Raw genomic sequence first — 55,448 nt, forward strand, 5'->3', positions numbered from 1 at the left:
TCAGCGCTGAACGCGCCCTCAACAAACATCTGAATGGCGGCTGCCAGGTGCCGATCGCCTGCTACGCCGTGCTCGAGGGTGAGCAGTTGTGGCTGCGTGGTCTGGTCGGCGAGCCGAGCGGTGGCAAGCTGCTCAGCGCCGAAGCGCGGGCGCCGCGTGCCGATGCCGAGGCGCTGGGGGTGAAGGTCGCTGAGGACTTGCTCGGCCAGGGTGCCGACGACATCCTCAAAGCGGTGTATGGCGAGGCAGGTCACGAGTGACCGGTTGGCGACTGCTGCTGACGCGCCCCGCCGAAGATTGCGCGGCGCTCGCCGAGACGTTAGCAGGGCAGGGGGTTTTCAGCAGTTGCCTGCCGCTTCTGGACATCGTGCCGCTGCCGGTCTCTGACAAAATCCGTCAGGCGATTGCGCAGCTGTCGGGCTGCAGCGCGGTGATCGTGGTCAGCAAACCGGCAGCGCGCATTGCGGTCGACCTGCTCGATGCCGGTGGCCCGCCCATGTTGGCGATGCCGTGGTTCAGCGTTGGCGCGGCGACCGCGCAGATTCTGCGCGACCGTGGCCTGGACGTGCACTGCCCGGACACTGGTGATGACAGCGAAGCGTTGCTGCAGTTGTCGCGTCTGCGCGAGGCGGTCAGCCAGTCCGGTGCGCGAGTGCTGATCCTGCGCGGCGAGGGCGGCCGCGAGTTGCTCGCCGAGCGTTTGCGCACGCTTGGTGCTAGTGTCGAGTATCTGGAATTGTATCGTCGTGAGCTGCCAGCCTATGCCGCGCAAGAATTGCCGCGGCGGATTGAAGCGGAACGCTTGAACGGGCTGGTGGTCAGCAGTGGACAGGGTTTCGAGCACCTGCGCCAGATGGCCGGCGATGCCTGGCCGGCGATAGCGCAGTTGCCGTTGTTTGTTCCAAGCCCAAGAGTCGCCGAGCTGGCACGTGCCGCCGGGGCCCAAACAGTTGTGGATTGCCGTGGCGCGAGTGCCGCGGCTTTGCTGACGGCGTTACGGGAGCATCCCGTGCCCGTTCTCTAATGCAAAGGATGGATACGTGAGCGAAACAGCCTTGCCTAAAGATGATGTCCAGCCTGTGATCGAGACTCAGGTTGAAACGCCACCGCCGGCCACCGAGCCGCGCCGAGGCAATGGATTGGCGATCGTCGCCTTGTTGCTCGGCGCCGCCGGCGTCGCGATTGGTGGCTGGGGTGTCTGGCAGGTACGTCACCTGCAGACCAACACGCAACAACAGTCGGGCCAGGTGCAGGCGTTGAACGATCAGGCACAGAGCCTGAAACTCAACGAACAGCGCCTGACCGAACGCCTCGCGCAGTTGCCGGGTGCCGATGAACTGGCTGATCGACAGCGTCTGGTGACTCAACTGCAGGGTGATCAACAGCGCCTCAATCAGCGTCTGGAAACGGTCCTTGGCGCCAGTCGCAAGGATTGGCGCCTGGCTGAGGCCGAGCACTTGCTGCGTCTGGCCAGCCTGCGTCTGTCGGCGTTGCAGGACATCAGCAGCGCACAGGCATTGGTCCAGGGCGCCGATGAAATCCTGCGTGAGCAGAACGACCCCGGATCGTTCGCCGCCCGTGAGCAAGTGGCGAAAACCCTCGTCGCCCTGCGCAGCACCGAGCAGCCGGATCGCACCGGATTGTTTCTGCGTATTGGTGCCCTGCGCGATCAGGTCATCAGCCTCACCGAGCTGGCGCCGGAGTACAAGGATCGCGGCGAGTCGCTGCTGGGCCTGACGTCCGATGGTGACGGCGCCAGTCGCTGGGCGCAGTGGTGGGATCAGATCTCGCGCTACATCCGCATTGATTTCAACGCCGACAAGAATGTGAAGCCATTGCTGGCCGGTCAGAGCCTGAGCCAGGTCCGCCTGGCCCTGAGCCTGGCGCTGGAGCAGGCGCAGTGGGCCGCGCTCAATGGTCAGGCGCCGGTTTACACCCAGGCGCTGGCCGAGGCGCGTGACGTGCTCAAGGGCAATTTCAACCCGGACAATCCGCAGAGCAAAGTGATGCTCGAACAGGTCGCCGAGCTGAGCAAGGCACCGGTCACGGTCGCCACGCCGGATCTGGCCGGCACGTTGAGTGCGGTTCAGGCTTATCTTGAGCGGCGTAACGTCAACGCCGAAGAGTCGGTGAAACCCTTCGCCAAACCTGCTGCCAGCACTGCGCAGGAGGCCACGCCATGAAACGCCTGTATGTGATCGTGTTTCTGGTGATCGCCGCGACGGCGGCGTTGGGGCTGGCGATTGCCGAGCATTCCGGTTACGTGCTGGTCGCCTACAAGAGCTTCCGCTATGAGTCGAGCCTGTGGGCGACTCTTGCGGTGATCGCAGTGTTGTGGCTGGTGATCTGGGGGATCAAGGCACTGGTTGAACTGGTCATGACCTCCAGCGGCGTGGTCAACCCGTGGTCGCGACGCAACCGCAGCCGTCGCGTGCAAGTGGCGATCGAACATGGTCAGCTGGATCTGGCGGAAGGTCGCTGGGCCAGCGCGCAGCGTCATCTTTACCGCGCCGCCGAAGCTGAACGCCAACCGTTGCTGTACTACCTCGGCGCGGCCCGGGCGGCCAACGAGCAAGGCCATTACGAGGAGTGCGATCGCTTGCTGGAACGGGCGCTCGAACGCCAACCTCAGGCTGAGTTGGCGATTGCCTTGAGCCATGCACAGTTGCAGACCGATCGCGGCGATACCGAGGGCGCCCTGGTGACCCTGCAAGCGATGCACGAACGTCATCCACGCAATGCGCAGACGTTGCGGCAATTGCAGCGTCTGTATCAGCAACGTGGCGAATGGTCGGCGGTGATTCGTCTGTTGCCGGAGCTGCGCAAGGACAAAGTCCTGCCGCCGTCCGAACTGGCTGAGCTGGAACGACGCGCCTGGGGCGAAAACCTGTCGCTGGCGGCGCACCGTGACGAGGACGGCAGCGTGGGCCGGCAGTCGCTGCAGCGGGCCTGGGAACAGCTCACCTCGGCCCAGCGTCAGGAGCCGCCGCTGGTGCTGGCGTACGCCGAGCAGTTGCGTCAGTTGGGGGCTCAGGTCGAGGCTGAAGAAGTCCTGCGCACGGCGCTGAAGCGCAAGTACGACAGCCATCTCGCCCGGCTTTATGGTCTGGTGCGCGGCAGTGATCCTGCGCGCCAGCTGCAAACCGCCGAAGGCTGGCTCAAGGAGCATCCGGGCGACCCGAGCCTGCTGCTGACTCTGGGACGTCTCTGCCTGCAAACCAGTCTGTGGGGCAAGGCCCGGGATTATCTGGAAAGCAGCCTGCGCGTGCAGCGCAATCCGGAAACCTGTGCCGAGCTGGCCCGCCTGCTTGCGCAACTGGGCGATACCGAGCGCAGCAATCAGTTGTTTCAGGAAGGGCTTGGTCTGTTGGATGAGCGCTTGCTGGCCGCGCCGTTGCCGGCTCCGGTGCATGCCTGAAGACACGAGGGAGGCCTCTCCCTCGTTGACCGTTTACGACCGAAATTCAACTTCAGTCAGCGCCCTGGATAAAGTCCTACAGAGGGCTTCATCCTTTCCTCTTGAACCTGTCGGGTTTTCCCTACACCTCTGGTGAACTGTCGTCAGGACCTCGTCTTGAAAGGCTGACACGCTTTCCTCTACCGTTACAGCCTGTCTCCACTGTTACGGAAAAGCCATGTCGTTGGCCTGCTCACGCTCCTTGTTTTTCATGGCTTTCACTGCGGGGGCCTTTGCTCTGGGAGCTTCCTATTATCTTGAATACGCGGTCGGTCTGGCGCCGTGCAGTCTATGTCTGGTGCAGCGGTTGTTTCTTACGCTGCTGTGCGTGTGCTGCGGTCTGGCGGCGGTGCATGGCCCCAGGCGTGTTGGCTTGTGGCTTTACTGGCTGCTGGTGCTGTGCGCGAGTCTGGGCGGCACCACGGCGGCCTGGCGCCAGGTGCTGATACAAAGCGATCCGGTGCTGCAACTGGACAATTGTGCACCGGCGGCCGAGACGCTGTTCAGTGGACTGTCGTGGATCTGCGCATTGCAACGAATGTTTAACGGCGGTACTGATTGCGCGGAAATTTCCTGGACGCTGTTCGATCTGAGTCTTCCGGAATGGAGTCTGTTGTTCTTTGTCGCGGTGTCGATTCTTGCGGTCTATCAAATGTTACGGCTGGTCTGGGGCGCTCTGCAGCGACCGCTCAGCGGCGAAGCGTCGCACCGGGGGGGGCTGCGGGATTAAACACTTGTATGAACTTTATCTCCTGCGTACCTTGAAGCCATAGGCGTGCGGGCATAATCTGGCCCGCACGTGTCATTGGATTTATGTTGCTCGATGACGCTCTGCCCGGCCGTCCCCCAAGCCAAAACCAAAAGCGGGGCGCGGGTGTAGAGCAGCATGACCCACAAGGGAAGAGAGATTGCCATGCTCGAAAGTTGTCAGAATGCTCAGGAACGTTGGGGTGGAGTTCATCTGCTGATCGACCGCTGGTTGCAGGAGCGTGAGGAGCTGATTGGCGCCTACGACAAACTCGGCGCGCAGCCTGAGTCGTTGTCCGAGAGCCGTAAGCCTTTGCAGGAATTCTGCGGCGTGCTGGTTGATTACGTGTCGGCCGGGCATTTCGAAATCTATGAACAGCTGACGGGCGAAGCCAAGGCGTTCAACGACAAGCGTGGCCTGGAACTCGCCGAGACGATCTACCCGCGTATCGACGTCATCACCGAGAAGCTGCTCGCGTTCAATGATCTGTGCGATGCCGGCAAATGCGTTGCCGAGAAATTCAAGGAGCTCGGTGGCCTGCTCCACGAACGCTTCGAACTCGAAGACTGCCTGATTGAAGTGCTGCATACGGCACACAAGGAAGAGGATCCGGTTCAGGCCTGATCCGAACCCTGATCAAAAAAACGGTGCGCCCCAAGCGCACCGTTTTTTATTGCCTGATCAACTGGTCGCGCCGCGTAATTCCACTTCAAACACCAGTGGTGTAAACGGTGCGATCAAGTCGCCGGCGCCATCAGCGCCATAGGCCTGATCCGATGGAATCACCAGTCGCCATTTCGCCCCTACCGGCATGTTCTGCAACGCGGTGCGCCAACCGGCAATCACGCTGTCGAGGTTGAACCATTGCGGTTGAGTGTTCTGATCGAACACGGTGCCGTCCGGCAGTCGACCGACATACAGCACCTGCACTTTTCCATCGGGGCCGGCCTTGGCGCCAGTGCCCGGCGTCAGCTCGGTGAGCAGGATGCCGTCAGCCAGTTCCTTCACACCCGGTTTGGCTTTTTCAGTGGTGAGGAAACGCTGCTCGTTTTCCATCGCGACGTCGCTGGAGTTCTGTGAAGCGTGCTCGGCGTTTTGCGATTCATGATCGGCAAGGATCTGTTCGATGCGCGCTTCGCTCAGCGCCAGCGGCTTGCCTTGATAAGCCTGCTGCAAGCCTTCGACCAGTGCCTGAATCTGCAGTTGCGGGACTTCCTGGCGTAGCCGTTCACCGAGGCTGGCACCCAGGCTGTAAGCCAGATCGTGAGCGTCATTCGCGGTGGTTTTTTCGTCAGCGTGGACTGCGGAAAAAACCAGGCAGAGGGATAAAAAAAAGTAGCGCGACATGGGCACTCTCCGTCCTGAGATGCGGTGGATTATGCCAGCGCAAACGACTGCAACGGTGAACTGCTTTTGCCTTTGCGCAGAACATTTTCGCTTCGGTGCAACGCAACGCAAACGATACTGTCAAGATGCCCTAGCGGCGGTAACTGCAGAGGTCTAGTATGAGCCGCACCCACGTCAGCCAGGAGGTAAACCATGTCGGCCACCAAGAAGCCTGTAAATACTCCGTTGCACTTACTCCAACAACTCTCGGGCAGCCTGCTCGAGCATCTGGAAAACGCTTGCTCCCAAGCCTTGGCTGATGCTGAAAAACTGCTCGCCAAACTGGAAAAGCAACGCGGCAAGGCGCAAGAAAAACTGCACAAATCCCGCACCAAATTGCAGGACGCAGCCACTGCCGGTAAAGCCAAGGCACAGAACAAAGCCAAGGCTGCGGTGAAAGAACTGGAAGACCTGCTCGATGCTTTAAAAGAGCGTCAGTCCGACACTCGCAGCTACATTCTGCAACTCAAGCGCGATGCTCAGGAAAGCCTGAAACTGGCCCAGGGTGTGGGTCGCGTCCAGGAGGCAGTGGGTAAAGTGCTGACTTCCCGTGCAACCAAACCCGCAGCAGCACCGGCGAAGAAAGCCGCAGCCAAACCTGCTGCAGCTAAACCTGCTGCAACCAAGGCGCCAGCGAAAACGGCTGCTGCCAAACCGGCGGCTAAAGTTGCTGCAAAAGCACCCGTGAAAGCGGCTGCCAAACCTGCTGTGAAAAAACCGGCTGCGGCCAGCGCTGCGAAGCCGGCTGCTAAAACCACCGCTGCAAAACCAGCTGCCGCTAAACCGGCTGCTGCCAAACCAGCCGCTGCCAAAGCCGCTCCGGCGAAAACCGCCGCTGCCAAACCGGCTGCCAAAACCGCTGCGGCAAAACCGGCTGCCAAGCCTGCCGCCAAAACTGCAGCCGCCCGTCCTGCTGCCAAAGCCGCCGCGAAACCGGCCGCGAAGCCTGCGGCAAAACCCGCTGTGAAGGCCGCTGCCAAACCAGCAGCCAAACCAGCAGCCAAGCCAACTGCTGCAGCCAAACCGGCAGCGACTGCCGCCAAGCCTGCTGCGGCTAAACCTGCTGCCAAGCCGGCCGCAAAACCAGCCGCAAAACCAGCCGTGAAAAAACCAGCTGCTGCCAAACCAGCTGCCGCCAAACCGGCCACGGCTCCAGCAGCCAAGCCTGCCGCACCGGCAACCTCGCCAGCGACCGCTGCGCCGGCCGCTACTGCCTCGACCACCACGACTGCGCCAACGCCGGCCGCTGCGTCGAGCGTCACCAGCAACCCAACCAGCGCTTCCTAAGCGTGGGTGACCGCGTCGCGCAGCACTCGCAGCGCGTCGCGGTTCGGGCTGGCGCCCATCAGGCTTTCCAGCCACTCATTCGACGCTGATAGTGCCTGCGGCCAGTTCTGAGTCACCTGCTCCAGCTGCCACAACAGATGCCGTTCGGCCTCCAGTTCCAGCGCCTTCATCTGTTCGCGCAACCCCTTGAGCACCGGATCTTCCGCCGCCAGGGTTTTCCATTGCATGCGTAATGCCCGCAGCGGTTGCACCACCTCGATATCCCAGGGACCCACCAGCATTTGCAGTTGCTGCACGCGTTGTTCGTTGCAGGCAATTGCGCGTTGTTCCAGCCACAAACCGCACAGCAGCAGGCAGACATTGGCCCCCGTCGATTGCAATTGCAGGCAAGCGTCTTCCACACCCGGGCGGGCGTAGGTGGCAAGGGAAAAGCTCCACAGGTCAGAGGACATCGTGCTACTCGCGCCAGTTGTGAGCGAAGCTGGTAGACTCCGCCGCCATTATGATCCGACTTCAGAACCTGACTTTACAGCGTGGCCCGCAACGTCTGCTAGAAGACGCCGAGCTGACCCTGCACGCCGGCCACAAAGCCGGCCTCATCGGTGCCAACGGCGCCGGCAAATCCAGCCTGTTCGCCTTGTTGCGCGGCGAGTTGCACCCGGACTCGGGCGATTGCCTGCTGCCGGCCGACTGGCGGATCGCGCACATGCGCCAGGAGGTCGACACCCTCGAGCGTCTGGCGGTCGACTATGTGCTCGATGGCGACCTGCGTCTACGCGAAGTGCAGCGTGACCTTGCCGTGGCCGAAGAGGCCCACGACGGCACCGCTCTGGCGCGTCTGCACGCCGAACTCGACAGCGCCGACGGTTATACCGCTGACGCACGCGCTCGCAAGTTGCTGGCCGGGCTCGGCTTCACCAACGAGCAGATGGATCGCCAGGTCGGCGATTTCTCCGGTGGCTGGCGGATGCGTCTGAACCTGGCGCAGGCGCTGATGTGCCCGTCGGACCTGTTGCTGCTCGACGAACCGACCAACCACCTGGACCTCGACGCGATCATCTGGCTCGAAGAGTGGCTGAAAAGCTACCCGGGCACCTTGTTGCTGATTTCCCACGACCGCGACTTCCTCGACGAAGTGGTCGATCACGTGGCTCACGTCGATCAACGCAAACTGACCTTGTACCGTGGCGGCTACACCGCGTTCGAACGTGCGCGTGCCGAGCGTCTGGCCCAGCAGCAACAGGCCTACGAGAAGCAGCAGGCGCAACGTGCGCACATGGAAAGCTACATCGCCCGCTTCAAGGCCCAGGCCACCAAGGCCCGTCAGGCGCAGAGCCGGATCAAGGCACTGGAGCGCATGGAAGAACTGTCGGCGGCCCACGTCGATTCGCCGTTCGATTTCGTTTTCCGCGAGTCGACCAAGATCTCCAGCCCGCTGATCGACCTGTCCGATGCACGTCTGGGCTACGGCGACAAAACCATCCTCGAGAAGGTCAAGCTGCAACTGACCCCGGGGGCGCGGATCGGCCTGCTCGGGCCGAACGGCGCGGGTAAATCGACTCTGATCAAGAACCTTGCCGGTGAGCTCGAGCCGCTGGCCGGGCGCCTGACCCGTGGCGAAAACACCGTGGTCGGCTACTTTGCCCAGCATCAGCTCGACTCGCTCGACGCCAAGGCCAGCCCGCTGCTGCACCTGCAGCGTCTGGCGCCGACCGAGCGCGAGCAGACCCTGCGCGACTTCCTCGGCGGTTTCGACTTCCGTGGCGCGCGCATCGACGAACCCGTACTGAATTTCTCCGGTGGCGAAAAGGCGCGTCTGGCCCTGGCGTTGATCGCCTGGGAGCGACCGAACCTGTTGCTGCTCGACGAACCGACCAACCACCTGGACCTGGAAATGCGCCTGGCGCTGACCATGGCGCTGCAGGAATTCAGCGGCGCGGTGCTGGTGGTGTCTCACGATCGCCACTTGCTCAAGAGCACTACCGACAATTTCTACCTGGTCGCTGACGGCAAGGTCGAAGAGTTCGATGGTGACCTCGAAGATTATGCCCGCTGGCTGGTGGAATACCGTCAGCGCAACGCGCCGGTCAGCAACACCCCGGTCAACCCGGACAAGACCGACAAGAAGGCCCAGCGTCAGGCCGCGGCGGCGTTGCGTCAGCAACTGGCACCGCACAAGCGTGAAGCCGACAAGCTCGAAGCCGAGCTGGGCAAACTTCACGAGAAACTCGCCAAGGTCGACGCCAGCCTCGGCGACAGCGACATCTACGAGCCGGCGCGCAAGAACGAATTGCGTGATCTGCTGGCCGAACAAGCCAAGCTGAAAGTGCGCGAAGCCGAGCTGGAAGAGGCCTGGATGGAAGCGCTCGAGACGCTGGAAAGCATGCAGGCGGAGCTGGAGGCGCTGTCCTGATGGAAGCGTTCAAACTGCCGCTGCCGGCGGAGTGGGTCGAGCCGGTCTGGTTTGGCGTGCAGATTCTGCTGATCCTGCTGGCCGGTTATCTGGCCCAGCGCTTCGTCGCCAAAGGCCTGACCCGACTGGGTGAGCGCTATCCGTTCCCGCCGCAGTTGCTGATGCCGCTGCGTGGCGCGCTGCGCTGGTTGATCATGGGCAGCGCGCTGATTTTCGTGCTGGAACGCCTCGGGGTGTCGGCCACCGTGTTGTGGACGGCCCTGTCGGGTTTCGTCGCGGTGGCGGCGGTGGCGTTCTTCGCGATGTGGAGTGTGCTGTCGAACCTGCTGTGCGCGATCCTGATCTTCACCGTCGGGCCGTTTCGCCTGGGCGATGTGGTCGAGCTGGTCGACACCACTGACAAGCCTGGCGTCAAAGGCCGGGTGGTGGCGATCAATCTGCTTTACACCACGTTGATCGAGGCTGAAGAACTGGGCACCGGTAGTGCGATGGTGCAGGTGCCGAACAGCCTGTTCTTTCAGCGTTCGGTGCGGCGCTGGCGCGGCAGCGATGTGTTTCCTTCCAGCGGTTTCGAAAAATAGATTCCCCGGACATCTGATCTGACGCCTTTGCGAGCAAGCCCGCTCCCACCGTAAAAATCGGTAGTCATCCGCCCCAAACCGCATTAGCTTTGACGTTTGTCACGAGCATGAGTCGAGGTGTGCGATGGAGCTACAAACATGGCTGGCGTTTTTCGCCGCCTGCTGGGTGATCAGCCTTTCCCCGGGTGCGGGCGCCATTGCGTCGATGTCCAGCGGTTTGCAATACGGTTTCTGGCGCGGCTACTGGAACGCCCTCGGCCTGCAAATCGGCCTGGCTGTGCAGATTGCGATTGTCGGCGCCGGTGTCGGTGCGATCCTCACTGCCTCGGCCACCGCGTTCCATGCGATCAAATGGTTCGGTGTGGCGTATCTGGTTTATCTGGCTATCAAGCAATGGCGTGCGCTGCCCATGGACATGAGCGATGACGCGGCGGTGCGGCCGATCGGCCGGCCACTGGCGTTGGTGTTCCGCGGGTTTCTGGTGAACATCAGCAATCCCAAGGCCCTGGTATTCATGCTGGCGGTGCTGCCGCAGTTCATCAATCCCCATGCGCCGTTGCTGATTCAGTATGTGGTGATTGGTGTGACGATGATCTTTGTCGACCTGATTGTCATGGCCGGTTACACCGGGCTGGCGTCGAAGGTGCTGCGCCTGTTGCGTACACCGCAGCAGCAGAAGCGCATGAACCGCACGTTTGCCGGGCTGTTCATCGGTGCAGCGGCGTTTATGGCAACGTTGCGCAAAGCGGCGGCGTAAACCTTCCAGGCAGAAAAAAGGCGACCTCGTGAGGTCGCCTTTTTCATTTCTACCGAGACATCGGGGCAAGCGAGCTTTTGTGGCGAGGGGATTTATCCCCGTTGGACTGCGCAGCAGTCCCCATCTTCTTGAATCAAGAGCGAGGGCCGCTTCGCGACCCAACGGGGATAAATCCCCTCGCCACAGAGTTCCTCGCCACAAAGGCCTCAGAACCGGTTCAGTGCAAAATCACCGGCGCGGTATCACGCGGCAGATTGTTGCGCTGTGGTGCTTCGCGCGGCTGCTCGTAGCCGCCACCACCGAGCTGCATGCTCAGTTGCCCGGCCACGTCTTCCCCCAGCGCTTTCGACACCTCACGCACCACCCGAGGGCGGTTCAGCGAGATCTTGATGTCGCGGCCGTTCACCAGTTTGGTGTCCTGCGCTTCACCCATCGCCGTGAAGGCCGAGGTGATCTCGTAGGTCTTGGTGTTGATCAGGCTGAAATCCGCCACCAGCGTCAGGCCCAGCACCGCCGAATAGCTGTCGGTGTGCGCCAGCTCGTTCATGTCCTGGGTGAAGTCGATGTCCGACACGGTGCCGAACAGCACATAGTCGGCACCCTTGAAGTTGCCGGCCTTGATGCGCTTGATCACGTCGTAGATGTCACCCTTGGACGACGCGGTGTACGGCGTGCCCTGCACCAGCTGGAACATGCCGGTGCGCAGGATTTCACCCTTGATGTCGCCGGTGAATTTACGCAGTTCACCCTGTTCGATGTAGCTGGTGGTCGCTTCCAGCTCGTTGTAGTTCGAAGAACCACTGGAGCTGTAATAACCCTCGCGGTAATTGCTCTGCGCTGAAACGATGTGGATGTATTGCTCCACGCGCTCCTGATACGCCAGATCCGTCACCGCGACTTTCGGGGCCGCTTGCACGCTGAACGCGCAAGCCAGGGCCATCATGCCAATCCATGTGCGCATTGATTAACGCTCCGTGGTTTTGCGGATCTCTTTTTCGTCCATCCACTCGGCCAGACCGCTTTCGACGTCGATCAGTTGCAGGCTGAATTTGTAGAAGACGTCCTTGTAGTCGCTGCTGCGCTTGACGATCGAGCTGATCGAACCTTCGATGCGGTACTTGGCGGCAACCATGTTGCCAGTCTTGGCCACGGTGCTTTTCTTGTACAGGCCACTCTGGTTTTGCAGCTTGAGCTGGTCAACCTGGCTCTGCATGGCGTTGTTGTCGCTGGCGAAACGGGCCACGCCGGTTTTCATCAACTGGGTCTTGATGCTGGTGGTGATCTCACGCGTGTCGATGTACTCGCTGGTCTTGTTCTTCACGTCGTAGACCTGAACCACCGGGCGACCCTGCAGGATGCCGGACTGGGCCAGGGAACGGGTCATCGACTCGGCAATCATTTGCAGGTCGGTCGAACCGAATTCGTTGGTCACGGTTTCAACCGCTTTGGTGTCGCCGTAGCTGATGTTCTTGCTGCCCAGGGTCGGCGAAGTGTTGGCGCAACCGGAGGCCAGCAGGGCGAGGACGGCGATGCAGGAAAAGCGTGCAAACATGGGAATGCTCTCTCAAACAGAAATAGGGTGGCGGACTTAAGGCGTCTTGAGTTCCAGACGGAAATCCACGGCTTTCGGCGTCGGCGCGATGCCCTGGATGAAGCTGGTCTGGGCGCCGTACATCATCTGGCTTTTCCAGACTTCTTCCTCGGCGATCGGGAAGCCTTCCGCGCCAAGCCAGGCGAAGCGGTAGTAGAAAATCTTGTTGCTGTTGAGCGTGTTGCTCAACTGCACATTGACGGTCATGAAGCCGTTTTCGCGGGCGACGCGCATGGCGCCGACGACGATGTGTTTCTGCGGCCCCATGGCCACGACTTTGCTCGCGGCGCTGCCCGGCTCTGGCGGTGGCGGGGTGGCGCAGCCGCTCGCCAGGACGGCGAGGGCGGCAACGGCGATGAGTTTGAAGCGCATGCAAAGACTCCGTTCTTAAGGTTGTTTGAGGCTGGCGACGTTGGTCGCGCCGGCGCTCGGGATCACGTGGGCGGCGATGCCACCGGCGAATACTTGATTGCCCACGGCGCGCAGGCTGATCACCTGATAACGCTGGTCGACGGTGACCTTGACCACCGAACCGCCCACGGCGCTCGGCAGGCTGACCTGGTGCTCGCCTTTCTTCAAGCGCAGACGCACCACCTGGGTGTTGTCCGGCAGGGTGCGCCACGTACGGGTATCGGCACCTTCCAGCACAGCTGAAGAGATACCCACGGCCAGACCCGCGAGCGGGTTGGTTTCGTTGATCTTCTTCTGCGCCACACCTTTGGTGATTGCGCGCACGGTGGTGCGCACGATGATCCCCGGCATGTCATCGCGCAGGGCGCGGCGGGACATGGCGGTGGTGCTGTTGAGGGCGGTCAGGTTGACTTGCTGGCCATCGACGCCGATCTGCGCGAACGGCGCAGTGGAGGTGTCAGGCTTGATGATCGGGAACGACAGCGGAGTGATCACCACGTTGTTGGAAATCGGCAATGGCAGCGGCACGCGGATCGAGTCGCGCGACGGCGCCAGGCCGCTTTGCACCACGATCAGGATGTCGCTGTCGTCAGACTTCGACGGCTTGTCGAGGTTGACCAGTGCCTGTTCCAGCAACGGTGTGTTCGGCCGCAGTTCGGCCGCTTTGCGATAGCCCGGTGCAGCCAGATCTTTTTCACCCAGGGCTTCGTAGACGAAACCGGCCAGGTAATGGCTGAACGCACTCTGGTAGCTGTTTTTCAGGCTGACCACTTCCGGCGCATCGAGGCTGGCGACCGGATAACCCTGCAGATCCTTGTACTGGGTCTTGATCCCTTCTTTCTCGGCCTCTTCTTCGCTTTTCAGGTATTCCTTGTCGCGCAGGTCGGCGATCACCGCTTCACGTTCGTGGGTCTTCTTGATCGCGGTGCGGGCGCCGTCGAAATCGTTGACTGCCAGCAGGTTGAGGGCCATCTGCGTGGTCAGCATGACTTTTTCGTAGTCGTAGCCCTCGTAGCGACGCACCTTGTCGTTGACGATGAAGCTGCCGAACTGGGCCAGGTATTTGGCGCTGTCGAGCTTGACCGCATCTTCCCACTGCCCGACCACCTGATCGGCGCTGGTCCAGGCGTTCTGGCTGCCGGACAGGTCGCCTTTGGCGCGCAGCAATTCACCTTTCTCGAAGTAATAGAGCAGGTCCTTGTCAGGGCCGGTGTTGTTCTTTTCCAGCAGGGTCAGGGCGGCATCGACGTTGCCGCTGGCCAGTTGCTGGTTGGTCTGGGCCAGTTCCGAGTCGTAGTTGCGAAACGCTGAACAGCCGGATAGCAGGGTGATGGCGCTGAGCGCGATCAGAGTGGGGGCGCGGAATGCCATGGGGGTACTTCTTCCCTGGAGTAAATGCAGCCGCGAATGCTGGTCGGGCTGAGGTGACCCATCGACAGTGGCGCTGGCCTCCTGCCAATTCCTCATAACAAGAGGAGCTTTAATGCCTCATCGCAATAACGAAGGCGCGGCATTATAGGCGGGCGGTGCTGGCTATGTAATAGCTTTTTAATCGCACTTGTTAGTTTGGTGCCATCATTCTAAGCATTATCAATCGTCCTGCGTTCATGGCGTTTCAGGCAGGACCAGTGCGGAACCCACGAAATAGTTTTTGCCCATGAATACCCGCAGATTGAACACTTGATGGTTCTGGTCGACGCGTACCGTGAACCCGTCTTCTGCGCGAAAATACGGAAAGCGCACGCGGTGCAGGCCTTTTTTCAGGCGCAGACGGGCGACCAGGGTTTTATCCGGCAGTGTGCGCCAGGTTCGTGTGTCAGCTTCCTCGAAAGGATCGTGATCGGTCACCACCAGCGAAGCCTTGGCCGGATCGCGTTCGTTCTTTTGCGCCTGGCTGATGGCGGCCATGTTGGCGCGGAACATGGCGCGGGAAATGATCGCCGGCATGTCATCGCGCAAGGTGCGCATGGCCATGTCCGTGACGCTGTTGATCATCGTCAGCGGGTATTGTTTACCATCGACGAGCACGCTTGGAACCGGAGGTGTGAGCGTGTCGGGCACCATCACCGGGAACGAAATCGGGGCGACAATCGTCAGGTTTTCGTTCAGACGCACCGGGATCGGCACTTGCACCGAACTGCGTGCCGGGGCGAAGCCGGCCTGGACCACGATTAGAATCTCGCTTTCATCGGCTGCCGGCCCGGGTTTGTCCAGATTGCGCAGAGCGTTTTCGAGAAACCGCAGGCCCGGGCGCAATTCGATCGCTTGTCGATAGCCGGGTGCCGCGAGCGTACGCTCGCCCAAGGCTTCATAGGTGAAGCCAGCCAGATAATGACTGAACGCACTCTGGTAGCCATTCTTCAGCGCGATGACTTGCGGAGCGTCGAGGATGGTCACCGGATAGCCTTGCAAGTCTTTGTAATGCAGCGTGATCCCTTGGCTTTTGGCTTGCTCTTCAGCTTCTTCGTATTGCCTTTCGCGCTGGCGGGCGATCAGGGTTTCGCGCTCGTGGGTTTTCTTGATGTCAGCCCGGGCACCGTCGAAATCGTTTTCCGCCAGTTGGTTGAGCGCCATCTCGGTGGTCAGCATGACTTTTTCGTAGTCGTAGCCCTCGTAGCGCAGCAGCTTGTCGTTGACCAGCATCGTGCCCATTTCGTTGCCGAAGCGGGTCAGCAGTTTGATTGGGGCTGAGGGGGTGGTCTCTTCACGCTGGAAAATCATCCGGTCGGCACTGCGCCAGGCTTCCTGGCTTTTTGGCAGGTTGGTGCCGGCGCTGAGAATCGCGCCGCGTTCCAGGTAATACAGCAGATCCTTGTCTTCCCAAGGATTGTGCAGCTCCATCAGGTAGAGCGCTTCGTTCAGATTGCCCTGCGTCATCTGGTCGATAGTCTGCTGCATTTCCTGATCGTAATTGCGATAAGCGGCGCAACCGCTCAGTTGCACGATGAGGCTGAGCAGCAGGCAGAACGGCAGACAATGGCGCATGGAGACGGGTTCTTCCTTGAACGGCAAAAGCACGGGGATGACGCATTATAGGGGCGCTTTGCTGCTGCCGGGTGGGTAAGCATTACGCTAGGCTTGCGTGCTCAGCGATCAACAAGTCGGGGACTCTCGATGAACCAGCTGCAAGCCATGCGCGCCTTTTGTTGCATTGTCGAGTGTCGCGGCTTCAGCGCCGCTGCCGAGCGACTCGACACCACCCACTCGACCATCTCCCGGCAGTTGCAGCAACTGGAAAGCGAACTCGGCACGCGCCTGATCAACCGTAATACCCGCCGTTTCAGCCTGACCACGGCGGGGCAGCAGTATTACGCGGCGTGCGTGGACATTCTCGAGCGTCTTGATCAGGCTGCGCTGGCAGCGGGGCAGGCTCACGAAAGCCCCAGCGGTGTGCTGCGCATCAGCGCGCCGATGGTGATCGGTACGCTGGAGCTGGCGCACTGGCTGCCGGCGTTTCAACAGCGCTATCCCGAGATCGAGGTGGACCTGTCCTGCGATGACCGCTTCGTCGACCTGATCGCCGAGGGCTTCGACGTGGCGTTGCGTATCTGCGGGCCATTGGCCGACTCGTCATTGGTGGCGCTCCTGCTGACCGTTTCGGACATGTTGCTGGTGGCGTCACCGGGCTACGTCGCCCGTCATGGCCTGGTGCGTCAGGTGCGCGAGCTGGCCGGACATCAGTTACTGGCGTTTGCCGGCGGCAGCGACTGGCTGCTGACCGATGCGCGTGGGGGCACCAGCAGCGTGCGCGCGCAAGGCCGGTTCAAGGCCGACTCGATCAGCTCGTTGCACGCTGCGGCGCTGGCCGGTGTCGGCATTGCCGCGTTCACCCGGGCTACGGTGCAGGACGATCTGCTGGCGGGGCGGCTGGTGCAGATCCTGCCCAATTGCAGCCTCGGTCAGCGCCACTATTACGCGCTCTATCCCCATGCCCGACACGTGGCGCTCAAGGTGCGGGTGTTTGTCGAATTCATGCTCGAACACTACCGAAACGCGTCGATGCCATTGCGCTGAAGCGGTTCTCCGTCGACAAAGCTTGAGTGAAAGGCGTTCGAAGTGAACAATATGTAACTTCGCATTTCCATTTGAGAATTCTTCATGACTGCCGCGTCCCGTTTCCTGGCCTGGCTGGCGTTTCCGTTGCTTGCCTTGAGCAGCTTCAATCTGCTCGCCGATACTGTGGAAGGCGCCCCGCAGGCGCTGCACTTGCTCGATTACATCAGTGCGGACTACCCGCCGACGGTGGCGGCGGGCAAGGTTGTCGACGACGGCGAATACCGCGAGCAACTGGAATTCACCCAGGTGCTGCAAGGCCTGATCGCCGGCATGCCGGTCAAGCCGGAGAAGGCGGCGCTGGAGCAAGGCGTCGCGGCTCTGCACGCCGCTATCAGCGCCAAACAGGACGGCGCCGAAGTCGCCCGTCAGGCCCGGCAACTGGGGGCACAACTGGCGGTGGCGTATGAAGTCAGCCAGGCACCGATCATCACGCCGGATCCGATCCGCGGCGCGCCGCTCTACGCGCAAAACTGCTCGGTTTGCCACGGTGAAACCGGGGCCGGCGACGGCCCGGCGAGTCTCGGCATGTCGCCGGCACCGGCCAACCTGCGCGATGCCGCACGGATGGATCACCTGAGCCTGTACGCGATCTACAGCACCCTCGGTCAGGGCGTCGAAGGCACCGACATGCCGGCCTTCGCCGATCAACTGGATGACCGTCAGCGCTGGGACCTGGCGACCTACATCGCCGGCTTCAGTGCCGACCCGGCAGCGGCCAAATCCGACAAGACCTACAACATCGCCGATCTGGCCCGCCAGACCCCGGCCGAAGTACAGGCCGCCGAAGGTGTGCAAACCGCCGCAACCTTCCGCGCCCAGCGCGCGCAGCCGCCGCAGGTCAAGCGGGGCCCGGCGCAGTTGCTCGACTACACCGCTGCGACTCTGGACAAGAGTCTCGCGGCGTATCGTGCCGGCGACCACGATCAGGCGTATGACCTGTCGGTGGCGGCCTATCTGGAAGGTTTCGAGCTGGTCGAAAGCTCGCTGGATAACGTCGACGCCACTGTGCGCAAAGACACCGAAAAATCCCTGATGGCGTATCGGCAGTCGTTGCAGGACGGTTTGCCGGTCGAGCAGGCCGAACAGCGTCTGGATGCCGCCAAGGCCAGGCTCAAGGAGTCCGCCGGGTTACTCGGCAGCGATGGCTTGAGCTGGTCGCTGAGCTTCATTTCCGGCCTCCTGATTCTGCTGCGCGAAGGCCTGGAAGCGATTCTGGTACTGGCGGCGATCCTCGCGTTCCTGCGTAACACCGGCCAGCAGTCGGCGGTGCGCAGCGTCAACATCGGTTGGGGCCTGGCGCTGTTGGCCGGTCTCGGCACCTGGGCGCTGGCCGCGTACGTGATTGATGTCAGCGGCTCGCAGCGTGAGTTGCTCGAGGGCGCGACGGCACTGTTCGCCAGTGTCATGGTGTTGTGGCTCGGCGTGTGGATGCATGACCGGCGCCACGCCGCAGCCTGGCAGGATTACATCAAGCAGAGTCTGGTGGGCGGCGGCGGGCGTTTCGGCTTCGCCATCCTCGCGTTCTTCTCGGTGTACCGCGAATTGTTCGAAGTGATCCTGTTCTACGAAACCCTGTGGTTGCAGGCAGGCCCCGCCGGGCATGACGCAGTGCTGGCCGGTGGTGCCACCGCGCTGGTGCTGCTGGTCGGTCTGGCCTGGGTGATCCTGCGCGGCTCGGCGAAACTGCCGCTGACGCTGTTCTTCAGCATTAACGCCGGTCTGCTCTGTGCGTTGTCGGTGGTGTTCGCCGGGCACGGCGTGAAGGCGCTGCAGGAAGCCGGGATCTTCGGCACGCGGCCGGTGGCGTTCTTCGACTTCGACTGGCTGGGCATTCATGCCGATGCCTATTCGCTGACGGCGCAGGCGCTGGCGATTCTGGCGATTGTCGTGCTGTATGGGCGGAGCCGGATCGCGGAGAAGAAGCGGATGACTGCTTAAGAGCATTCGCTGCGCTCATGTTCGCGGGCAAGCCCGCTCCCACAGGTTAGCGTTAACCTTGTGGGAGCGGGCTTGCCCGCGATGCTTTTAAAAGAGGAAAAAAACATGCGTGTATGGATTGATGCCGACGCCTGCCCTCGGGCCGCCAAGGACCTGGTGGTGAAGTTCGCCCTCAAGCGCCAGTTCGAAGTGGTGCTGGTGGCCGGGCAACCGCAGACCAAACCGGGGCTGGCGATCGTCAAATTGATCGTGGTGCCGAGTGGCCCGGATGCGGCGGACGATTATCTGGTCGAGCACGCGGTGCCCGGTGAACTGGTGATCTGCAGCGATATTCCGCTGGCCGATCGTCTGGTGAAGAAGGGGGTGGCGGCGCTGGACCCGCGGGGCAAGGAGTTCGATGCGCAGAACATGGGCGAGCGGCTGGCGGTGCGCAACCTGTTCACCGACCTGCGCGAGCAGGGCCAGATCAGCGGCGGCCCGGCGCCATTCGGCGAGCGCGAGAAGCAGGCGTTTGCCAATGCGCTGGACCGTATCCTCACGCGCCTTGCACGCCAGTCCTGAACCAGGCAAGGATCCCCTGTAGGCGTGAGCCTGCCCCCGATAGCGGTAGAACATTCAACAAAATTGTTGCCTGTACCGCCGCCATCGCGAGCAGGCTCACTCCGGCATCAGAACGCGTCAGGCATCATTTTCGTGGGTCAGTTCGAGGACGCGATCGACCAGTTTATTGATCCCCGCAGCCGCTTCACTGATGTTCTGGGCCAGCATGTAAGCCGGGGTGGTCACCAGTTTGCGCGCCTTGTCTTCGATGATTTCCGTCACCGCGCAGTCTTCGTGGGTGGCGCCCATCTTGTTCATCGCGGTCGCCGTGTCGGCGTCGTTGCCGATCGTGCAGGTCACGCCCGGGCCGTAGATCTTCGCCGCCAGCGCTGGCGAGATGCACATCAGGCCAACCGGTTTGCCCGCTTCGGCAAACGCCTCGGCCAGTTCCAGCACTTGCGGCTGGACGCTGCAGCCGGCACCTTCGACGGCGAAGTTCGAGAGGTTTTTCGCTGCGCCGAAACCGCCAGGCACGATCAGCGCGTCGAAGTCATCGACGTCGGCTTCGCGGATGTCCTTGATGTTGCCCCGGGCGATCCGTGCCGACTCCACCAGGACGTTGCGCGTTTCGGGCATTTCTTCGCCGGTCAGGTGATTGATCACATGCAATTGCGCGATGTTCGGGGCGAAGCACTGCACTTGCGCGCCGCGTTGATCCAGGCGTAGCAGGGTGATGACGCTTTCATGGATCTCGGCGCCGTCGTATACGCCACTGCCGGACAGGATCACTGCAACTTTTTTGCTCATGGGGTTCTCTCCAGATTCATGGCGCTCAATGTCCACTAATTTGCCGTGCGTTGCCATAGGCTCAAGTGCGGCAGCACCTGCATGGAACGCTTACTACATGGATCGCAACAACGCCGGGGTGTTCATTATTCGGGATGGTCTGTTGCGTAAGGAGCGGCTGATTCTGGGCGTGAGAACGCCGCTGGCGAACGGCAATCCGTTACAGCAGGTGGGATGAGTGACATTCCCGACTGAAAGAGTCGTTCAGTCCGGATGTGGCCTGTTCAGTGGTGTCGGGCTGTATGCCTGTCGCCAGCGAGTTACTCGGTTGGCGGCTTGGGTTCGGCAGCGTTGGCCTGCTCGGCCTGATGCAACTGCGCAGCTTTTGCGGCTTGCTCGTCGGCATAAACCTGCCTGGCCAGCCGCGCATTCTTGAAGCGGCGGCGCAGCCACAGGCCGACGCCCAGCAACAAGAGCGCACCCAGCACCCACAGTTCATATTTCTTGATGCTGCCGAGCATGCCTTCCAGCACCGCGCCGAAGTGGTAAGCCGCCGCAGCCAGCGCGGTGGCCCAGATCGCCGCGCCAATGCCGTTGAGCAGCAGATAACGTCCCGGCGGATAACCCGACAGGCCGATCGCCACCGGCATTACCGTGCGCAAGCCATACACGAAGCGGAAGCTCAGGACCCAGATGTCCGGGTGCTTGCGAATGTGCTCCAGCGCGCGGTCGCCCATCATCTGCCAGCGCGGTTTGCGCGCGAGCAATTTGCGCCCGTGCTTGCGCCCCAGGAAGTACCACAGCTGATCGCCGGCATAGCTGCCGAAGAACGCCACGACGACCACCAGGTTGATGTCCATGTATCCACGGAACGCGAGGAAGCCCGCGAGCACCAGGATGGTTTCGCCTTCGAAGAACGTGCCGAGGAACAAGGCAAAGTAGCCGAAGTCATGCAGAAATTGTTGGAGCATTGTCTGGGTGCTGGCGAAATGAACGCGCAGCCTAACCCTTCGTACACATTCAGGAAAGTGTCCAAATGTGTCTCGACGTGAACAATTCCTACACTGACAATGGAATGCGGCTACATGTCACGGGGCACGCACAACTGTAATCTGTTCGTCATAATGGCGGTCTATAACTGTCACGCTCGCCCGTTTGCGCGGGCTCAGGAGTCTGCCGTGAGCTTTACCCCTGCCAACCGTTTGTTCCCAGCCACCCGCCTGCGCCGCAATCGCCGTGATGATTTTTCGCGTCGGCTGGTGCGGGAAAATGTGCTGACGGTCGATGACCTGATCCTGCCGGTGTTCGTGCTCGACGGTGAAAACCGCCGCGAAGCCGTGGCCTCGATGCCGGGTGTGGAACGGTTGACCATCGACCTGCTGCTCGAAGAAGCGGCGAAATGGGTCGAACTGGGGATTCCGGCGCTGGCCCTGTTCCCGGTCACGCCTGCAGCACTCAAATCCCTCGACGCCGCTGAAGCCTGGAACCCTCAAGGCATCGCCCAGCGCGCCACCCGCGCCCTGCGTGAGCGCTTCCCGGAGCTGGGCGTGATCACCGACGTCGCGCTCGACCCGTTCACCACCCACGGTCAGGACGGCATCCTCGACGAAGACGGCTATGTGCAGAACGACATCACCGTCGACGCACTGGTCCGTCAGGCCCTGTCCCATGCCGAAGCCGGTGCCCAGGTGGTTGCGCCGTCGGACATGATGGACGGTCGCATTCAGGCGATCCGCGAAGCGCTGGAAGTCGCCGGCCATGTCAACGTGCGGATCATGGCCTACTCGGCCAAGTACGCCAGCGCCTATTACGGCCCGTTCCGCGATGCAGTCGGTTCGGCCTCGAACCTCGGCAAGGCGAACAAGGCTTCTTATCAGATGGACCCGGCCAACAGCGACGAAGCGCTGCACGAAGTCGGCGCCGACTTGTCTGAAGGCGCGGACATGGTCATGGTCAAACCCGGCATGCCGTACCTCGACATTCTTTTCCGGGTAAAAGATGCCTTCAAAGTGCCGACCTTCGTCTATCAGGTTAGCGGCGAATACGCCATGCACATGGCGGCGATCGAGAATGGCTGGTTGAGCGAGGCGGTGATTCTCGAATCACTGACCGCCTTTAAACGTGCCGGCGCTGATGGCATCCTGACTTACTTTGCTGTCCGTGCCGCTCAATTGTTACGAGAGCAGAAATAGCCCTCCCAGGAACATTCGATGAATACCGAAGGACTCACAGAAGTTGCAGTAAAAGAAGCTCAGCCGGTGGTGGAACAAATCACCGAAACCCCGCCGGAACTGGAGCCTGCGCCACCCGTGCCGGTTGTCGAAGCCGCCTCGGCGGCACCGGTGATCGCGATTCCTGGCCTGGATGACAGCAGTCTGTATATCCACCGCGAGCTCTCGCAACTGCAATTCAACATCCGCGTGCTGGAGCAGGCGCTGGACGAGTCCTATCCGTTGCTGGAGCGGCTGAAGTTCCTGCTGATCTTCTCCAGCAACCTCGACGAATTCTTCGAAATCCGCGTCGCCGGCCTGAAAAAGCAGATCACCTTCGCCCGGGAACAGGCCGGTGCCGACGGGCTGCAGCCGCATCAGGCGCTGGCGCGGATCAGCGAACTGGTGCACGGTCACGTTGACCGCCAGTACGCGATTCTCAACGACATCCTGTTGCCGGAGCTGGAAAAGCACCAGGTGCGCTTCATCCGTCGCCGTTACTGGACGACCAAGCTCAAGACCTGGGTGCGCCGTTATTTCCGCGACGAAATTGCACCGATCATTACCCCGATCGGCCTCGACCCGACGCACCCGTTCCCGTTGCTGGTGAACAAGAGCCTGAACTTCATCGTCGAGCTGGAAGGTATCGACGCCTTTGGTCGCGATTCCGGTCTGGCGATCATCCCGGCGCCGCGTCTGCTGCCACGGATCATCAAGGTGCCGGAAGAAGTCGGCGGCCCGGGCGACAACTATGTGTTCCTGTCGTCGATGATCCACGCCCACGCCGATGACCTGTTCCAAGGCATGAAGGTCAAGGGCTGCTACCAGTTCCGCCTGACCCGAAACGCCGACCTGTCGCTCGATTCCGAAGACGTCGAAGACCTTGCGCGCGCCCTGCGTGGCGAGCTGTTCTCGCGTCGCTACGGTGATGCGGTGCGTCTGGAAGTGGCCGACACCTGCCCGAAACACCTGTCGGACTACCTGCTCAAGCAGTTCAATCTGAGCGAGACCGAGCTGTATCAGGTCAACGGCCCGGTCAACCTGACCCGCCTGTTCAGCATCACCGGTCTGGACAGCCATCCGGAGCTGCAATACACGCCGTTCACCCCGCAGATCCCGAAACTGCTGCAGAACAGCGAGAACATTTTCAGCGTTGTCAGCAAACAGGACATCCTGCTGCTGCACCCGTTCGAGTCGTTCACCCCGGTGGTCGACCTGCTGCGTCAAGCGGCGAAAGACCCGCATGTGTTGGCGGTGCGCCAGACCCTGTACCGGTCCGGCGCCAACTCCGAGATCGTCGATGCGCTGGTGGACGCCGCGCGTAACGGCAAGGAAGTGACCGCGGTCATCGAACTGCGCGCACGCTTCGACGAAGAGTCCAATCTGCAACTGGCCAGCCGCCTGCAAGCGGCCGGTGCGGTGGTGATTTACGGCGTGGTCGGCTTCAAGACTCACGCCAAGATGATGTTGATCCTCCGTCGCGAGGCCGGCGAGATTGTGCGTTACGCACACCTGGGCACCGGTAACTACCACGCCGCCAATGCCCGTCTGTACACCGACTACAGCCTGCTGACCTCCGACGACGCCTTGTGCGAAGACGTCGGCAAACTGTTCAGCCAGTTGATCGGCATGGGTAAAACCCTGCGCATGAAGAAGCTGCTGCATGCGCCGTTTACCCTGAAGAAGGGCATGCTCGACATGATCACCCGCGAGACGCAGTTTGCCCTCGACGGCAAACCGGCGCACATCATCGCCAAGTTCAACTCGCTGACCGATCCGAAGATCATCCGCGCGCTGTACAAGGCCAGCCAGTCCGGCGTGCGCATTGACCTGGTGGTGCGTGGCATGTGCTGCCTGCGGCCGGGCATCGCCGGGGTTTCGCACAACATCCACGTGCGTTCGATCATCGGCCGCTTCCTCGAGCACACCCGGGTGTTCTACTTCCTCAACGGTGGCGAGGAGCAAATGTTCCTCTCCAGTGCCGACTGGATGGAGCGCAACCTCGACAAGCGCGTCGAGACTTGCTTCCCGGTAGAAGGCAAGAAGCTGCTGACCCGCGTCAAGAAAGAGCTGGAGCTGTACCTGACCGACAACACCCACAGCTGGAGCCTGCAGTCGGATGGCCGCTACATCCGCAACACGCCAACCGGTAATCAGAACCCGCGCAGTGCGCAGGCGACGTTGCTGGAGCGTCTGGGCAGCCCGATTCTGCCGGTGAGCAGCTGAGGCCTTGAAAGTCAAAAGCCCCTCACCCTAACCCTCTTCCAGAGGGAGAGGGGGCTGGCCGAGGTGTTTCGAGCTATACGTCGACCTGAGCTACCGAGTCGAACTCAGGCCTTGAAGCCAGCGGAGATCGGCGCCCTCTCCCTCGGGAGAGGGCTGGGGTGAGGGTTAACCTCCGTCCCCAAGTCGAACCGAATAAAAAAGGCGATCCAGAAGGATCGCCTTTTTTGCACCTGAGATTTAACTCAGTGAACGGTGAGGACAATCCCCACCCGCGTCAGCCACTCGGCCTCAAGCCCGAAATCCGCCTGAGTCAGCTGGTTTTCATCCAGCCAGTTTTCCGGAAATTCCACATCAAGGCTGTCGCCCTTGGCGTGCAATGCCACCTGCGGCATCGCCTGGGTGCCCCGGATGTGGTGGAACAGGATCGCAAAGCGCAGCAGCACGCAGAGGCGAATCAGCTTGTCGCCGTCGTCACCGAATTCGGCGAATTTATCCTTGGGAATGTTGCGGCGATGGCCACGTACCAGCAGGGCGAGCATTTGCTGGTCTTCGCGGGAGAACCCGGCGAGGTCCGAATGCTCGATCAGGTAAGCGCCATGTTTGTGGTACTGATAGTGAGCGATGTCGAGCCCGACTTCGTGCACTTTCGCCGCCCAGCCCAGGAGTTCGCGCCAGATACCGTCATCCAGCTCCCAGTCGGCCGCGACCTGATCGAAGGCATGCAGCGCCTTGCGTTCGACCCGCGCCGCTTGTTCCAGGTCGACGTGATAACGCTCCATCAACGAGGTCAGGGTGCGTTCGCGCACGTCTTCGTGGTGATGGCGACCCAGCAGGTCGTAGAGCACGCCTTCGCGTAAGGCACCGTCGCAGTGATCCATGCGTTGCAGTTCGAGGGCGTCGAAGATCGCTTCGAGAATCGCCAGGCCCGCCGGGAAGATCGTCCGGCGATCAGGCTTGATGCCTTCGAAATCGATCTTGTCGACATCGCCGAGCTTGAACAGGCGGCGCTTGAGCCAGGCCAGGCCTTCGGCGTTCACTTCGCCCGTGCCATGCCCGCCGGCCTTCAGTGCCAGGCCGATAGCGCGGATGGTGCCCGAGGAGCCGATGGCTTCATCCCAGGTCAGGCGGTGCAGGGCGTGCTCGATGCTCATGATCTCCAGTCGCGCTGCGGTGTACGCCTGGGCGTAGCGGGCCGGGGTGATCTTGCCGTCCTTGAAGTAGCGTTGGGTGAAGCTGACGCAACCCATCTGCAGGCTTTCGCGCAGCAGCGGTTCGAATCTTTGCCCAATGATGAATTCGGTACTGCCGCCGCCAATGTCGGCGACCAGTCGTTTGCCCGGGGTGTCGGCGAGGGTGTGCGAGACGCCCAGATAGATCAGGCGCGCTTCTTCACGCCCGGAGATGACTTCCACCGGATGGCCGAGAATTTCTTCTGCGCGGCGGATGAATTCGCCACGGTTGCGGGCCTCACGCAGGGCGTTGGTGCCGACAATGCGCACGGCGCCCAGCGGCATACCGTTGATCAGTTGGGCAAACCGCTTGAGACAATCGAGGCCGCGCTGCATCGATTCTTCGTTGAGATGGCGCTCATCGTCGATGCCGGCGGCGAGCTGAACCTTCTCTCCGAGGCGCTCCAGGATACGGATTTCACCGTTCTGGGCCTTGGCCACGACCATGTGAAAGCTGTTGGAGCCCAGGTCGATTGCGGCGATCAGGGACAGATTCTTGGCTTGGGATTGCGGCATGGTCAGGGGGTCTCGGTCGATAACCCCGACATCGTGCCACGATCAAACGCTGGCGCCAACGCGCACGGTTCAAACCCTTGATTCAGCGCAGAAAGTCTGGAGATCGCGGCGCGGCCATTGGCGAGCAGGCTCGCTCCCACAGGTGAGCGCATTCCAATGTGGGAGCGAGCTTGCTCGCGAAGAGGGCATCACTGCCTAAGAAGATCTTCAGGCTGTCGCTTCCACCGTGCCAATAAAGTTCGCCAGCTCCGCCGTCTGCGGATTGGCAAACAACACCTTCGGATCCCCCACCTCATGCACTTTGCCGTGATGCATGAACACCAACTTATCCCCAACCTCCCGGGCAAAGCGCATTTCGTGGGTGACCATGATCAGCGTCATGCCTTCCTTGGCCAGTTGCCGCACCACGCTGAGCACTTCGTTGACCAGCTCCGGGTCCAGCGCCGACGTGATCTCATCGCACAGCAGCACCTTGGGCGACATCGCCAGTGCCCGGGCAATCGCCACGCGCTGCTGCTGACCGCCGGAGAGGCGATCCGGAAACGCATCGAACTTCTCCCCCAGGCCCACGCGTTCGAGCATCTTGCGCGCCAGTTCGGCCGCCTTGGCCTTGGGCACTTTCTGCACCACTTGCGGCGCGAGCATCACGTTCTCGCCCACAGTCAGGTGGGGGAACAGGTTGAACTGCTGGAACACCATGCCGACTTTCTGCCGCAGGCTGCGCAGGTCGGCGCGGGCAGCGTCGAGGTATTCGCCGTCGACTTCGATCACCCCGTCATTGATCGACTCCAGGCCGTTGAGTGTACGCAGCAGGGTGGATTTGCCCGAGCCGCTGCGGCCGATGATCGCCACCACCTGACCTTCTTCGACGCTGAGGTCGATGCCTTTGAGCACGTGGTGGTCGCCGTAATATTTATGCAGGGCGGAAATTCTAAGCAGAGGCATGCAGTCTCCTTTCCAGGTAGCGCGCACTGAGCGACAAGGGGTAGCAGAGCAGGAAGTAGCCGAGGGCGACGAGGCCGTAGACCATGAACGGTTCAAACGTGGCGTTGGCGAGCATGCCGCCGGTCTTGGTCAGTTCGGTGAAGCCGATGATCGAGGTCACCGCCGTGCCCTTGACCACTTGCACCGAGAAGCCCACGGTCGGCGCCACCGCGATACGCAGGGCTTGCGGCAGGATCACGTAGCGCAGTTGCTCCAGCGGATTCAACGCCAGGCTCGACGAGGCTTCCCACTGGCCATGAGGAATCGCTTCGACACAACCACGCCAGATTTCCGCCAGATAGGCACTGGTAAACAGCGTCAGGGCAATCGCCGCCGCCATCCACGGTGAAATCTCGATCCCGGCCAGTGCTACGCCGAAGAACACCAGAAACAGCTGCATCAACAGCGGCGTGCCCTGGAACAGCTCGATCCAGGTGCGGGCGATGTTGCTCGACAGCGGGCTTTTCGAAATGCGCATGACCAGAATCAGCAGCCCGACGATCCCGCCGCCGATGAAGGCCACCAGCGACAACGCCAGCGTCCACTGCAGGCCGGTGAGCAGGTTGCGCAGGATGTCCCAGAAGGTGAAGTCGCTCATTGGCTGCTCCTCGAGAGATAGCGGCGCCCCAGCCAGTTGAGCAACTGGCGGATCAGCAACGCCATGCACAGGTAGATCAGTGTGGTCAGCGCATAGGTTTCAAAGGCGCGGAAATTGCGCGACTGAATGAAGTTGGCGGCAAAGCTCAACTCTTCGGTGGCGATTTGCGAACACACCGCCGACCCGAGCATGACGATGATGATCTGGCTGCTCAGGGCCGGCCAGACCTTACCCAGCGCCGGCAGCAGGACCACGTGGCGGAACGCTTCGAAACGGCTCATCGCCAGCGCCGCTGCGGCCTCCAGTTGCCCGCGCGGGATCGCCTGGATGCCGGCGCGGATGATCTCGGTCGAATACGCACCGAGATTGATCACCATCGCCAGCACGGCTGCCTGCCATTCGGAAATCTGCACGCCGAGGGACGGCAGGCCGAAGAAGATGAAGAACAGTTGCACCAGAAACGGCGTGTTGCGGATCAACTCGACGTAGACGCCGAAAATCGCCGAGAACGGGCGGATGTTCCACGCCCGCACCAGCGCGCCGACGATGCCCACGCCGACCCCGAAGAATGCGCCAATGGCCGTCAGTTCCAGGGTAAACAAGGCGCCGCGCAACAGCAGGTCGGTGTTTTGCAGCACCGGAATGAAATCGAACTGATAAGCCATGTAGGTCTCCCGCGCAGTCGATCAGAGATCGGCCGGCAGCGGCTCTTTCAGCCAGGTCTGTGAATTCTTTTCCAGTGCGCCGTCAGCCTTGGCGGTGGTCAGGATGTCGTTGACCTTGGCCAGCAGCGCCGGCTCGTTCTTGTTCACGCCGACGTAGACCGGCGAATCCTTGAGCTTCACTTTCAGCGCCGGCACGCGTTTCGGGTTCTTTTCGCTGATCGCGACCATCACCACGTTGCCGCTGGCGATCAGGTCAACCTGGCCGGCGAGGTAGGCGGCGATGGTCGAATTGTTGTCTTCGAAGCGCTTGATGGTCACGCCTTCGGGGGCGACTTTGCTCAGCTCGATGTCTTCGATGGCGCCACGGGTGACACTGATGGTTTTGCCTTTGAGGTCGTCGAGCGTGGTGATGGCGGCATCAGGCGGGCCGAACACGGCGAGGTAGAACGGGGCGTAGGCGCGGGAGAAGTCGATGACTTTCTCGCGATCCGGATTTTTACCGAGGCTGGAGATCACCAGATCGACCTTGCCGGTGGTGAGGAACGGGATGCGGTTGGTGCTGTTGACCGGGGTCAGTTCGAGTTTGACCTTCAGTTGATCGGCCAGCAGTTTCGCTGTGTCGATGTCCAGGCCACGGGGCTTCATGTCCGGGCCGACCGAGCCGAACGGCGGGAAGTCCTGGGGCACGGCGACTTTCAATGTGCCGCGTTTGACCACGTCATCCAGCGCGTCGGCGTGGGCGGGGATCTGGCTGAGCAACAGGCTGGAAAACAGGGCGGCGAGGAGGGCGCGGTAACGCAGTGTCATGGCAAATCTCCGGATCGGCGGGAAGTGATTTCTGCGATCGGACAGAGCATGGGGCGTGCCAATACTCGGGTTTCCCCCGCGCAGGCCGCGGTTTTGGCGGATTTGTTCGGTCTTACTGGTCTGAACAGTCAGGTTGTTTTTCGCACTCCGATAGCGCATCGGTGTACGGCGCCGAACCCTGCTGGGGCACGACTTGCCGGCGTCAGCGAATAGCTTTACAACTAGCCGCACCTTGGCCTGGTTCGTCTGGAAAACCATGAACTCGATCTCCCGTGCCGTACCCGAAGTGGCGCTGCAAGCCATCCGCAAACTGATCACCGAACAGGGTTTCGGTGCGGGCGATGCGTTGCCGTCGCAACGGGACCTGGCCTTGCAGTTGGGCGTCAGCCGGGCTTCATTGCGCGAGGCGCTGTCGTCGCTGAGTGCGCTCGGTGTGGTCAGTATTCAGCCGGGCAAGGGCGTGTTCGTTCAATCGCCGGTGGAATTGCCGCACGGCAGCCAGGCGCCAGGCTGGCCCTTTGCGGCACAGGCTTCGCCGCTGGATATCTTTCAGCTGCGCTATGCGCTGGAAGGGTTTGCCGCCGGGCTGGCGGCGGTCACGCTGAGCACGCTTGATCTGGATGCGCTGGAGGACAACGTTGCCGCGATGCGCGAGCAATTGAAGGCGGGTGATTTCGAAGCGGCGGCGAAACTCGACTTCGACTTCCACCGCCGCATCCTGCTGGCCAGCGGCAACCAGGCGATGCTGAGCATTCTCACCGCCAGCGCCGAAATCTTTCTCGAGAGCCAGAAGCTACCGTTCATCCGCGCCGAACGGGCGATGGAAACCTGGCAGGAACACCGCAAGATCCTCCGCGCCCTGGCCCGCCGGGCGTCCGCTGCCGCCCAGAAAGCCATGCAGGAGCACGTGCGCAACGCAGCCCTGCGCACCGGAATCGCCTTCATTGCCCCCGCCACGGCGTGACTTGAGCTATACCCAGACTCATGGGGCGCCATAGCAAGACTCAATCAACTGCAGCTTCCTGAACAAGGGAAGGGCGGCTATGATGGGCCACGTTTTTTTGCTTACAACCTGGAGAATTCCATGAGCAGCGATTTGATCAAACACGTTAGCGACGCCAGCTTCGAAGCCGACGTACTCAAGGCCGAAGGCGCTGTCCTGGTCGACTACTGGGCTGAATGGTGCGGCCCTTGCAAAATGATCGCTCCGGTTCTGGACGAGATTGCCGAGACTTACAAAGGCAAGCTGACCGTCGCCAAACTGAACATCGACGAAAACCAGGAAACCCCGGCCAAGCACGGCGTGCGTGGTATCCCGACGCTGATGCTGTTCAAGAACGGCAACGTTGAAGCGACCAAAGTCGGCGCCCTGTCGAAGTCGCAACTGGCTGCTTTCCTCGACGCCAACATCTAAGCGTCGCGGTAAATCGCTGAAAAAAAGCCCCGCAAATTGCGGGGCTTTTTGCGTATTCAGGGCTAGACGCTCCGAAACTCAGGTGGTACATTCGGCCCCGCACTGGTTTCTCCACTGCCCCCTGCTAGCCGTCGCCGACGCACTCCTTTTCGAACAAGTTCGCGATCCTGTCGCCTTCTCCGCGGCGCGGCCTCATTAAGCCAAAAGCTTAATTTCCCCCCTCCATAAATGATTACGTCATTCCTATATGAATCTGACTGAACTCAAGCAAAAGCCGATTACCGAACTGCTCGAATTGGCCGAACAGATGGGCATAGAAAATATGGCCCGTTCGCGCAAGCAGGACGTGATTTTCTCCCTGCTGAAAAAGCACGCGAAAAGCGGCGAGGAAATCTCCGGTGATGGCGTGCTGGAGATTCTCCAGGACGGCTTCGGCTTCCTGCGCTCCGCTGACGCTTCCTATCTCGCCGGCCCGGACGATATCTACGTCTCGCCGAGCCAGATCCGCCGTTTCAACTTGCGCACCGGTGACACCATCGTTGGCAAGATCCGCCCTCCGAAGGAAGGCGAGCGGTATTTCGCCCTGCTCAAGGTCGACACGATCAACTTCGATCGTCCAGAGAACGCGAAAAACAAGATTCTCTTCGAGAACCTGACCCCGCTGTTCCCGACCGTGCGCATGAAGATGGAAGCCGGTAACGGTTCCACCGAAGACTTGACCGGTCGTGTGATCGACCTGTGCGCTCCGATCGGTAAAGGCCAGCGTGGTCTGATCGTTGCACCGCCGAAAGCCGGCAAGACGATCATGCTGCAGAACATCGCCGCGAACATCGCCCGTAACAACCCTGAAGTTCACCTGATCGTGCTGTTGATCGACGAACGTCCGGAAGAAGTGACCGAAATGCAGCGCACCGTGCGCGGCGAAGTGGTTGCCTCGACCTTTGACGAGCCGCCGACCCGCCACGTCCAGGTGGCTGAAATGGTGATCGAGAAGGCCAAGCGCCTGGTCGAACACAAGAAGGACGTGGTGATCCTGCTCGACTCCATCACCCGTCTGGCCCGTGCCTACAACACCGTGATCCCGAGCTCCGGCAAGGTCCTGACCGGTGGTGTCGATGCTCACGCCCTGGAGAAGCCAAAGCGTTTCTTCGGTGCTGCGCGCAACATCGAAGAGGGCGGCTCGCTGACCATTATCGCCACCGCGCTGGTTGAAACCGGCTCGAAGATGGACGAAGTGATCTACGAAGAGTTCAAGGGTACCGGCAACATGGAGCTGCCTCTGGATCGCAAGATCGCCGAGAAGCGCGTGTTCCCGGCCATCAACATCAACCGTTCCGGCACCCGCCGCGAAGAGTTGCTGACCGCCGACGACGAACTGCAGCGTATGTGGATCCTGCGCAAGCTGCTGCACCCGATGGACGAAGTGGCTGCCATCGAGTTCCTGGTCGACAAGCTGAAGACGACCAAGACCAACGACGAGTTCTTCTTGTCGATGAAGCGCAAGTAATACTCCAGCTGTTTAAAAAGAAGCGCCCGGAAGGGCGCTTTTTTTTGCCTCAGATTATTTGTATATGGATTGAAATGTACGCGGCTGATAACTTTCGCGCTTTCCAGGAACTTTGTATCCAGAACGAGTAAGGTTTTTCATGCACACGTTTGGCAATCGCCGTGATATCGACGGATTACGGGCACTGGCGGTTATTCCCGTCGTACTGTTTCATTTCGGATTCACTACATTCAGCGGCGGTTTTGTCGGCGTTGATGTGTTCTTCGTCATTTCCGGCTTCCTGATCACCTCGATCCTGTTCCGCGAAATCAGCGCACAGCGTTTCAGTTTTCTCGACTTCTGGGGCCGTCGTGCCCGGCGCATTCTGCCGGCGTTGACTGTGGTTGTGGTGGTGACGCTGGCTTTAGGCTGGCTGTTGCTGACAGCCAAAGACCTGGCTGAACTCGGGCGGACGATTCGTTACCAGTCGCTGTTCATTTCCAACATTCTGTTCATGCGTGAAGACGGCTACTTTGCGCCGGCGTCGGAGCTCAAACCGCTGCTGCATACCTGGTCGCTGGCGGTGGAGGAGCAGTACTACATCTTCTTCCCGTTGATGATGGTGTTGCTGATGCGTTATGTCCGTCATTGGCGCTGGATGCTGTTCGCGGTCCTGCTGGTGTCGTTTGGCCTGAACCTCATTTATATCGAACGCCGGCCTGAATTCGCCTTCTTCGCGCTGCCGACCCGCGCCTGGGAGCTGCTCTGCGGAGCAATGCTGGCGGTGCTGCCCGCGTCGAAACACGTCGCACGGCCGTGGCTGCGCCAGTCGGTGGGCGTGGCCGGACTGGCGGCGGTGCTGCTGGCGATATTCACCTTTGACAAGTCCACGGTGTTCCCGGGCTGGGCGGCATTGCTGCCGGTATTGGGCACTACCGCGTTGATCTGGTCGGGCGCGCAAGGTGCGACGTGGGCCAGCCGTCTGTTGAGTGTCCGCGTTCTGGTGTGGGTCGGCCTGCTGTCCTACTCCCTGTATCTGTGGCACTGGCCGGTTTATGTGTATGCCAATGCAATTTCTATCGACGGCATCCAGCCGCTGGAGGCGCTTGGCTGGATGGCCCTGGCGTTGGCCCTGGCCTGGTTGAGTCTGCGTTATATCGAGCTGCCCTTTCGTGAGAAACGAGTGTTCGCCAAGCGGAATTCCATGTTGGTCGGTGGTTTGCTGTCGATCACCGTGCTGGCGATTACCGGCTCGGTGATTAACTCGTCAGACGGTGTGCCACAGCGTCTGACCGGCAAGGCGCTGGAATACGCGCAATCGCGGGAGTGGAAGGCCGGGCAAGCGGATTGCATGCAGCTGAGCACGGACAAAACGCTGGACAAGGCCTGTCGGTTGGGCGGCGATGAACAGGTCGCTCCGACCAAGATGTTCTGGGGCGACAGTCACACGGCGGCACTGTTGCCGGCCATCGCCGGCACTCTCGGTCGCGACGCGCAGCCGGTCTGGTTGTACAGCCTGACGGCTTGCCCGCCGATTGTCGAAGACCGCCTGCGCCCTCAATGCCAGGACTTCAACAAACGCAACATGGCGCTGGTGCTCAGTCGAGGGATCAAGGATGTCGTACTGGCGGCGAACTGGAGCCTGTACATTTATGGTCGCGAAGATGGCGACGGCGACAGACAGTTTCTGCTTGAGCGCAAGGACAGTCCGGCGCAAGCGGAACAGCGTCTGGCTGCCGGGCTCAAGGCGCAAGTGGCTGAGCTACGCGCGGCTGGTGTGCAAGTCTGGCTGTTCAAGGAAGTGCCGCTGCAGCACAAGAGCTACATCGACCGCCTGACCAGCCTCGCGCGCATCGGGCGCTCGGCGCAAGGGCTCGGTCGCCCGCTCAACGAGCATCTGGCGCGCCAGCGGTTTTTCACCGAGCTGTTCGGCTCGATGAGTGCGGCGGATCCCGGCGTGCATGTTATCGACCCGACCTCGCTGATGTGCAAGGACGGACTCTGCGCCATTGATGTCGATGGCCACTCGCAGTACAAGGATGCCGACCATCTGTCGGACGTGGGCAGTGCCAGACTGAGCCCGCTGTTTGCACCATTGCTGCTGGGTACTAGCCACAATTGAGCGATCCCGGGCACTGACGGGCTGCTGTTTGCCCGTCAGAGCAGGTAGGATGTACGCCTATTTTGAGGGTGCCATCGTCAATGAAATTCAAGGATCTTCGGGATTTCGTGCAGCAGCTTGAGCAGCGCGGAGAGTTGAAACGCATCCAGATTCCCGTCTCGCCGGTGCTGGAGATGACCGAGGTGTGCGACCGCACACTGCGGGCCAAGGGCCCGGCGCTGCTGTTCGAGAAACCCACCGGCTACGACATTCCGGTGCTCGGCAACCTGTTCGGCACCCCCGAGCGGGTCGCCATGGGCATGGGCGCCGAGTCGGTCAGCGAGCTGCGCGAAATCGGCAAGCTGCTGGCCTTCCTCAAGGAGCCGGAGCCGCCGAAGGGCTTGAAGGACGCGTGGTCGAAACTGCCGATCTTCCGCAAGATCATCTCGATGGCGCCGAAAGTCGTCAAAGACGCGGTGTGCCAGGAAGTGGTCATTGAAGGCGACGATGTCGATCTGGCGATGCTGCCGGTGCAGACCTGCTGGCCCGGCGACGTCGGCCCGCTGATCACCTGGGGCCTGACCGTCACCAAAGGCCCGAACAAGGACCGCCAGAACCTCGGTATCTACCGTCAGCAAGTGATCGGCCGCAACAAGGTGATCATGCGCTGGCTCAGCCACCGTGGCGGCGCGCTGGACTTCCGTGAGTGGTGCGAGAAGCATCCGGGCCAGCCGTTCCCGGTGTCCGTGGCCCTCGGTGCCGACCCGGCGACCATCCTCGGTGCCGTAACGCCAGTGCCGGACAGCCTTTCCGAATACGCCTTTGCCGGCCTGCTGCGGGGTAACCGCACCGAACTGGTCAAGTGCCGCGGCAACGACCTGCAAGTCCCGGCCACCGCCGAGATCATCCTCGAAGGCGTGATCCATCCTGGCGAAATGGCCGACGAAGGCCCATACGGCGACCACACCGGCTACTACAACGAAGTCGACAGCTTCCCGGTGTTCACCGTCGAGCGCATCACCCACCGGATCAAACCGATCTACCACAGCACCTACACCGGCCGTCCGCCGGATGAGCCGGCGATCCTTGGCGTGGCGTTGAACGAAGTGTTCGTGCCGATCCTGCAGAAGCAGTTCCCGGAGATCACCGACTTCTACCTGCCGCCGGAAGGCTGCTCGTACCGCATGGCCGTGGTGACGATGAAGAAGTCGTATCCGGGGCATGCCAAGCGCGTGATGCTCGGTGTCTGGTCGTTTTTGCGACAGTTCATGTACACCAAGTTCGTTATCGTCACTGACGACGATATCAACGCCCGGGACTGGAACGACGTGATCTGGGCCATCACCACGCGCATGGACCCCAAGCGCGACACGGTGATGATCGACAACACGCCGATCGACTACCTCGACTTTGCCTCGCCGGTCTCCGGCCTGGGCTCGAAAATGGGCCTGGATGCCACCCACAAGTGGCCGGGCGAAACCACCCGCGAGTGGGGCCGCGTGATCGTCAAGGACGATGCCGTCACCCAGCGGATCGATGCCATCTGGAATCAGTTAGGAATAGATTGATGCGTGTAACCCTGCAGCCCTCCGGAGCGGTGCTTGAGATACAGCCCGGTGAGCGGATTCTCGACGGTGCGCGGCGCCTGGGCTACGACTGCCCGCAAAGCTGCCGCAACGGCAACTGCCACGTGTGTGCGGCGTTGCTGGTCGAAGGCCGGGTCGAACAGGCCGGCAAGGTGCACGACCACGGCGAGTTCTACACTTGCATAGCCGAGCCGCTGGAAGACTGCATCCTGTTGTGGGATGGCGTGCTGGCGTTGGGAGAACTGCCGGTGCGCAGCCTGTCGTGTCAGGTCATCGAATGCCGGGACGTTGGCGGTGACACCTGGCGTGTACGCTTGCGGGCGCCGGCCGGTAAACCGCCGCGCTATCACGCCGGACAGTACCTGATGATCGAGCGCGAGAGCGGCGAGAAGTCGGCGTTCTCCATGGCCTCGGCGCCGCACGGCGGGCGTGATCTGGAAATCCACGTGCTGGCGCGTGAAGCCAGTGCGCTGAGCCTGATCGAACAGTTGCAACGCAACCCGCTGGTGCGCGTCGAACTGCCGTTTGGCGACACTCACCTCGCCGAATTGCCTGACGGGCCGTTGGTGCTGATCGCCGCCGGTACCGGCATGGGCCAGATTCACAGCCTGATCGAACACTGCCGCGCCAACGGCTTCAAACACCCGGTGCATCTGTACTGGGGGGTGCGTCGTCCGGAAGATTTCTACGACATCGAGCATTGGGACGAATGGCTGAAACTGCCCAATCTGTTCCTGCACAAAGTCGTCAGCGACCAGTGCGGTTGGGAAGGGCGCTGCGGGATGTTGCACCAGGCCGTGTGTGAAGACTTCGCGGATCTGAAGCCGCTGCACGTCTACGCCAGCGGCTCGCCGGCGATGGTCTACGGTACGCTGGATGCGCTGGTGGAAGCCGGGATGGATGCACACCAGATGCGCGCGGACGTGTTTGCCTATGCGCCGCGCTCTTGAGCCGCGCGAATTGAGCTTCGCGAATTGAGCCGCACGAGCGTTGAGCCCAATCCCTAGAAACGTACGCCGGTCGTCACCATCGCCGCGTTGGCGCCGAGAAACACCAGCTCGGCCGCCAGCGGGCCGTAGTGAGTACCGACGGACGGAATGACTACCGGCGCCACGCCGAAGCGGTTCAACGGGATCTTGTCCTTGTAATCACCGCGATAACCCTGCAACAGGCCGCCGGTGACTTTCAGATACACCGGATACTCCCGGCTGTCATAGCGCTTGCCGACATAGGCATAGTTCGAGCGCTGACTGAATGAGTTGCGAAAAGTTGCCCCGCCCAATACCCAGCCGGAAGCCTGATTGCGTTCGATGCCGATCAAGTCCTGATGATTATTGTGTTCAGGGTCGGGCGAGTAATGGCGGGTATAGACACTGGTTTGTGCGTACCAGAAGCCATCGTCTTTTTGTGAATCATTGGTGGCCAGAGCCTGGCCGGTCTGAAGCAATAACAATGCGGCCAAAAGCCTGGGTGCGTTCATGTTGCAGCCTCGGTTAAACGGGATGGCTTGCGCCAGAAGAAGGCCGTTATACGTAGGCGTTCAGCGACTGGAAAGACATAAAGTCCGACATTCTAGTAGGAAAATTCCTGCGTTTTCTTGAACCGTTCCTGAACAAGGGAAGGCTTATGCATATTTCATTCGGGTATTTAAGATATTCCTGCAATGGTATTAGGCTATATAAAAGCCGTTAACCGGGACCGCTAATCTCGATTTAACGCTATTGAGCCAGTCATACATCCTTTAGCACTTTTCGTTTTACAGTTACTGCTATATGTTCTATCCAGCGAATTGTGCTTACATCTTGTAATACTTGCGGGGCCGAACATTTCCGTCATGACAGCCATTGAATCTGCTTTTGTGAATCTGGCTTACCCTCCGCGGCTCGATCTGGGGCCGCAGCTGACCCACGAACAACTTCTCGTCTCGATGCAATCGACCATGGCGCGCCACAAGGGCGGGCCGGTTTGGCTGTTCGCTTACGGGTCGCTGATCTGGCGTCCGGAATGTACGGCAGTGGAGCGGGTGCGCGGGCGAGTCCATGGCTACCACCGCGGTTTGTACCTGTGGTCGCATGAGCATCGCGGTACGCCGGAAATGCCCGGGCTGGTGTTCGGTCTGGATCGCGGCGGTTCGTGCAGCGGCTTCGCCTATCGGTTGCCGGAAGAGAACCTCGACAGTGCGCTTTATGCGCTGTGGAAACGCGAGATGCCGTTCCCGTCCTATCGCCCGCACTGGCTCAACTGCCGGCTCGAAGATGGCAGTCAGGTTCAGGCGTTGGGGTTTGTGCTGGAGCGACACCTGCCCAGCTACGCCGGCAACCTGCCGGATCACGTGCTGAGTCAGGTGTTCGCAAGCGCTTGCGGGCGCTACGGTACCACTCGCGATTATGTCGAGCAGACCGCCCACGCCCTGCGCAGCCACGCCATGCCGGACCGGAATCTGGAGGCGCGGCTCAAGCGCTGTAAATCACAAAGCGATCAAGCGACGGCTTCGCGGCTCTGACTGGCGACTTGCTTGTGCCATAGCGTCGGGGCCAGGAAGGCCATCGACAGCAGGCAAGCGCCCACCAGCAGCACAAAACCACCGTCCCAGCCGAAGTGGTCAACGGTGTAGCCCATCGCCGCACTGGCGGCGACCGAACCACCCAAGTAACCGAACAGACCGGTGAAGCCCGCAGCAGTGCCGGCGGCTTTCTTCGGCGCCAGTTCCAGCGCCTGCAGACCGATCAGCATCACCGGTCCGTAGATCAGGAAGCCGATCGAGAACAGCGCGATCATGTCCACGGTCGGGTTGCCGGCCGGGTTCAGCCAGTACACCAGCGTTGCGACGGTCACCAGCGCCATGAACACCATGCCGGTCAGGCCACGGTTGCCACGGAAGATCTTGTCCGACATCCAGCCGCACAGCAGCGTGCCCGGAATACCCGCCCACTCGTAGAAGAAATAGGCCCACGAGGTTTTATCCACGGTGAAACCCTTGGCTTCCTTGAGGTAGGTCGGCGCCCAGTCCAGCACGCCGTAGCGCAGCAGGTAGACGAAGACGTTGGCCAGGGCGATGTACCAGAGCATTTTGTTGCGCAGCACGTATTTGACGAAGATTTCCTTGGCGCTGAATTCGTCTTCGTGGCTGGCGTCGTAGCCTTCCGGGTAATCGTTCTTGTACTTCTCGATCGGCGGCAGGCCGACCGATTGCGGGGTGTCGCGCATGGTGATGAAGGCAAACACCGCCACGCCCAGCGCCACGGCTGCGGGCACGTAGAACGCTGCGTGCCAGTCGTTGAACAGGCCCATGCCGAGCAGGAACAGCGGACCGATCAGGCCACCGCCGACGTTATGCGCCACGTTCCACACCGAGACCACGCCGCCGCGTTCCTTCTGCGACCACCAGTGCACCATTGTGCGTCCACTCGGTGGCCAGCCCATGCCCTGGGCCCAGCCGTTGATGAACAGCAGGATGAACATCATGGTCACGCTGGACGTCGCCCATGGCGCGAAACCGAAAATGAACATCACCCCGGCCGATACCAGCAGGCCGAACGGCAGGAAGTAACGCGGATTGGAACGGTCGGAGACCAGGCCCATCAGGAACTTGGACAGGCCGTAGGCAATGGCGATGGCCGACATTGCCAGACCCAGATCGCCACGGCTGTAGCCTTCGTCGATCAGGTACGGCATGGCCAGGGAGAAGTTTTTGCGCAGCAGGTAGTAACCCGCGTAACCGAAGAAGATACCGGCGAAGATCTGCCAGCGCAGGCGTCGGTAGGTGCTGTCTATTTTTTCTTCAGGCAATGGAGCCTGATGGGCGGCAGGACGAAAGAAAGCAAACATTCAAGAGCTCCAGATTTCTTGTTTTGACTGCGGATGCGAATGTTACAGTTTCGTTACCGAAAATAGCACCGGTTCGCATTGGCAAAACAGCGGAAATGTTGGAAATCGCACTTTCCTTTATGAACCTGTCGCTCAGCTGTAAGAACAGGGCGTTTTCACCACTTCTGAAGATCGGGTGGCTTAGACTCGCGGCCAGTTCAACCGATTGATCAGCCGAGATAAGCAATGCCACTGAAGGTTCGCAGATTGATGCCGAGATTTTTGGTGGCAGCGGGTCTTGCCGTTGTATTACTGACATTGATCATCACCGATCATCCGACTCATTCCGGTCTGCGCAACGCCACGGTGCTGATCATTCGGCATGCGGAAAAACCGGCCGAGGGATCGGCGCTCAATGCCCGAGGCGAACAGCGTGCGGCCGCCTACGTCGACTATTTCAATCCGCTGAAACTCGACGGCCAGACGCTCACCCCCCAGCGTCTGATCGCTGCCGGCGACGTCCCGGAGAGTTCACGTTCGCGTCTGACCCTGACCCCGCTGGCCCAGCGTCTGAACCTTGCGATTGAGCAACCCTACGTCAATGGCGATCTTCATCAACTGGTCAAACTGTTGCGCAAAAGCAATCAGGCGCAAACGGTGTTGATCGCCTGGCATCACGGCCACATCAACAAACTGCTCAAGGCCTTTGGTGGCGACCCCACAGCGCTGATGGGCCAGGAAAAATGGCCGGATGATGTGTTCGATTGGCTGATCGTCCTGCGCTTCGATGAGAACGGGCGGCTCATCCCGTCCCGTAGCGAGAAGGTGCAGGAGCAGCTGTTGCCGGGCGACGCGGCATCATCGCCCGGCGGCTGAGAAACGCTGCGGTTTCAGCGCACCTGCACCACCACCTTGCCCACAGCCTTGCGCTGCCCCAGATCATTGATCGCCTGCGCCGCGTTGCTCAGCGGATACACCTGCGACACCAGCGGTTTCAGCTTGCCCTCGGCGAACCAGCCGAACAGTTGCTGGAAGTTCGCCGCGTTATCCTGCGGCTGGCGCTGGGCGAAGGAGCCCCAGAACACGCCGACCACTGCCGCACCCTTGAGCAGCGCGAGGTTGACCGGGAACTCGGGGATGCGTCCGCTGGCGAAGCCGACCACCAGCAGCCGGCCGTTCCAGGCGATGGCGCGGATGGCTTGATCGAACAGGTCACCGCCCACCGGGTCGTAGATCACGTCGGCACCCTGGCCGTCAGTGAGGCGTTTGATTTCGTCCTTGAGGCTGGTTTCGCTGTAATTGATCAGCTCATCGGCACCGGCAGCCTTGGCCACGGCGAGTTTCTCCGCGCTGCTGGCGGCAGCGATGACGCGGGCACCCATGGCTTTGCCGATTTCCACCGCCGCCAGCCCCACACCGCCAGACGCACCCAGCACCAGCAGGGTTTCGCCCGGTTGCAGGTTCGCCCGTTGTTTAAGGGCGTGCATCGAGGTGCCGTAGGTCATGCTGAACGCGGCGGCGGTGTTGAAATCCATCGACGGCGGGATCGGCAGGACGTTGTAGCCCGGCACCGCGACCTGTTCGGCAAAGCTGCCCCAACCGGTCAAAGCCATGACCCGGTCGCCGACCTTCAAATGGCCGACCTTTTCGCCCACGGCGCTGACCACGCCGGCCGCTTCACCGCCCGGCGAGAACGGGAAGGGCGGCTTGAACTGGTACTTGCCCTCGATGATCAGCGTGTCCGGGAAGTTGACCCCGGCGGCGTGCACCTCCAGCAGGATTTCGTTCTTCTTCAGGGCAGGACTGGCGACGTCTTCCAGCACCAGCGATTCGGCAGGGCCGAAGGCTTTGCACAGCACGGCTTTCATCAGGGCTATTCCTTTGGGAGTGATGGCCGATAAGTGTAGGTGTGTCAGTCAACGGGTCAACGAGCATGCCCGACCCTGATAGTCAGCCATAAGCTTGTGCTTGCGCGGCGGGTCGTTATGCTAGGCCGCAAACCGGATAAGGAGCGAATTGTGAAAGCGTGGATCATGTTGTTGCTGGCCCTGTCTCTGCCTGTGGCAGCGCTGGCCGAAGAAGCCAAAGAAGGCGAGGCGCCGAAGGTCAACTACATCACCCTGAGCCCGCCGTTCGTGGGCAACTACGGGCTGGACGGCACGCCGAAGCTGAAGGTCTACAAGGCCGACGTGGCATTGCGCGTGACCGGTGAAGAGGCGACCAAACTGGTCAAGGCCAACGAGCCGCTGATCCGCAATCAACTGGTGGCGCTGTTTACCCAGCAGACCAGCGAGGCGATGAGCAGCATCGAAGGCAAGGAAAAACTGCGTCAGGAAGCCCTGAAGCAGACTCAGCAAGTGATGAACGACGAAACCGGCAAGCCGGTGGTTGAAGACCTGTTGTTCAACAACCTGATCATTCAGTAATCACGCTGGCGGCTGTTCAGGACGCCAGGCTCTTGCGAAAGCGTGCCAGGGCAATGAAGAAGAACAGCAGGCCGATGGCCGTCAGCGCCAGCAAGTCCGGCCAGACCACGCTCAGCCCCGCGTCGCGAAACAGAATCGCGGCGCTGAGGCTGACAAAATGCGTGGACGGCGAGCCCTGCATGACCCACTGCAGCCATTGCGGCATGCTGTCCAGCGGCGTGCTGCCGCCGGACAGCAGCAACATCGGGATGATTACCGGAATCGCCAGCAGACCGAACTGTGGCGTCGAGCGCGCCAGGGTCGCCAGAAAAATCCCCAACGCGGTACTGGCAAACAGATAAACCGCCGTCACCAGCAAAAACAGGCCCATCGAGCCGGACAACGGCACGCCCAATGCGCCTTTGACCACCACCTCCAGCGACAGCCAGGTGCACAGCACCACCACCAGCAGGTTGCTCCAGATTTTCGCCAGCATGATTTCCAGCGCCGTCAGCGGCAGCACCAGCAAATGGTCGAGCGTGCCGTGCTCGCGCTCGCGCAGCAGCGCCGTGCCCGTCAGGATGATCGCCAGAATGGTGATGTTGTTGACGATCTGAATCACCGCCAGAAACCAGCCGCCCTCCAGGTTGGTGTTGAACAGTGCGCGGGTGGTCAACTGGATGGGCGTTTTGCTCACGGCATCGCCCTGGCCGCCGTAGGTCTGCAATTCACGCTGGAAGATCCGGCTGATGTAGCCGGCGCCCATGAACGCCTGGCTCATCGCGGTGGCATCGACGTTGACTTGAATGGCCGGTTGCCGCGCCGCGAGCAGATCGGTTTGAAACCCTGCCGGAATGTTGATCACGAAGGTGTACTGGCCGCTGTCCATCACCTGATCAAGTTGCGTATAGGGCAACAGCACCGGCGTCTGGAACTCCGGCGGTTGCAGGGCCTGGGCCAACTGGCGCGAGAGGGCACTGTGGTCTTCGTCGACGATCGCCACGCTGGCGTTGTGTACGCCGATCACCGAGCCGGCGGCGGGCATGTAGATCGCCACGGTAAAGGCGTAGAACAGGAACAGCAGCAACACGCTGTCGTGGCGCAGGCTGGTCAGTTCCTTGAGTCCCAGGCGCAGGATGTGCGCGAACTTATGCATCAGGCCTCCTGCTTTTTCAGCATGATCAGGCTCAGCCCGGTGAACCCGACAAAGAACCCGAACAGCGCCAGGCATTGCGGCCACAGTTGCCGCAGGTCCAGCGCCTTGGTGAACGTGCCCACCGCGATGTCGAGAAAGTGTCCTGCCGGAAACAGCATGCCCATCACCGCCGCCGCCCCCTCCAGCGAAGAGCGCGGCACGATCAGCCCGGAGAACTGAATGGTCGGCAGGCTGGTGATGATCATGGTGCCGAGGATCGCGGCGATTTGCGTGCGGGTGAACGCCGAGATCAGCAGGCCCATGCTGGTGGTCGCCAGCACGTACAACAGGCCGCCGAACGCCAGCGTCAGCAGGCTGCCCTTGAACGGCACGCCGAACAGCCAGCGGTTCATCGCCACCAGCAGCGCGAGATTGACCAGACTGACCAGCAGGTACGGCGCCTGTTTGCCCAGCAGAAACTCCAGGCGGGTCAGGGGCGTGGCGTAGAAGTTGGTGATCGAGCCGAGTTCTTTTTCGCGCACGATGCCGAGTGCGGTGAGCATCGCCGGAATGAACGCCAGAATCAGCGCCATGACCCCGGGGCCGATGGCGTTGACGCTGACCACATCCTGGTTGTAGCGAAAGCGCGTCTCGAGGCTGGCACCCGCCTGATGATTGATCGCGGGGCTGCTCTGCTCGGCCAATTGTTGCAGGTTGGCCAGGTGCACGGCTTCGACATAATTGCGGCTGGTCTCGGCGCGAAACGGCATGCCGCCATCCAGCCACGCCGCCACTGCAGGTTGGCGCCCGGCGTACAGGTCGCGGCCGAATCCGGGGGGGATTTCCAGCGCCAGTTTGATCTCCGAGCGTTGCAGGCGGCGGTGTAATTCTTGAGCGTCGTGGATGGCCGGGCGTTCATCGAAATAGCGTGAGCCGCGAAAGGCTTCCAGATAGGTTCGGCTCTGCGGCGTCTGGTCCTGGTCGTACACGGCGAACGCGAGGTTTTCCACGTCCAGGGAAATCCCGTAGCCGAAGATCACCATCATGAAGATCGCCCCCGCCAGTGCGAAGGCCATACGCACCTTGTCACGCAGCAGCTCCTTGCCTTCGCGACTGGCCACCGCGAGCAGACGGCCGAGGCTGAAACCGCGCTGCTTGAGTGGCGGCGCGGCGGCCGCTGGCGCCGTCGATGATTCGCTCGCGGGAGGCGTTTCGGCAGTGCCCTGGGCCTGTTCCAGGCAGGTCACGAAAGCGGCTTCCAGCGTCTCTCCACCGAACTGCTGTTGCAATGCCGCCGGGGTGTCGCACGCGAGGACTTTGCCGGCGTGCATCAGCGAGATGCGGTCGCAGCGCTGGGCTTCGTTCATGAAGTGGGTGGAGAGGAAAATCGTCACGCCCTGCTCGCGTGACAGTTCGATCAATAGCCGCCAAAAGTCATCGCGGGCTGCCGGATCGACCCCGGACGTCGGCTCATCAAGAATCAGCACTTCCGGGCGGTGCAACACCGCCACCGCCAGTGACAAACGTTGGCGCAGACCCAGCGGCAGGGCGCCGGACGGCTGATCGGCGACGCCGAGCAGGTTGAAGCGCTGAATCAACGCTTCGATGCGTTGCGCGCTTTCGACCTTGGGCAGGTCGAACAGCCGCGCATGCAGCTCAAGGTTCTGCCGCACACTGAGCTCGCCATACAGCGAAAAACTCTGGGACATGAAGCCGACCCGCTTGCGCGTGGCCAGATCCTTGGCATTCACCGGGTTACCGAGCAGCGTCGCGCTGCCCTCGCTGGCCGGCATCAGTCCGGTCAGGACTTTCATGGTGGTGGTCTTGCCGCAGCCGTTGGAGCCGAGAAAACCGAAAATTTCGCCGCGACCGATGGCGAAGCTGACGTGATCCACGGCGGTGAAGTCGCCGAAACGCAACGTCAGGTCGTGGGCCTCGATGGCGATGTCGGTGGTGCTGTCGGTGCGTGGCGGAATCACCAGCGGCTGAGCGTCATGCTGGCGGTCGCCCTGGAAATGGGTGAAGGCCTCATCGAGTTTGCCGCTGGGGGTGACGGCCGCCAGTTCACGGCTCAGGCCGGTGGCAATCAATTTGCCGTTGTCGAGCATCAAGCAATGCTCGAACTGTTCGGCTTCCTCCATATACGCGGTGGCGACCAGCAGGGTCAGTTGCGGGCGCTGGCGCCGCACGTCGTCGACCAGTTCCCAGAACCGTCGGCGCGAGAGCGGGTCGACGCCGGTGGTCGGCTCGTCGAGGATCAACAGATCCGGTTCATGGATCAGCGCGCAGCACAGCCCGAGTTTCTGTTTCATGCCGCCGGACAATTTGCCGGCGGGGCGCTCGGCGAATTTCAGCAGGTCGGTGGCGAGCAGCAGGTTGTGCATGCGTTGCTCGCTGTCGGCTTTCGACAGGCCGAACAGCGTAGCGAAGAACTGAATGTTTTCGCGGATCGACAGCTCGGGATACAGGTTGCCGCCCAATCCCTGGGGCATGAAGGCGATGCGCGCATACAGCGTGTCGCGGTGGCGGCGCTGCTGGATCGGCCCGCCGAGGACGTCCAGTTGCCCTTGCTGCAAGGCTTTCACCCCGGCGATCAGCCCCAGCAGGCTGGATTTGCCTGCGCCATCGGGGCCGATCAGCCCGCAACGGGTGCCGGCGGGCAGGCTGAAGGCGATCTCGCTCAGCGCTTGCTGTTTGCCGTAGCGGTGCGCGATGCCGTTCGCCTGAACCGCGAGGCTGTTCATTGCAGATTGGCCGGCCAGGCGATCGGCGCGGTGCGTACATACCCGGCGCCGGGCATGCCGGGCTTGGCTTGCGGCACGGCGCTGGGTTGGGTCAGGCGCAGCTTGACGCGGAACACCAGTTTTTGCCGCTCGTCGCGGGTTTCGACCTCTTTCGGGGTGAACTGCGATTTGCCGGCGACGAAACTGATTTTTGCCGGCAACGGCTTGTCGGGCAGGGCATCGAGCAGCACCCGCGCTTCATCGCCCACCGCCAGACGTCCGGCCACGGCGGCGGACAGGTAGAGGTTCATGTACTGATCATTGGGATCGATCAACAGCAGGACGCGGCCACCGGCCCCCAGCACCTCGCCGGGTTCGGCCATGCGCAACTGGATCACGCCATCAATCGGCGCGCGCAGGCTGCTGTCGTCGATTTCGCTGGTCAGTTGCGCGACCTGCGCCTGTGCAGCGCCAATCGCTGCACTGACCGCCGACACCTGAGCGCGCGCCGCCGTCACGGCTGCGTTGCCGGTACCGATGCGCGACTGCAATTGATCGATGACCTGGGCGCTGACGAAACCGTGCTTGAACAGTGATTGGGAGCGCCCGAGTTCCTGCTGGGCCAGCAATAGCTCACTCTGACGCAACTGCACGTTGGCCTGGGCGGCGTTGAGGTTTTCCCGCGCACGCACGACCTCGGCTTCGGCCTGGTTGCGCTGGGCCTCAAGGGTGCGCGTGTCCATGCGCGCCAGCAATTGGCCCTGGCTGACCTTGTCGCCTTCATCGACCAGCACCTCGGCGAGGCGACCGGGGGTCTTGCTGGCGATCTGCACTTCGGTGGCTTCGAGTCGTCCGTTGCCGGCCGACAGGCCTTCGGGCAGGCGACTGCTGATTGACTTCCAGTAACCGAAGCCGCCGGCGGCCAACAGTAAGGCGATGAGCGATCCGGCAAATAAAAGTGAGGAACGGCGGTGCGTCGACATGGGGGCATCCTGCGGCTGTGGCGTCCAGTCTGACGGTTCAAGCGCAGGGGGCGCTTGATGTCAATCAAATGAGCGGCAAGCCTAGACCTTTTTGTCTGCCAGCACTGCGTGACCGGGCGGTTCTCAGCGCAGGCCGAGCACAGCGGCCCATTGTTCGGCGGTGACGGGCATCACTGACAGCCGCGAGCCCTTCTGCACCAGCGGCATTTGCGCCAGCGCGGTCTGCTGTTTCAGGTAATCGAGTTTCAAGACCCGCACAAAGGTTTCGACGTGCGCCACGTCGATGGCGCTCCAGGCATTTTTTTCCAGTGTGGCCTTTGGATCGAAGTAATGGCTCTCCGGCTCCAGTGCGGTGGGATCCGGGTACGCGGCCTGGATGATTCTGCCGATGCCGGCAATCCCCGGTTCCGGGCAGCTGGAATGGTAGAAAAAGAACTCATCGCCTACCGCCATCGCGCGCAGGAAATTGCGCGCCTGATAGTTGCGAACCCCGTCCCAGCGCGCTGTGCCGAGCTTCTCCAGGCCTTTGATCGAAAGTTCGTCGGGCTCGGATTTCATCAGCCAATAGGCCATGGTTTTTTGCTCCTGAAACGGTCATTGGGCAGGTTGTCGGGCAATTTTATGACAAACCGACAGTCGGTTGACGTCAGCGTTTGCGCGCAGGTTCACGTTGTCGCAAAATGCCGGCCTTTAAAGCTTGACGCTGCTGCACGGCCTACGAACGGAAACCGCTGCTGTCATCGTGATGATGTGCCTTGAGGGGGGCAATCGATGAAACGCAAACCGGATTTGCTATGGACTTTGGTCATTTTGTTCGGCCTGGGTGTCGTGACCACGGGTTACGCGCAAAGCCTGTGGTCCAACAAGACCGACGCGCCGATTGAAGTGGCGCAACAGGTGCAACAGTCGACAGCCTTCAAGCGCTGAAACTGCCTTCTCGACGCCGCGTTTTCGTGCGGCGTCCTACCCCGCGACATACCACGCCTTGTCAGTGACCGTGCCCTGCAGCGGTACATCCCAACTGGCTTGCGCCAATCGTTCGACCTTCTGACATTCATGGGCCAGGCCCAACAGCGTGGGCTTGCGCCAGTGCTTGCGCCGGGCCAGATACGCCAGGCTGCGGTCGTAGAAGCCACCGCCCATCCCCAGGCGCCCGCCGACGTCATCAAATCCAACCAACGGCAACAACACCAGGTCCAGTGTCCAGATCTTGCGCTGGCGCGCCAGTTGGGCGCGCGGCTCCAGAATGCGGAAGCGATTGGGTTTGAGTTTCTCCCCGGGACGGATGCGCTGGAACACCATTTTGGTCCGTGGCCAGGCACTGAGCACCGGCAGATAAGTGGCCTTGCCCCGGCGCTGGGCTTCGCGCAGCAGCAGGCGCGGATCGATTTCGCCGTCGGTGGGCAAGTACAGGGAGATGTGTCGGGCCCGGCGAAAGTGCGGGTCTTGTGCCAGTTGGCGGAACAGGCCTTTGGCGGCCTGGCGTTGCTCGCCTGGGGTCAGTGAGCGGCGCGCCTTGCGCAGCAGGCGGCGGAGTTGCGGGCGTGGCAGCAGCGCAGGTTCGGTCATGGTTCGGCTTCGGCAGGTGAGGGCGAAAACGCACGCATAAAAAATCCGATGCCGGCAAATACCGACATCGGATTCGAATCAGGCTCCCCGGATGAACCGCTGTCAACTTAGCCCTTGAACCCGAAAGTTCAAGGTGGAAGATGCAGTAGACTTTAAGGCTTTCCGTCTAGCGGACATGCACACCAGCCCAACGTGCAACTTCCAGGGTAGTGCGAATCGGCTCAGGGACATCGTCAACTGGCAAGCACCCCAGGGAGTGCGGCGAGTATACCGCAAGCGGCCGGTTGAATCAGCCCTTGCTGGTGTTCTGATCGTCGGCGAGGACCAGATCGACACGATCGAGCAAGTCGCGCACCTGTTCACGGGTCGAACCGCTGGCCTGGATGTCCGGGCGCTCTTCTTTGTGCAAGAGGTCGTGGGTGATGTTCAGCGCGGCCATCACGGCGATGCGGTCGGCGCCGATGACTTTGCCGCTGCTGCGGATCTCGCGCATCTTGCCGTCCAGGTAGCGTGCGGCACTGACCAGATTGCTGCGTTCTTCCTGCGGGCAGATGATCGAATACTCTTTGTCGAGGATCTGCACGGTGACGCTATTGCTTGAACTCATGAGTCTTGCTCCAGGGCCTTGAGGCGCGAAATCATCGATTCGACCTTACGCCGGGCGATTTCGTTTTTTTCAATGAGGTGAGCGCGTTCCTCGCGCCAGGTCTTTTCCTGAGCTAGTAAGAGTGCATTTTGACTCTTAAGTTGCTCGACTCGGGTAATCAGCAGTTCGAGTCTGGCCATCAGCGCTTGCAGGTCGGTGTCTTCCATTGTGTCCACTGGGTCGGAGTCTGTCTGATGGGATAGCTGGCGGACAGCCTTTAATAGTCTTGGCGAGTCTGTCGATGTAGGATACAAGGCCTTCATTCTAGACATAGCGCCGTCTGGCGCCTAGCTGCCCATGACCATTGCGAATTCCCCGTACCAAGCCTTTGCCACCCTGCTGACTTCCAGCGGCCACAACGTCTCGCCTGCCGAACTGCATGGCCTGCTGCTTGGCCGCAGCTGCGCCGGCGCCGGCTTCGACAACGAAGGCTGGCTGATCGACGCCGCCGAATTGCTCGAAGGCGACATCCAGGACAACGTCCGCAACGCCCTGATCGGCTTGCAAGAGATGGTCAAAGGCGAGCTGACCGGTGACGACGTCACTGTCGTTCTGCTGTTGCCGACCGATGATGCACCACTGACCGACCGCGCCGCCGCGCTGGGCCAATGGTGCCAGGGCTTCCTCAGCGGTTTCGGCCTGAACTGCCGCGACAGCAGCATGCTCAGCACTGAAGCCACCGAAGTGCTGCAGGATCTGGCCGCGATCTCCCAAGTGCAAGATGCCCTGGAAGAATCCGAAGACGGCGAAACCGACTACATGGAAGTCATGGAGTACCTGCGCGTTGCGCCGCTGCTGCTGTTCTCGGAAACCAAGAAAGCCGACGTGCCGCCAGCCGCCAAGCCGTCGCTGCATTAATCGCGTGCCAGGGAAAGCCATCTGCCCATGACCCATATCCCCAAAGCGGAATACAGCCGTCGCCGCAAGGCCCTGATGGCGCAGATGGAACCCAACAGTATTGCGATCCTGCCTGCCGCCGCGGTGGCGATCCGCAACCGCGACGTCGAGCACGTCTACCGTCAGGACAGCGACTTCCAGTACCTCAGCGGATTCCCCGAGCCGCAAGCCGTTATCGTCCTGATGCCGGGCCGCGAGCATGGCGAGTACGTGCTGTTCTGCCGTGAGCGCAATGCCGAGCGCGAGTTGTGGGACGGTCTGCGCGCAGGGCAGGAAGGTGCGATCCGCGATTACGGTGCCGACGACGCTTTCCCGATCACTGACATCGACGACATTCTTCCGGGCCTGATCGAAGGTCGCGACCGGGTGTATTCGGCGATGGGCAGCAACCCCGAATTCGACCGCCACCTGATGGACTGGATCAACGTGATCCGCTCCAAGGCGCACCTCGGCGCCCAGCCGCCGAACGAATTCGTTGCCCTGGATCATCTGCTGCACGACATGCGCCTGTATAAATCGGCGGCAGAAGTGAAGGTGATGCGTGAAGCCGCACGGATCTCGGCCCAGGCCCACATTCGTGCGATGCAGGCCAGCCGGCCGGGGTTGTACGAGTACAGCCTCGAAGCCGAACTCGATTACGAATTCCGCAAGGGCGGGGCGAAAATGCCGGCCTACGGTTCGATCGTCGCTGCCGGGCGCAACAGCTGCATCCTGCATTACCAGCAGAATGACGCGCTGCTCAAGGACGGCGATCTGGTGTTGATCGACGCCGGTTGCGAAATCGACTGCTACGCCAGCGACATCACCCGCACCTGGCCGGTCAACGGCAAGTTCTCGCCGGAGCAAAAAGCGATCTACGAGTTGGTGCTGGCCTCGCAGGAAGCCGCGTTCGCCGAAATCGCCCCGAACAAGAACTGGAATCAGGCCCACGAAGCCACGGTTCGGGTGATCACCGCAGGTCTGGTGCAGCTCGGGATATTGCAGGGCGAGGTCGACGAATTGATCGCGACGGAAGCCTATAAAGCGTTTTACATGCACCGCGCCGGCCACTGGCTGGGCATGGATGTTCACGACGTCGGCGAGTACAAGGTCGGCGGCGAATGGCGGGTGCTGGAGGTCGGCATGGCGCTGACCGTGGAACCGGGCATCTACATAGCCCCGGACAATCAGAACGTAGCGAAGAAATGGCGCGGCATTGGCGTGCGCATCGAGGACGACGTGGTAGTGACCAAGAGCGGTTGTGAAATCCTCACGGGTGGCGTGCCGAAAACCGTCGCTGACATCGAAGCGCTGATGGCGCAAGCACGGGCACACGCGGCATGAGTCGAGTCAACCTTGCAATCATCGGTGGCGGCCTGGTCGGCGCCAGTCTGGCGTTGGCCTTGCAGGCCGGGGCCAAGGCCCGTGGCTGGAAAATCGTCCTGATCGAGCCGTTTGCCCCGGGCGACAGCTGGCAGCCGAGCTACGACGCCCGTTCGTCGGCGCTGTCCTTCGGTTCGCGGCAGATCTATCAGCGGTTGGGCGTGTGGCAGGAAATTTCCCGCCGCGCCGAGCCGATCAAACAGATTCACGTGTCTGACCGTGGGCGCTTCTCCACTGCCCGACTGTCGGCGATGGAAGAGGGCGTGCCGGCGCTCGGTTACGTGGTGGAGAACGCCTGGCTCGGCCAGTGCCTGTGGCAGCATCTGGATAAAGACGTGATCAGTTGGCGCTGCCCGGCGGAAGTCGCGCGCATGGAGCCGCTGCCTGACGGTTATCGCCTGACCCTCAACGATGAAACCACCGTCGAGTGCGATCTGGCAGTGCTCGCCGATGGCGGTCGCTCCGGGCTGCGCGAGCAGTTGGGCATCAACGTGCGCAAGCGTCCTTACAACCAGAGCGCACTCATTGCCAACATCACCCCGAGCGAAGCGCACAACGGCATGGCCTTCGAGCGCTTCACCGACGAAGGCCCGATGGCCTTGCTGCCATTGCCGGAAAACCGCTGCGCGCTGGTCTGGACCCGTCTGGGCATGGACGCACAACGTTTGGCCGACCTCAGCGAGCGCGATTTCCTCAGCGAACTGCAAGGCGTGTTCGGTTACCGTCTCGGTACCCTGAAGCAGGTGGGAGCACGCCATCTGTATCCGCTGTCGCTGGTCGAGGCCGAAGAGCAAGTGCGTTCGCATCTGGCCGTGCTCGGCAACGCCGCACACAGCCTGCACCCGATTGCCGGGCAGGGCTTCAACCTGTCGTTGCGCGATGCCGATGCCCTGGCCGCCGCGTTGCTCGCCAGCGACAAACCGCTGGGCGACTTCGCCACGTTGCAGGCGTATCGCGAGCGCCAGCGCCTGGATCAAGACCTCACTGTGGGCTTCTCGGATCAGGTCACGCGATTGTTCGGCAGCACCCAGCCGCTGGTTTCGCTGGGGCGCAACATTGGTTTGCTCGGCCTCGATCTGCTGCCTCCCGCCAAGCGCTGGTTTGCCCGCCAGGCCATGGGGCTGGGGACGCGGCCGGATGCTTGAGCGGCTGGCCGGCACTTTCACTTTCAGGAGCGCGCCACCCACCGGCGCGCTCGGTAAAACCCTTTACGGGCGGCGCACGCCGCCAGCGAGACAGGCTTAAAGCATGGAAATGCGCGCAGATCTGCTGATTGTCGGGGCCGGAATGGTCGGCAGCGCCTTGGCGCTGGCGCTACAGGACAGCGGGCTGGAAGTCCTGCTGCTTGACGGCAGCCCGTTGAGCGTCAAACCGTTCGCTGTCGACGCACCGTTCGAACCGCGGGTGAGTGCGCTGTCGGCGGCCAGCCAGCGGATTCTCGAACGCCTCGGCGTGTGGGACGGCATCGCCAGCCGGCGCAGCAGCCCGTACACCGACATGCACGTGTGGGACGGCAGTGGCACCGGCCAGATTCATTTCTCGGCGAGCAGTGTGCACGCCGAGGTGCTGGGGCATATCGTCGAAAACCGTGTGGTTCAGGATGCCTTGCTCGATCGTTTGCACGACTGCGATCTGGGCATGCTGGCCAACGCCCGACTGGAGCAGATGCGCCGCTCCGGCGATGACTGGCTGCTGACCCTGGCCGATGGTCGCCAGTTGCGCGCGCCGTTGGTGATTGCCGCTGACGGCGCCAATTCAGCCGTTCGCCGGCTGACCGGCGTGGCGACGCGCGAGTGGGATTACCTGCACCACGCGATTGTCACCAGCGTGCGCAGCAGCAAGCCGCACCGGATGACCGCGTGGCAGCGCTTTACCGATCACGGACCGCTGGCGTTTCTGCCACTTGAGCGCGACGGGCAGCAGGATTGGTGCTCGATTGTCTGGTCGACCACCCCGAGCGAGGCCGAGCGCTTGATGGCACTGGATGAAGCGGCTTTCTGCAAGGCGCTGGAGCGCGCCTTTGAAGGTTGCCTGGGCGAAGTCATCAGCGCTGATCCGCGCCTTTGCGTGCCGCTGCGTCAGCGCCATGCCAAACGTTATGTGGCCGAAGGTCTGGCGCTGATCGGTGACGCGGCGCACACCATTCACCCGTTGGCCGGGCAGGGCGTGAACCTGGGTTTCCTCGATGCGGCGGTGCTGGCTGAAGTGCTGTTGCAAGCCAATGAGCGTGGCCAGCGTCTGGCCGATGTGAAGGTGCTGAGCCGTTACGAGCGTCGGCGCATGCCCCACAACCTTGCGCTGATGGCGGCGATGGAGGGCTTCGAGCGTTTGTTCCAGGCCGATCCGCTGCCAGTGCGCTGGCTGCGCAATGCCGGGTTGAAGATTGTTGAGCAGATGCCGGAGGCGAAGGCGCTGTTTGTGCGTGAAGCCCTTGGTTTGACGGGCGATCTACCGGCCCTCGCCAAGCCTTGATCTTCTCGTTGTTGCTGATGGCTACATCGCGAGCAGGCTCACTCCTACAGGGGAACGTATTCCAACGGTAGGAGGAGTCGTGCAACATCTGGTAACTCCTTGGAAAAGTGTTCGATTGAGAACCTAAATGTGAGTCCTTATCATTTGGCCCACATTTTCCGACCGAGAGATCACTCCCATGTTGGCACCCAAGCGTCTCCTGACCGCCCTGGCCCTGACCCTGATCGGCAGCACCACCGCCCAGGCCGCCGACGAGGTGGTGGTCTACTCCTCGCGTATTGATGAGCTGATCAAACCGGTGTTCGACGCCTACACCGCGAAGACCGGGGTGAAGATCAAGTTCATCACCGACAAGGAAGCGCCGCTCATGCAGCGGATCAAGGCCGAGGGCGAAAACGCCACCGCCGACCTGCTGCTCACTGTCGATGCCGGTAACCTCTGGCAGGCCGAGCAGATGGGCATTCTGCAGCCGTTCACCTCGAAGACCATCGACGCCAACATCCCGCCGCAATATCGCTCTTCGACCCATGCCTGGACCGGCCTGAGCCTGCGCGCGCGGACCATCGCCTATTCCACCCAGCGGGTAAAACCGGGCGAGTTGACCACCTACGAAGCACTGGCCGACAAGAACTGGGAAGGGCGCCTGTGCCTGCGCACGGCGAAGAAGGTCTACAACCAGTCGCTGACCGCGACCATGATCGAAGTGCACGGTGCCGAGAAGACCGAGAAAATCCTCAAGGGCTGGGTCAACAACCTGTCCACCGACGTGTTCTCCGACGACGTGGCGGTGCTGGAGGCGATCAATGCCGGCCAGTGCGACGTCGGCATCGTCAACACTTACTACTACGGTCGCCTGCACAAGCAGATGCCGGAGCTGCCGGTGAAACTGTTCTGGCCGAACCAGGCCGATCGCGGCGTGCACGTCAACCTGTCGGGTATCGGCCTGACCAAACACGCGCCGCACCCGGAAGCCGCCAAGGCGCTGGTCGAGTGGATGACCACGCCTGAAGCGCAGAAGATCTTTGCCGATGTGAACCAGGAGTTCCCGGCCAACCCGGCGGTGGCGCCTTCGGAAGAAGTGGCGGCATGGGGCAAGTTCATCGCCGACACCCTGCCGGTGGAAGTGGCGGGCAAGCGCCAGGCCGAAGCGATTCGCATGATGGATCGGGCGGGCTGGAACTGAGGCTTTTCGTATAACGTTTCATCGTTCAAGATCGCTCCCTCACCCCAGCCCTCTCCCGGAGGGAGAGGGAGCCGACTTGTAGTGTTTTCGAAACCTGAGTTCGACTCGATGTTTCGGGTCGATTTAGCTACCTCACCCTAGGCCTCTCCCGGGAGGGTGAGGGCAACAATCTCGACTTGAAACCCTAATCCCAAGAACACCCCCTATCCCTCCAGAGTCCAAAAAGTGGCCCACCCCGCCCAACGCCGCTGGTACCCCATCGTTTTCGCCATCGCCGCGTTGGTGCTGTTGCCCCTGAGTATCCTGTTGCTGTCGTGGCAAACCATCGACCAGCAGATCTGGTCGCACCTGTGGGAAACCCAGATGCCGCGCTTGCTGGGCAACACCCTGACCCTGGTGCTTGGCGTGGGCGTCGGTGTGACGCTGCTCGGCGTCAGTCTGGCGTGGCTCACCAGCCTCTGTGAATTCCCCGGCAGACGCTGGCTCGACTGGG

55 protein-coding genes and 1 other RNA gene (2 of these 56 only partly in view) are annotated in these 55,448 nt (G+C 61.5%); 31 read left to right on the forward strand and 25 right to left on the reverse strand.

The features are described 5' to 3' along the window. From hemC to rsd, 6 genes are all read left to right on the forward strand, one after another. A protein-coding gene (hemC, locus tag K5Y35_RS08545) for a hydroxymethylbilane synthase (protein ID WP_186744033.1) crosses the window boundary here: on the forward strand, positions 1-260 show its end. The gene continues 682 nt to the left of window position 1, outside the view; only the last 260 of its 942 coding nucleotides appear in the window; its start codon lies beyond the left edge, outside the window; the stop codon is at positions 258-260. Further along, complete coding sequence (locus K5Y35_RS08550) at positions 257-1,024, forward strand: uroporphyrinogen-III synthase (RefSeq protein WP_186744035.1); 768 nt, start codon at positions 257-259, stop codon at positions 1,022-1,024. The genes hemC and K5Y35_RS08550 overlap by 4 nt, the downstream gene beginning before the upstream one ends. 16 nt (positions 1,025-1,040) lie before the next feature. Then, complete coding sequence (locus K5Y35_RS08555) at positions 1,041-2,183, forward strand: uroporphyrinogen-III C-methyltransferase (RefSeq protein WP_123469772.1); 1,143 nt, start codon at positions 1,041-1,043, stop codon at positions 2,181-2,183. Continuing rightward, a complete protein-coding gene (locus tag K5Y35_RS08560; RefSeq protein WP_128616327.1) occupies positions 2,180-3,418 on the forward strand; it encodes a heme biosynthesis protein HemY in 1,239 nt (412 codons plus the stop codon). The genes K5Y35_RS08555 and K5Y35_RS08560 overlap by 4 nt, the downstream gene beginning before the upstream one ends. 217 nt (positions 3,419-3,635) lie before the next feature. After that, entirely contained in the window at positions 3,636-4,187 is a 552-nt protein-coding gene (locus K5Y35_RS08565) for a disulfide bond formation protein B (protein WP_123469768.1), read from the forward strand. A gap of 183 nt (positions 4,188-4,370) precedes the next feature. Then, the gene (rsd, locus tag K5Y35_RS08570) at positions 4,371-4,829 is read left to right on the forward strand and encodes a sigma D regulator (RefSeq protein ID WP_123469766.1); all 459 of its coding nucleotides are present in this window, start codon (positions 4,371-4,373) and stop codon (positions 4,827-4,829) included. A gap of 57 nt (positions 4,830-4,886) precedes the next feature. Here the strand turns inward: rsd and K5Y35_RS08575 are convergent, their stop codons facing one another. Beyond that, positions 4,887-5,552, reverse strand: coding sequence for an FKBP-type peptidyl-prolyl cis-trans isomerase (locus tag K5Y35_RS08575; RefSeq protein WP_222834074.1), 666 nt, complete (start codon positions 5,550-5,552; stop codon positions 4,887-4,889). A 192-nt stretch (positions 5,553-5,744) separates the two neighbouring features. Between K5Y35_RS08575 and K5Y35_RS08580 the strand changes: the two genes are divergently transcribed. Continuing rightward, positions 5,745-6,878, forward strand: coding sequence for an AlgP family protein (locus tag K5Y35_RS08580; RefSeq protein WP_222834075.1), 1,134 nt, complete (start codon positions 5,745-5,747; stop codon positions 6,876-6,878). On the opposite strand, the gene K5Y35_RS08585 is transcribed toward K5Y35_RS08580, so the two are convergent. Further along, on the reverse strand, positions 6,875-7,330 hold the full coding sequence (locus K5Y35_RS08585) for a TIGR02444 family protein (RefSeq protein ID WP_222834076.1): 456 nt from the start codon (positions 7,328-7,330) through the stop codon (positions 6,875-6,877). The genes K5Y35_RS08580 and K5Y35_RS08585 overlap by 4 nt on opposite strands. A 50-nt stretch (positions 7,331-7,380) precedes the next feature. On the opposite strand from K5Y35_RS08585, the gene K5Y35_RS08590 reads away from it, so the two are divergent. From K5Y35_RS08590 to K5Y35_RS08600, 3 genes are all read left to right on the forward strand, one after another. Further along, positions 7,381-9,291 carry an ATP-binding cassette domain-containing protein gene (locus K5Y35_RS08590; protein WP_123469758.1) on the forward strand — a complete coding sequence of 637 codons (1,911 nt, stop codon included), beginning with the start codon at positions 7,381-7,383 and terminating at the stop codon, positions 9,289-9,291. Beyond that, positions 9,291-9,872: a mechanosensitive ion channel family protein gene (locus tag K5Y35_RS08595; protein WP_123469756.1), complete on the forward strand. Its 582-nt coding sequence runs from the start codon at positions 9,291-9,293 to the stop codon at positions 9,870-9,872. The genes K5Y35_RS08590 and K5Y35_RS08595 overlap by 1 nt, the downstream gene beginning before the upstream one ends. 124 nt (positions 9,873-9,996) lie before the next feature. Further along, the gene (locus tag K5Y35_RS08600; RefSeq protein ID WP_123469754.1) at positions 9,997-10,629 is read left to right on the forward strand and encodes a LysE family transporter; all 633 of its coding nucleotides are present in this window, start codon (positions 9,997-9,999) and stop codon (positions 10,627-10,629) included. A gap of 217 nt (positions 10,630-10,846) precedes the next feature. Here the strand turns inward: K5Y35_RS08600 and K5Y35_RS08605 are convergent, their stop codons facing one another. From K5Y35_RS08605 to K5Y35_RS08625, 5 genes are all read right to left on the reverse strand, one after another. Further along, on the reverse strand, positions 10,847-11,590 hold the full coding sequence (locus K5Y35_RS08605; RefSeq protein ID WP_123469752.1) for a penicillin-binding protein activator LpoB: 744 nt from the start codon (positions 11,588-11,590) through the stop codon (positions 10,847-10,849). Positions 11,591-11,593: 3 nt separating this feature from the next. Beyond that, positions 11,594-12,181 carry a penicillin-binding protein activator LpoB gene (gene lpoB, locus K5Y35_RS08610; protein ID WP_123469750.1) on the reverse strand — a complete coding sequence of 196 codons (588 nt, stop codon included), beginning with the start codon at positions 12,179-12,181 and terminating at the stop codon, positions 11,594-11,596. A gap of 36 nt (positions 12,182-12,217) precedes the next feature. Beyond that, positions 12,218-12,592 carry a YcfL family protein gene (locus tag K5Y35_RS08615; protein ID WP_186744045.1) on the reverse strand — a complete coding sequence of 125 codons (375 nt, stop codon included), beginning with the start codon at positions 12,590-12,592 and terminating at the stop codon, positions 12,218-12,220. Between the two features lie 15 nt (positions 12,593-12,607). After that, positions 12,608-14,002: a COG3014 family protein gene (locus K5Y35_RS08620; RefSeq protein WP_123469746.1), complete on the reverse strand. Its 1,395-nt coding sequence runs from the start codon at positions 14,000-14,002 to the stop codon at positions 12,608-12,610. Between the two features lie 234 nt (positions 14,003-14,236). Then, positions 14,237-15,616, reverse strand: a complete 1,380-nt coding sequence (locus tag K5Y35_RS08625; RefSeq protein WP_123469744.1) for a COG3014 family protein — start codon at positions 15,614-15,616, stop codon at positions 14,237-14,239. A 129-nt stretch (positions 15,617-15,745) separates the two neighbouring features. Here K5Y35_RS08625 and K5Y35_RS08630 point away from each other — a divergent pair, with 129 nt between their 5' ends. The 3 genes from K5Y35_RS08630 to K5Y35_RS08640 all read left to right on the forward strand — a co-directional run bounded on the left by K5Y35_RS08630 (position 15,746) and on the right by K5Y35_RS08640 (position 19,186). Continuing rightward, positions 15,746-16,645 carry a LysR family transcriptional regulator gene (locus K5Y35_RS08630; RefSeq protein ID WP_222834077.1) on the forward strand — a complete coding sequence of 300 codons (900 nt, stop codon included), beginning with the start codon at positions 15,746-15,748 and terminating at the stop codon, positions 16,643-16,645. Positions 16,646-16,729: 84 nt separating this feature from the next. Further along, positions 16,730-18,625 carry an FTR1 family protein gene (locus K5Y35_RS08635; protein ID WP_222834078.1) on the forward strand — a complete coding sequence of 632 codons (1,896 nt, stop codon included), beginning with the start codon at positions 16,730-16,732 and terminating at the stop codon, positions 18,623-18,625. 105 nt (positions 18,626-18,730) lie between these two features. Continuing rightward, positions 18,731-19,186, forward strand: a complete 456-nt coding sequence (locus K5Y35_RS08640) for a YaiI/YqxD family protein (protein ID WP_027610467.1) — start codon at positions 18,731-18,733, stop codon at positions 19,184-19,186. A gap of 117 nt (positions 19,187-19,303) precedes the next feature. Here the strand turns inward: K5Y35_RS08640 and elbB are convergent, their stop codons facing one another. After that, the gene (gene elbB, locus K5Y35_RS08645) at positions 19,304-19,972 is read right to left on the reverse strand and encodes an isoprenoid biosynthesis glyoxalase ElbB (protein ID WP_123469739.1); all 669 of its coding nucleotides are present in this window, start codon (positions 19,970-19,972) and stop codon (positions 19,304-19,306) included. 299 nt (positions 19,973-20,271) lie between these two features. Further along, complete coding sequence (locus tag K5Y35_RS08650) at positions 20,272-20,922, reverse strand: DedA family protein (protein WP_123469737.1); 651 nt, start codon at positions 20,920-20,922, stop codon at positions 20,272-20,274. Positions 20,923-21,129: 207 nt separating this feature from the next. Here K5Y35_RS08650 and hemB point away from each other — a divergent pair, with 207 nt between their 5' ends. Together hemB and ppk1 are read left to right on the forward strand one after the other, a co-directional pair. Next, positions 21,130-22,143 (forward strand): porphobilinogen synthase, encoded by a 1,014-nt coding sequence (gene hemB, locus K5Y35_RS08655; protein WP_128613824.1) that lies wholly within the window; start codon positions 21,130-21,132, stop codon positions 22,141-22,143. 18 nt (positions 22,144-22,161) lie between these two features. After that, complete coding sequence (gene ppk1 / locus K5Y35_RS08660; RefSeq protein ID WP_222834079.1) at positions 22,162-24,387, forward strand: polyphosphate kinase 1; 2,226 nt, start codon at positions 22,162-22,164, stop codon at positions 24,385-24,387. Positions 24,388-24,629: 242 nt separating this feature from the next. Here the strand turns inward: ppk1 and ppx are convergent, their stop codons facing one another. The 5 genes from ppx to K5Y35_RS08685 all read right to left on the reverse strand — a co-directional run bounded on the left by ppx (position 24,630) and on the right by K5Y35_RS08685 (position 29,186). Beyond that, complete coding sequence (gene ppx / locus K5Y35_RS08665) at positions 24,630-26,132, reverse strand: exopolyphosphatase (protein ID WP_128613826.1); 1,503 nt, start codon at positions 26,130-26,132, stop codon at positions 24,630-24,632. A gap of 207 nt (positions 26,133-26,339) precedes the next feature. After that, positions 26,340-27,077, reverse strand: a complete 738-nt coding sequence (locus K5Y35_RS08670) for an amino acid ABC transporter ATP-binding protein (RefSeq protein WP_095186877.1) — start codon at positions 27,075-27,077, stop codon at positions 26,340-26,342. Then, positions 27,064-27,714 carry an amino acid ABC transporter permease gene (locus K5Y35_RS08675; protein WP_123469729.1) on the reverse strand — a complete coding sequence of 217 codons (651 nt, stop codon included), beginning with the start codon at positions 27,712-27,714 and terminating at the stop codon, positions 27,064-27,066. Before K5Y35_RS08675 ends, K5Y35_RS08670 begins: the two co-directional genes overlap by 14 nt. Further along, positions 27,711-28,379: an amino acid ABC transporter permease gene (locus K5Y35_RS08680; RefSeq protein WP_123469728.1), complete on the reverse strand. Its 669-nt coding sequence runs from the start codon at positions 28,377-28,379 to the stop codon at positions 27,711-27,713. The genes K5Y35_RS08675 and K5Y35_RS08680 overlap by 4 nt, the downstream gene beginning before the upstream one ends. Positions 28,380-28,400: 21 nt before the next feature. Beyond that, complete coding sequence (locus K5Y35_RS08685; RefSeq protein WP_128613829.1) at positions 28,401-29,186, reverse strand: transporter substrate-binding domain-containing protein; 786 nt, start codon at positions 29,184-29,186, stop codon at positions 28,401-28,403. A 256-nt stretch (positions 29,187-29,442) separates the two neighbouring features. Between K5Y35_RS08685 and K5Y35_RS08690 the strand changes: the two genes are divergently transcribed. The 6 genes from K5Y35_RS08690 to K5Y35_RS08715 all read left to right on the forward strand — a co-directional run bounded on the left by K5Y35_RS08690 (position 29,443) and on the right by K5Y35_RS08715 (position 36,723). Further along, positions 29,443-30,150 (forward strand): FadR/GntR family transcriptional regulator, encoded by a 708-nt coding sequence (locus K5Y35_RS08690; protein ID WP_123469725.1) that lies wholly within the window; start codon positions 29,443-29,445, stop codon positions 30,148-30,150. A 120-nt stretch (positions 30,151-30,270) separates the two neighbouring features. Continuing rightward, positions 30,271-30,600, forward strand: a complete 330-nt coding sequence (trxA, locus tag K5Y35_RS08695; protein ID WP_003206727.1) for a thioredoxin TrxA — start codon at positions 30,271-30,273, stop codon at positions 30,598-30,600. A 247-nt stretch (positions 30,601-30,847) separates the two neighbouring features. Beyond that, complete coding sequence (gene rho / locus K5Y35_RS08700; RefSeq protein ID WP_003229334.1) at positions 30,848-32,107, forward strand: transcription termination factor Rho; 1,260 nt, start codon at positions 30,848-30,850, stop codon at positions 32,105-32,107. 139 nt (positions 32,108-32,246) lie between these two features. Beyond that, entirely contained in the window at positions 32,247-34,208 is a 1,962-nt protein-coding gene (locus K5Y35_RS08705) for an acyltransferase family protein (protein ID WP_186744066.1), read from the forward strand. 80 nt (positions 34,209-34,288) lie between these two features. Continuing rightward, the gene (gene ubiD / locus K5Y35_RS08710) at positions 34,289-35,755 is read left to right on the forward strand and encodes a 4-hydroxy-3-polyprenylbenzoate decarboxylase (RefSeq protein WP_003229330.1); all 1,467 of its coding nucleotides are present in this window, start codon (positions 34,289-34,291) and stop codon (positions 35,753-35,755) included. Beyond that, positions 35,755-36,723: a CDP-6-deoxy-delta-3,4-glucoseen reductase gene (locus K5Y35_RS08715; RefSeq protein ID WP_123469722.1), complete on the forward strand. Its 969-nt coding sequence runs from the start codon at positions 35,755-35,757 to the stop codon at positions 36,721-36,723. Before ubiD ends, K5Y35_RS08715 begins: the two co-directional genes overlap by 1 nt. A 53-nt stretch (positions 36,724-36,776) precedes the next feature. On the opposite strand, the gene K5Y35_RS08720 is transcribed toward K5Y35_RS08715, so the two are convergent. After that, positions 36,777-37,253, reverse strand: a complete 477-nt coding sequence (locus K5Y35_RS08720; protein ID WP_261991389.1) for a sn-glycerol-3-phosphate transporter — start codon at positions 37,251-37,253, stop codon at positions 36,777-36,779. A 354-nt stretch (positions 37,254-37,607) separates the two neighbouring features. Here K5Y35_RS08720 and K5Y35_RS08725 point away from each other — a divergent pair, with 354 nt between their 5' ends. Further along, a complete protein-coding gene (locus tag K5Y35_RS08725; protein WP_123469719.1) occupies positions 37,608-38,276 on the forward strand; it encodes a gamma-glutamylcyclotransferase in 669 nt (222 codons plus the stop codon). Here the strand turns inward: K5Y35_RS08725 and glpT are convergent. Further along, positions 38,252-39,601, reverse strand: coding sequence for a glycerol-3-phosphate transporter (gene glpT / locus K5Y35_RS08730; protein WP_122596666.1), 1,350 nt, complete (start codon positions 39,599-39,601; stop codon positions 38,252-38,254). The genes K5Y35_RS08725 and glpT overlap by 25 nt on opposite strands. 225 nt (positions 39,602-39,826) lie before the next feature. Between glpT and K5Y35_RS08735 the strand changes: the two genes are divergently transcribed. Further along, positions 39,827-40,456 (forward strand): flagellar basal body-associated protein FliL, encoded by a 630-nt coding sequence (locus tag K5Y35_RS08735; RefSeq protein WP_222834080.1) that lies wholly within the window; start codon positions 39,827-39,829, stop codon positions 40,454-40,456. A 14-nt stretch (positions 40,457-40,470) separates the two neighbouring features. Here K5Y35_RS08735 and K5Y35_RS08740 read toward each other — a convergent pair whose 3' ends face one another. Further along, positions 40,471-41,448, reverse strand: coding sequence for an NADPH:quinone oxidoreductase family protein (locus K5Y35_RS08740; protein WP_123469716.1), 978 nt, complete (start codon positions 41,446-41,448; stop codon positions 40,471-40,473). Between the two features lie 150 nt (positions 41,449-41,598). Here K5Y35_RS08740 and K5Y35_RS08745 point away from each other — a divergent pair, with 150 nt between their 5' ends. After that, the gene (locus tag K5Y35_RS08745) at positions 41,599-42,006 is read left to right on the forward strand and encodes a flagellar basal body-associated protein FliL (RefSeq protein WP_177490592.1); all 408 of its coding nucleotides are present in this window, start codon (positions 41,599-41,601) and stop codon (positions 42,004-42,006) included. Between the two features lie 16 nt (positions 42,007-42,022). Here the strand turns inward: K5Y35_RS08745 and K5Y35_RS08750 are convergent, their stop codons facing one another. The 4 genes from K5Y35_RS08750 to K5Y35_RS08765 all read right to left on the reverse strand — a co-directional run bounded on the left by K5Y35_RS08750 (position 42,023) and on the right by K5Y35_RS08765 (position 47,399). Beyond that, entirely contained in the window at positions 42,023-43,141 is a 1,119-nt protein-coding gene (locus K5Y35_RS08750) for an ABC transporter permease (protein WP_123469713.1), read from the reverse strand. Then, on the reverse strand, positions 43,141-45,864 hold the full coding sequence (gene rbbA / locus K5Y35_RS08755) for a ribosome-associated ATPase/putative transporter RbbA (RefSeq protein WP_222834081.1): 2,724 nt from the start codon (positions 45,862-45,864) through the stop codon (positions 43,141-43,143). The genes K5Y35_RS08750 and rbbA overlap by 1 nt, the downstream gene beginning before the upstream one ends. Continuing rightward, complete coding sequence (locus tag K5Y35_RS08760; protein ID WP_123469710.1) at positions 45,861-46,826, reverse strand: HlyD family secretion protein; 966 nt, start codon at positions 46,824-46,826, stop codon at positions 45,861-45,863. Before K5Y35_RS08760 ends, rbbA begins: the two co-directional genes overlap by 4 nt. A 123-nt stretch (positions 46,827-46,949) precedes the next feature. Next, a complete protein-coding gene (locus K5Y35_RS08765; RefSeq protein WP_222834082.1) occupies positions 46,950-47,399 on the reverse strand; it encodes an EVE domain-containing protein in 450 nt (149 codons plus the stop codon). A 198-nt stretch (positions 47,400-47,597) separates the two neighbouring features. Here K5Y35_RS08765 and K5Y35_RS08770 point away from each other — a divergent pair, with 198 nt between their 5' ends. Beyond that, positions 47,598-47,753 (forward strand): hypothetical protein, encoded by a 156-nt coding sequence (locus K5Y35_RS08770; RefSeq protein ID WP_095186895.1) that lies wholly within the window; start codon positions 47,598-47,600, stop codon positions 47,751-47,753. Positions 47,754-47,789: 36 nt separating this feature from the next. Here K5Y35_RS08770 and K5Y35_RS08775 read toward each other — a convergent pair whose 3' ends face one another. The 4 genes from K5Y35_RS08775 to K5Y35_RS08790 all read right to left on the reverse strand — a co-directional run bounded on the left by K5Y35_RS08775 (position 47,790) and on the right by K5Y35_RS08790 (position 49,208). Next, positions 47,790-48,395, reverse strand: coding sequence for a 5-formyltetrahydrofolate cyclo-ligase (locus tag K5Y35_RS08775; protein WP_123469706.1), 606 nt, complete (start codon positions 48,393-48,395; stop codon positions 47,790-47,792). Between the two features lie 80 nt (positions 48,396-48,475). Next, a non-coding RNA gene (gene ssrS, locus K5Y35_RS08780) (6S RNA) lies at positions 48,476-48,654 on the reverse strand. Positions 48,655-48,684: 30 nt separating this feature from the next. Then, positions 48,685-49,002 carry a cell division protein ZapA gene (locus K5Y35_RS08785; RefSeq protein WP_093429754.1) on the reverse strand — a complete coding sequence of 106 codons (318 nt, stop codon included), beginning with the start codon at positions 49,000-49,002 and terminating at the stop codon, positions 48,685-48,687. After that, a complete protein-coding gene (locus tag K5Y35_RS08790) occupies positions 48,999-49,208 on the reverse strand; it encodes a TIGR02449 family protein (RefSeq protein WP_007940359.1) in 210 nt (69 codons plus the stop codon). Before K5Y35_RS08790 ends, K5Y35_RS08785 begins: the two co-directional genes overlap by 4 nt. A 130-nt stretch (positions 49,209-49,338) precedes the next feature. On the opposite strand from K5Y35_RS08790, the gene K5Y35_RS08795 reads away from it, so the two are divergent. From K5Y35_RS08795 to K5Y35_RS08820, 6 genes are all read left to right on the forward strand, one after another. Continuing rightward, entirely contained in the window at positions 49,339-49,899 is a 561-nt protein-coding gene (locus K5Y35_RS08795; RefSeq protein ID WP_123469704.1) for a YecA family protein, read from the forward strand. A 27-nt stretch (positions 49,900-49,926) separates the two neighbouring features. Continuing rightward, positions 49,927-51,261: a Xaa-Pro aminopeptidase gene (gene pepP / locus K5Y35_RS08800; RefSeq protein WP_123469702.1), complete on the forward strand. Its 1,335-nt coding sequence runs from the start codon at positions 49,927-49,929 to the stop codon at positions 51,259-51,261. After that, positions 51,258-52,445 (forward strand): 2-octaprenyl-6-methoxyphenyl hydroxylase, encoded by a 1,188-nt coding sequence (ubiH, locus tag K5Y35_RS08805; RefSeq protein WP_123469701.1) that lies wholly within the window; start codon positions 51,258-51,260, stop codon positions 52,443-52,445. Before pepP ends, ubiH begins: the two co-directional genes overlap by 4 nt. A 109-nt stretch (positions 52,446-52,554) precedes the next feature. Beyond that, positions 52,555-53,772, forward strand: a complete 1,218-nt coding sequence (locus K5Y35_RS08810; protein ID WP_222834447.1) for a 2-octaprenyl-3-methyl-6-methoxy-1,4-benzoquinol hydroxylase — start codon at positions 52,555-52,557, stop codon at positions 53,770-53,772. Positions 53,773-53,950: 178 nt separating this feature from the next. After that, positions 53,951-54,955 carry an extracellular solute-binding protein gene (locus K5Y35_RS08815; RefSeq protein WP_123469698.1) on the forward strand — a complete coding sequence of 335 codons (1,005 nt, stop codon included), beginning with the start codon at positions 53,951-53,953 and terminating at the stop codon, positions 54,953-54,955. Between the two features lie 225 nt (positions 54,956-55,180). Further along, positions 55,181-55,448: the 5' portion of an ABC transporter permease gene (locus K5Y35_RS08820; protein ID WP_222834083.1), read on the forward strand. 1,349 nt of this gene lie beyond the right edge of the window; only the first 268 of its 1,617 coding nucleotides appear in the window; it begins with the start codon at positions 55,181-55,183; its stop codon lies off the right edge, out of view.

This window comes from Pseudomonas sp. SC3(2021) (assembly GCF_019856535.1).
Lineage (GTDB): Bacteria > Pseudomonadota > Gammaproteobacteria > Pseudomonadales > Pseudomonadaceae > Aquipseudomonas > Aquipseudomonas monsensis.

Bases quoted from the DNA above. Each gene is read 5' to 3' on its own strand.
- K5Y35_RS08635 (WP_222834078.1), top strand. From the start codon at position 16,730: ATGACTGCCGCGTCCCGTTTCCTGGCCTGGCTGGCGTTTCCGTTGCTT.
- K5Y35_RS08575 (WP_222834074.1), bottom strand. From the start codon at position 5,552: ATGTCGCGCTACTTTTTTTTATCCCTCTGCCTGGTTTTTTCCGCAGTC.
- K5Y35_RS08600 (WP_123469754.1), top strand. From the start codon at position 9,997: ATGGAGCTACAAACATGGCTGGCGTTTTTCGCCGCCTGCTGGGTGATC.
- trxA (WP_003206727.1), top strand. From the start codon at position 30,271: ATGAGCAGCGATTTGATCAAACACGTTAGCGACGCCAGCTTCGAAGCC.
- K5Y35_RS08765 (WP_222834082.1), bottom strand. From the start codon at position 47,399: ATGGCCTATTGGCTGATGAAATCCGAGCCCGACGAACTTTCGATCAAA.
- K5Y35_RS08715 (WP_123469722.1), top strand. From the start codon at position 35,755: ATGCGTGTAACCCTGCAGCCCTCCGGAGCGGTGCTTGAGATACAGCCC.
- K5Y35_RS08815 (WP_123469698.1), top strand. From the start codon at position 53,951: ATGTTGGCACCCAAGCGTCTCCTGACCGCCCTGGCCCTGACCCTGATC.
- K5Y35_RS08810 (WP_222834447.1), top strand. From the start codon at position 52,555: ATGCGCGCAGATCTGCTGATTGTCGGGGCCGGAATGGTCGGCAGCGCC.
- K5Y35_RS08585 (WP_222834076.1), bottom strand. From the start codon at position 7,330: ATGTCCTCTGACCTGTGGAGCTTTTCCCTTGCCACCTACGCCCGCCCG.
- rho (WP_003229334.1), top strand. From the start codon at position 30,848: ATGAATCTGACTGAACTCAAGCAAAAGCCGATTACCGAACTGCTCGAA.
- ppx (WP_128613826.1), bottom strand. From the start codon at position 26,132: ATGCCGCAATCCCAAGCCAAGAATCTGTCCCTGATCGCCGCAATCGAC.
- K5Y35_RS08680 (WP_123469728.1), bottom strand. From the start codon at position 28,379: ATGGCTTATCAGTTCGATTTCATTCCGGTGCTGCAAAACACCGACCTG.
- K5Y35_RS08735 (WP_222834080.1), top strand. From the start codon at position 39,827: ATGCCACTGAAGGTTCGCAGATTGATGCCGAGATTTTTGGTGGCAGCG.
- K5Y35_RS08620 (WP_123469746.1), bottom strand. From the start codon at position 14,002: ATGGCATTCCGCGCCCCCACTCTGATCGCGCTCAGCGCCATCACCCTG.
- K5Y35_RS08675 (WP_123469729.1), bottom strand. From the start codon at position 27,714: ATGAGCGACTTCACCTTCTGGGACATCCTGCGCAACCTGCTCACCGGC.
- lpoB (WP_123469750.1), bottom strand. From the start codon at position 12,181: ATGTTTGCACGCTTTTCCTGCATCGCCGTCCTCGCCCTGCTGGCCTCC.
- K5Y35_RS08790 (WP_007940359.1), bottom strand. From the start codon at position 49,208: ATGGAAGACACCGACCTGCAAGCGCTGATGGCCAGACTCGAACTGCTG.
- elbB (WP_123469739.1), bottom strand. From the start codon at position 19,972: ATGAGCAAAAAAGTTGCAGTGATCCTGTCCGGCAGTGGCGTATACGAC.
- K5Y35_RS08595 (WP_123469756.1), top strand. From the start codon at position 9,291: ATGGAAGCGTTCAAACTGCCGCTGCCGGCGGAGTGGGTCGAGCCGGTC.
- K5Y35_RS08725 (WP_123469719.1), top strand. From the start codon at position 37,608: ATGACAGCCATTGAATCTGCTTTTGTGAATCTGGCTTACCCTCCGCGG.
- K5Y35_RS08590 (WP_123469758.1), top strand. From the start codon at position 7,381: ATGATCCGACTTCAGAACCTGACTTTACAGCGTGGCCCGCAACGTCTG.
- K5Y35_RS08615 (WP_186744045.1), bottom strand. From the start codon at position 12,592: ATGCGCTTCAAACTCATCGCCGTTGCCGCCCTCGCCGTCCTGGCGAGC.
- pepP (WP_123469702.1), top strand. From the start codon at position 49,927: ATGACCCATATCCCCAAAGCGGAATACAGCCGTCGCCGCAAGGCCCTG.
- K5Y35_RS08785 (WP_093429754.1), bottom strand. From the start codon at position 49,002: ATGAGTTCAAGCAATAGCGTCACCGTGCAGATCCTCGACAAAGAGTAT.
- K5Y35_RS08690 (WP_123469725.1), top strand. From the start codon at position 29,443: ATGAACTCGATCTCCCGTGCCGTACCCGAAGTGGCGCTGCAAGCCATC.
- rsd (WP_123469766.1), top strand. From the start codon at position 4,371: ATGCTCGAAAGTTGTCAGAATGCTCAGGAACGTTGGGGTGGAGTTCAT.
- K5Y35_RS08670 (WP_095186877.1), bottom strand. From the start codon at position 27,077: ATGCCTCTGCTTAGAATTTCCGCCCTGCATAAATATTACGGCGACCAC.
- K5Y35_RS08775 (WP_123469706.1), bottom strand. From the start codon at position 48,395: ATGACCGAACCTGCGCTGCTGCCACGCCCGCAACTCCGCCGCCTGCTG.
- K5Y35_RS08640 (WP_027610467.1), top strand. From the start codon at position 18,731: ATGCGTGTATGGATTGATGCCGACGCCTGCCCTCGGGCCGCCAAGGAC.
- K5Y35_RS08760 (WP_123469710.1), bottom strand. From the start codon at position 46,826: ATGTCGACGCACCGCCGTTCCTCACTTTTATTTGCCGGATCGCTCATC.
- K5Y35_RS08565 (WP_123469768.1), top strand. From the start codon at position 3,636: ATGTCGTTGGCCTGCTCACGCTCCTTGTTTTTCATGGCTTTCACTGCG.
- K5Y35_RS08560 (WP_128616327.1), top strand. From the start codon at position 2,180: ATGAAACGCCTGTATGTGATCGTGTTTCTGGTGATCGCCGCGACGGCG.
- ppk1 (WP_222834079.1), top strand. From the start codon at position 22,162: ATGAATACCGAAGGACTCACAGAAGTTGCAGTAAAAGAAGCTCAGCCG.
- rbbA (WP_222834081.1), bottom strand. From the start codon at position 45,864: ATGAACAGCCTCGCGGTTCAGGCGAACGGCATCGCGCACCGCTACGGC.
- K5Y35_RS08630 (WP_222834077.1), top strand. From the start codon at position 15,746: ATGAACCAGCTGCAAGCCATGCGCGCCTTTTGTTGCATTGTCGAGTGT.
- K5Y35_RS08720 (WP_261991389.1), bottom strand. From the start codon at position 37,253: ATGAACGCACCCAGGCTTTTGGCCGCATTGTTATTGCTTCAGACCGGC.
- ubiH (WP_123469701.1), top strand. From the start codon at position 51,258: ATGAGTCGAGTCAACCTTGCAATCATCGGTGGCGGCCTGGTCGGCGCC.
- K5Y35_RS08580 (WP_222834075.1), top strand. From the start codon at position 5,745: ATGTCGGCCACCAAGAAGCCTGTAAATACTCCGTTGCACTTACTCCAA.
- K5Y35_RS08740 (WP_123469716.1), bottom strand. From the start codon at position 41,448: ATGAAAGCCGTGCTGTGCAAAGCCTTCGGCCCTGCCGAATCGCTGGTG.
- K5Y35_RS08625 (WP_123469744.1), bottom strand. From the start codon at position 15,616: ATGCGCCATTGTCTGCCGTTCTGCCTGCTGCTCAGCCTCATCGTGCAA.
- K5Y35_RS08795 (WP_123469704.1), top strand. From the start codon at position 49,339: ATGACCATTGCGAATTCCCCGTACCAAGCCTTTGCCACCCTGCTGACT.
- K5Y35_RS08770 (WP_095186895.1), top strand. From the start codon at position 47,598: ATGAAACGCAAACCGGATTTGCTATGGACTTTGGTCATTTTGTTCGGC.
- K5Y35_RS08650 (WP_123469737.1), bottom strand. From the start codon at position 20,922: ATGCTCCAACAATTTCTGCATGACTTCGGCTACTTTGCCTTGTTCCTC.
- ubiD (WP_003229330.1), top strand. From the start codon at position 34,289: ATGAAATTCAAGGATCTTCGGGATTTCGTGCAGCAGCTTGAGCAGCGC.
- K5Y35_RS08750 (WP_123469713.1), bottom strand. From the start codon at position 43,141: ATGCATAAGTTCGCGCACATCCTGCGCCTGGGACTCAAGGAACTGACC.
- glpT (WP_122596666.1), bottom strand. From the start codon at position 39,601: ATGTTTGCTTTCTTTCGTCCTGCCGCCCATCAGGCTCCATTGCCTGAA.
- K5Y35_RS08705 (WP_186744066.1), top strand. From the start codon at position 32,247: ATGCACACGTTTGGCAATCGCCGTGATATCGACGGATTACGGGCACTG.
- K5Y35_RS08685 (WP_128613829.1), bottom strand. From the start codon at position 29,186: ATGACACTGCGTTACCGCGCCCTCCTCGCCGCCCTGTTTTCCAGCCTG.
- K5Y35_RS08605 (WP_123469752.1), bottom strand. From the start codon at position 11,590: ATGCGCACATGGATTGGCATGATGGCCCTGGCTTGCGCGTTCAGCGTG.